The organism is Chitinimonas prasina, from assembly GCF_030160395.1.
GTDB lineage: Bacteria > Pseudomonadota > Gammaproteobacteria > Burkholderiales > Chitinimonadaceae > Chitinimonas > Chitinimonas prasina.
Map to the genome: position 1 here is coordinate 1 of NZ_BSOG01000002.1, position 57671 is coordinate 57671.

At 59.8% G+C, this 57671-nt stretch carries 48 protein-coding genes; 16 read left to right on the forward strand and 32 right to left on the reverse strand.

Annotation, left to right across the window (positions count from 1 at the left end; translation table 11 throughout):
- Window positions 1-267: 267 nt before the first annotated feature.
- The 6 genes from QQK16_RS07345 to QQK16_RS07370 all read right to left on the reverse strand — a co-directional run bounded on the left by QQK16_RS07345 (window position 268) and on the right by QQK16_RS07370 (window position 5150).
- Window positions 268-438, reverse strand: coding sequence for a hypothetical protein (locus QQK16_RS07345; protein ID WP_284195797.1), 171 nt, complete (start codon window positions 436-438; stop codon window positions 268-270).
- Between the two features lie 392 nt (window positions 439-830).
- Window positions 831-2126, reverse strand: coding sequence for a protein kinase domain-containing protein (locus tag QQK16_RS07350; protein WP_284195798.1), 1296 nt, complete (start codon window positions 2124-2126; stop codon window positions 831-833).
- Between the two features lie 61 nt (window positions 2127-2187).
- Entirely contained in the window at window positions 2188-2844 is a 657-nt protein-coding gene (locus QQK16_RS07355; protein ID WP_284195799.1) for an alpha/beta fold hydrolase, read from the reverse strand.
- A gap of 41 nt (window positions 2845-2885) precedes the next feature.
- Window positions 2886-3779: a 4-hydroxybenzoate octaprenyltransferase gene (gene ubiA / locus QQK16_RS07360; RefSeq protein WP_284195800.1), complete on the reverse strand. Its 894-nt coding sequence runs from the start codon at window positions 3777-3779 to the stop codon at window positions 2886-2888.
- Window positions 3776-4309 (reverse strand): chorismate--pyruvate lyase family protein, encoded by a 534-nt coding sequence (locus QQK16_RS07365; RefSeq protein WP_284195801.1) that lies wholly within the window; start codon window positions 4307-4309, stop codon window positions 3776-3778. The genes ubiA and QQK16_RS07365 overlap by 4 nt, the downstream gene beginning before the upstream one ends.
- A 112-nt stretch (window positions 4310-4421) precedes the next feature.
- Complete coding sequence (locus tag QQK16_RS07370; RefSeq protein WP_284195802.1) at window positions 4422-5150, reverse strand: substrate-binding periplasmic protein; 729 nt, start codon at window positions 5148-5150, stop codon at window positions 4422-4424.
- A 68-nt stretch (window positions 5151-5218) separates the two neighbouring features.
- Here QQK16_RS07370 and QQK16_RS07375 point away from each other — a divergent pair, with 68 nt between their 5' ends.
- The 4 genes from QQK16_RS07375 (at window position 5219) to QQK16_RS07390 (ending at window position 8108) form a co-directional block, all read left to right on the forward strand.
- Window positions 5219-6055: an AraC family transcriptional regulator gene (locus QQK16_RS07375; RefSeq protein ID WP_284195803.1), complete on the forward strand. Its 837-nt coding sequence runs from the start codon at window positions 5219-5221 to the stop codon at window positions 6053-6055.
- Window positions 6056-6127: 72 nt separating this feature from the next.
- On the forward strand, window positions 6128-6853 hold the full coding sequence (locus QQK16_RS07380) for an AzlC family ABC transporter permease (RefSeq protein WP_284195804.1): 726 nt from the start codon (window positions 6128-6130) through the stop codon (window positions 6851-6853).
- Window positions 6850-7176: an AzlD domain-containing protein gene (locus tag QQK16_RS07385; protein WP_284195805.1), complete on the forward strand. Its 327-nt coding sequence runs from the start codon at window positions 6850-6852 to the stop codon at window positions 7174-7176. Before QQK16_RS07380 ends, QQK16_RS07385 begins: the two co-directional genes overlap by 4 nt.
- A 17-nt stretch (window positions 7177-7193) precedes the next feature.
- Entirely contained in the window at window positions 7194-8108 is a 915-nt protein-coding gene (locus QQK16_RS07390) for an endonuclease/exonuclease/phosphatase family protein (RefSeq protein ID WP_284195806.1), read from the forward strand.
- Window positions 8109-8121: 13 nt separating this feature from the next.
- Here the strand turns inward: QQK16_RS07390 and QQK16_RS07395 are convergent, their stop codons facing one another.
- From QQK16_RS07395 to katG, 5 genes are all read right to left on the reverse strand, one after another.
- Window positions 8122-8574 (reverse strand): acyl-CoA thioesterase, encoded by a 453-nt coding sequence (locus QQK16_RS07395; RefSeq protein ID WP_284195807.1) that lies wholly within the window; start codon window positions 8572-8574, stop codon window positions 8122-8124.
- 397 nt (window positions 8575-8971) lie between these two features.
- Entirely contained in the window at window positions 8972-9313 is a 342-nt protein-coding gene (locus QQK16_RS07400) for a DUF6488 family protein (protein WP_284195808.1), read from the reverse strand.
- 59 nt (window positions 9314-9372) lie between these two features.
- Window positions 9373-9987 (reverse strand): hypothetical protein, encoded by a 615-nt coding sequence (locus QQK16_RS07405; RefSeq protein ID WP_284195809.1) that lies wholly within the window; start codon window positions 9985-9987, stop codon window positions 9373-9375.
- 4 nt (window positions 9988-9991) lie between these two features.
- Window positions 9992-10807 (reverse strand): HupE/UreJ family protein, encoded by an 816-nt coding sequence (locus QQK16_RS07410; protein ID WP_284195810.1) that lies wholly within the window; start codon window positions 10805-10807, stop codon window positions 9992-9994.
- Between the two features lie 194 nt (window positions 10808-11001).
- Window positions 11002-13203: a catalase/peroxidase HPI gene (gene katG / locus QQK16_RS07415; RefSeq protein ID WP_284195811.1), complete on the reverse strand. Its 2202-nt coding sequence runs from the start codon at window positions 13201-13203 to the stop codon at window positions 11002-11004.
- Between the two features lie 385 nt (window positions 13204-13588).
- On the opposite strand from katG, the gene QQK16_RS07420 reads away from it, so the two are divergent.
- The 4 genes from QQK16_RS07420 (at window position 13589) to QQK16_RS07435 (ending at window position 15181) form a co-directional block, all read left to right on the forward strand.
- Entirely contained in the window at window positions 13589-13897 is a 309-nt protein-coding gene (locus QQK16_RS07420) for a PadR family transcriptional regulator (protein WP_284195812.1), read from the forward strand.
- Entirely contained in the window at window positions 13894-14493 is a 600-nt protein-coding gene (locus tag QQK16_RS07425; protein WP_284195813.1) for a DUF1700 domain-containing protein, read from the forward strand. Before QQK16_RS07420 ends, QQK16_RS07425 begins: the two co-directional genes overlap by 4 nt.
- A gap of 234 nt (window positions 14494-14727) precedes the next feature.
- Window positions 14728-14925 carry a hypothetical protein gene (locus tag QQK16_RS07430; RefSeq protein WP_284195814.1) on the forward strand — a complete coding sequence of 66 codons (198 nt, stop codon included), beginning with the start codon at window positions 14728-14730 and terminating at the stop codon, window positions 14923-14925.
- Between the two features lie 10 nt (window positions 14926-14935).
- A complete protein-coding gene (locus QQK16_RS07435; RefSeq protein ID WP_284195815.1) occupies window positions 14936-15181 on the forward strand; it encodes a hypothetical protein in 246 nt (81 codons plus the stop codon).
- Window positions 15182-15207: 26 nt separating this feature from the next.
- Here the strand turns inward: QQK16_RS07435 and QQK16_RS07440 are convergent, their stop codons facing one another.
- From QQK16_RS07440 to QQK16_RS07515, 16 genes are all read right to left on the reverse strand, one after another.
- Window positions 15208-15966 (reverse strand): substrate-binding periplasmic protein, encoded by a 759-nt coding sequence (locus QQK16_RS07440; protein ID WP_284195816.1) that lies wholly within the window; start codon window positions 15964-15966, stop codon window positions 15208-15210.
- Window positions 15967-16093: 127 nt separating this feature from the next.
- A complete protein-coding gene (gene lysS, locus QQK16_RS07445; protein WP_284195817.1) occupies window positions 16094-17599 on the reverse strand; it encodes a lysine--tRNA ligase in 1506 nt (501 codons plus the stop codon).
- A 55-nt stretch (window positions 17600-17654) separates the two neighbouring features.
- Window positions 17655-18759, reverse strand: a protein-coding gene (prfB, locus tag QQK16_RS07450) for a peptide chain release factor 2 (RefSeq protein ID WP_284195818.1) whose coding sequence is annotated in 2 segments (ribosomal slippage) — window positions 17655-18677 and window positions 18679-18759 — 1104 coding nt in all. Because the reading frame shifts where the segments join, the coding sequence is not laid out codon by codon here.
- 324 nt (window positions 18760-19083) lie between these two features.
- The gene (locus QQK16_RS07455; RefSeq protein ID WP_284195819.1) at window positions 19084-20436 is read right to left on the reverse strand and encodes a right-handed parallel beta-helix repeat-containing protein; all 1353 of its coding nucleotides are present in this window, start codon (window positions 20434-20436) and stop codon (window positions 19084-19086) included.
- A gap of 102 nt (window positions 20437-20538) precedes the next feature.
- Entirely contained in the window at window positions 20539-21657 is a 1119-nt protein-coding gene (locus QQK16_RS07460; RefSeq protein ID WP_284195820.1) for an HD-GYP domain-containing protein, read from the reverse strand.
- 83 nt (window positions 21658-21740) lie between these two features.
- The gene (locus QQK16_RS07465; RefSeq protein ID WP_284195821.1) at window positions 21741-24659 is read right to left on the reverse strand and encodes a tetratricopeptide repeat-containing hybrid sensor histidine kinase/response regulator; all 2919 of its coding nucleotides are present in this window, start codon (window positions 24657-24659) and stop codon (window positions 21741-21743) included.
- Window positions 24656-29026, reverse strand: coding sequence for a response regulator (locus QQK16_RS07470; protein ID WP_284195822.1), 4371 nt, complete (start codon window positions 29024-29026; stop codon window positions 24656-24658). Before QQK16_RS07470 ends, QQK16_RS07465 begins: the two co-directional genes overlap by 4 nt.
- A 3-nt stretch (window positions 29027-29029) precedes the next feature.
- Window positions 29030-30607 carry a response regulator gene (locus QQK16_RS07475; RefSeq protein WP_284195823.1) on the reverse strand — a complete coding sequence of 526 codons (1578 nt, stop codon included), beginning with the start codon at window positions 30605-30607 and terminating at the stop codon, window positions 29030-29032.
- Window positions 30608-30718: 111 nt separating this feature from the next.
- Window positions 30719-32236 (reverse strand): PAS domain-containing sensor histidine kinase, encoded by a 1518-nt coding sequence (locus QQK16_RS07480; RefSeq protein ID WP_284195824.1) that lies wholly within the window; start codon window positions 32234-32236, stop codon window positions 30719-30721.
- Window positions 32233-33798, reverse strand: a complete 1566-nt coding sequence (locus tag QQK16_RS07485; RefSeq protein WP_284195825.1) for a response regulator — start codon at window positions 33796-33798, stop codon at window positions 32233-32235. The genes QQK16_RS07480 and QQK16_RS07485 overlap by 4 nt, the downstream gene beginning before the upstream one ends.
- 123 nt (window positions 33799-33921) lie before the next feature.
- Window positions 33922-34869, reverse strand: a complete 948-nt coding sequence (locus QQK16_RS07490; RefSeq protein WP_284195826.1) for a DegV family protein — start codon at window positions 34867-34869, stop codon at window positions 33922-33924.
- Window positions 34870-35055: 186 nt separating this feature from the next.
- On the reverse strand, window positions 35056-36786 hold the full coding sequence (locus QQK16_RS07495) for an ABC transporter transmembrane domain-containing protein (protein WP_284195827.1): 1731 nt from the start codon (window positions 36784-36786) through the stop codon (window positions 35056-35058).
- A gap of 95 nt (window positions 36787-36881) precedes the next feature.
- Window positions 36882-38774 carry an MFS transporter gene (locus tag QQK16_RS07500; RefSeq protein WP_284195828.1) on the reverse strand — a complete coding sequence of 631 codons (1893 nt, stop codon included), beginning with the start codon at window positions 38772-38774 and terminating at the stop codon, window positions 36882-36884.
- 40 nt (window positions 38775-38814) lie between these two features.
- Window positions 38815-39615, reverse strand: a complete 801-nt coding sequence (locus QQK16_RS07505) for a DUF2145 domain-containing protein (protein ID WP_284195829.1) — start codon at window positions 39613-39615, stop codon at window positions 38815-38817.
- Between the two features lie 132 nt (window positions 39616-39747).
- Complete coding sequence (locus tag QQK16_RS07510) at window positions 39748-40149, reverse strand: hypothetical protein (protein WP_284195830.1); 402 nt, start codon at window positions 40147-40149, stop codon at window positions 39748-39750.
- Window positions 40150-40381: 232 nt separating this feature from the next.
- Entirely contained in the window at window positions 40382-42382 is a 2001-nt protein-coding gene (locus QQK16_RS07515) for a methyl-accepting chemotaxis protein (RefSeq protein WP_284195831.1), read from the reverse strand.
- 245 nt (window positions 42383-42627) lie between these two features.
- Here QQK16_RS07515 and QQK16_RS07520 point away from each other — a divergent pair, with 245 nt between their 5' ends.
- The 3 genes from QQK16_RS07520 (at window position 42628) to QQK16_RS07530 (ending at window position 45364) form a co-directional block, all read left to right on the forward strand.
- Window positions 42628-43824 (forward strand): glycine C-acetyltransferase, encoded by a 1197-nt coding sequence (locus QQK16_RS07520; RefSeq protein ID WP_284195832.1) that lies wholly within the window; start codon window positions 42628-42630, stop codon window positions 43822-43824.
- A gap of 110 nt (window positions 43825-43934) precedes the next feature.
- Window positions 43935-44972: an L-threonine 3-dehydrogenase gene (gene tdh / locus QQK16_RS07525; RefSeq protein ID WP_284195833.1), complete on the forward strand. Its 1038-nt coding sequence runs from the start codon at window positions 43935-43937 to the stop codon at window positions 44970-44972.
- Window positions 44973-45142: 170 nt separating this feature from the next.
- Window positions 45143-45364 (forward strand): hypothetical protein, encoded by a 222-nt coding sequence (locus QQK16_RS07530; RefSeq protein ID WP_284195834.1) that lies wholly within the window; start codon window positions 45143-45145, stop codon window positions 45362-45364.
- Between the two features lie 70 nt (window positions 45365-45434).
- On the opposite strand, the gene mog is transcribed toward QQK16_RS07530, so the two are convergent.
- The gene (gene mog / locus QQK16_RS07535) at window positions 45435-46004 is read right to left on the reverse strand and encodes a molybdopterin adenylyltransferase (RefSeq protein WP_284195835.1); all 570 of its coding nucleotides are present in this window, start codon (window positions 46002-46004) and stop codon (window positions 45435-45437) included.
- A complete protein-coding gene (gene yjgA, locus QQK16_RS07540; RefSeq protein ID WP_308447021.1) occupies window positions 45997-46590 on the reverse strand; it encodes a ribosome biogenesis factor YjgA in 594 nt (197 codons plus the stop codon). The genes mog and yjgA overlap by 8 nt, the downstream gene beginning before the upstream one ends.
- 151 nt (window positions 46591-46741) lie before the next feature.
- On the opposite strand from yjgA, the gene pmbA reads away from it, so the two are divergent.
- The 3 genes from pmbA to QQK16_RS07555 all read left to right on the forward strand — a co-directional run bounded on the left by pmbA (window position 46742) and on the right by QQK16_RS07555 (window position 49571).
- Window positions 46742-48091: a metalloprotease PmbA gene (gene pmbA / locus QQK16_RS07545; protein WP_284195837.1), complete on the forward strand. Its 1350-nt coding sequence runs from the start codon at window positions 46742-46744 to the stop codon at window positions 48089-48091.
- 100 nt (window positions 48092-48191) lie between these two features.
- Window positions 48192-48944, forward strand: coding sequence for a substrate-binding periplasmic protein (locus QQK16_RS07550; RefSeq protein WP_284195838.1), 753 nt, complete (start codon window positions 48192-48194; stop codon window positions 48942-48944).
- A gap of 42 nt (window positions 48945-48986) precedes the next feature.
- Complete coding sequence (locus tag QQK16_RS07555) at window positions 48987-49571, forward strand: PH domain-containing protein (protein ID WP_284195839.1); 585 nt, start codon at window positions 48987-48989, stop codon at window positions 49569-49571.
- A 188-nt stretch (window positions 49572-49759) separates the two neighbouring features.
- Here QQK16_RS07555 and QQK16_RS07560 read toward each other — a convergent pair whose 3' ends face one another.
- Genes QQK16_RS07560 through QQK16_RS07570 form a run of 3 tightly spaced genes read right to left on the reverse strand, consistent with a single transcriptional unit; the run spans window position 49760 to window position 55577 of the window.
- Window positions 49760-51169, reverse strand: coding sequence for an efflux transporter outer membrane subunit (locus QQK16_RS07560; RefSeq protein WP_284195840.1), 1410 nt, complete (start codon window positions 51167-51169; stop codon window positions 49760-49762).
- On the reverse strand, window positions 51159-54332 hold the full coding sequence (locus QQK16_RS07565; protein ID WP_284195841.1) for an efflux RND transporter permease subunit: 3174 nt from the start codon (window positions 54330-54332) through the stop codon (window positions 51159-51161). Before QQK16_RS07565 ends, QQK16_RS07560 begins: the two co-directional genes overlap by 11 nt.
- 12 nt (window positions 54333-54344) lie before the next feature.
- Window positions 54345-55577, reverse strand: a complete 1233-nt coding sequence (locus QQK16_RS07570; protein ID WP_284195842.1) for an efflux RND transporter periplasmic adaptor subunit — start codon at window positions 55575-55577, stop codon at window positions 54345-54347.
- Window positions 55578-55846: 269 nt separating this feature from the next.
- Here QQK16_RS07570 and QQK16_RS07575 point away from each other — a divergent pair, with 269 nt between their 5' ends.
- Window positions 55847-56485, forward strand: coding sequence for a TetR family transcriptional regulator (locus tag QQK16_RS07575; protein ID WP_284195843.1), 639 nt, complete (start codon window positions 55847-55849; stop codon window positions 56483-56485).
- 576 nt (window positions 56486-57061) lie between these two features.
- Complete coding sequence (locus tag QQK16_RS07580) at window positions 57062-57514, forward strand: Hsp20 family protein (RefSeq protein WP_284195844.1); 453 nt, start codon at window positions 57062-57064, stop codon at window positions 57512-57514.
- Window positions 57515-57671: the final 157 nt, after the last annotated feature.

Consider the following 57671-nt stretch of genomic DNA (forward strand, 5'->3'; position numbering starts at 1 on the left):
GATCTGTCCGAGTGCTTCGTGGCCGTCCAGGCGGCGGAAGATGAGGGCTTCGGGGCCGAGCGGGGTGGTGAGGCGGACATTGCGATGATCGAACATGACTTATCCCGGTGCGTCTTTAGGGGTGATTGGCTGGTTAGCCGATGGCGCGGGTGTAGGCTAGACCCGGCCAGCAGGGCCGAGTTGGCGGTGCGCTAATGCATCGACATCCAGGTATCTACTATGTGGATGAAAAGACCCAACCTGCCATAGCGACAGGCGTCAGCATGATCAACCGTCTTCTTGCTGACCCAGCAAGGCATTCAGCGTATGGCAGTGGGCGAGGGGGCGATCAGCCAGCCAGAACCGGCCGATTTTGGCGGCGGGCACCTGCGGTCCCAGGTCGCGCGGGCATTCGGCGCCCGCTAAGACGCGCCATCGGGCGCATTGATGGTCGAACATGCATTCCTCCCTACCTATTGCCACTTGTTGCGGCTTTTGAGCCGCTAACAAAACCCTTCTGGCGTTGTTGTGCGAGCTTTCCGTACCCACATACTGTCCGCTGCGCGCGCCTGCTCTCGCACGCCTAGCCAGAACCGCTACGCTGGGTTTTGATAGCCGCTCTTATTGTCAGTACCACTAGCAATACCTTGCAGGGTCTGCTGCATGCAGTGCATGCCTAATGACATATGGGTAAAATTTTATCGCATCCCGCCTACCCGTGGGCGATAGTCTGATGTGAATTAGTTACTTGTGCTGGTGGTCTTGCTACCCCTATCCCGGTAGGGATGAAACCAGCAGTAGCGGGACAGGCGGCTTAACTGATGCCCTGCGTCAGCGCATCTTCGATGCGGCTAGAGATCTGAATCATATTCGGCCAACTGCTGGTTGGTAGCGATCAGCCGTTTGACCAGCAGGGCGATGAAGGCCTTGTCAAAGCGTATCTGTAGCTCGTCCGACGCCTGCTTGAGTGATTCGCTGCGTATCTTGAGCACCACGATGTCGCTTTCGGCTGTGACGGTGGCGGTGCGTACCTTGTTCTCAGGTTGCAGATAGACCATCTCGCCTATGCTTACGCCGGCTTCCAGCGACGATAGCGACCAACCCTTGCGGCTGACTGATACCCGGCCCTGTACCAGCAGGTAGAAGGAGTCGCCAGGCGACCCTTCGCGCATCAGCACCGTGCCACGCGGCAAGCAGTGCCATTGGCCCATTCTCAGGGTTTCCCATAGCGCGACATCGGTGAAATCACGCAGAAAAGGCAAGGCGCGCAGGCGCTCGAAGCGTTCACCGTCTGCAGTCTGGCGGGGTTTCTTGGGCAGTGCCTGGCTGATAGCGACCAGGGCGCTGGCGAAGTCGCCCCAGTTGGCATACCGCTCCTGAGGTTGCTTGGCCAGTGCCTTGTCGACGACAGCAGCTAGGTCAGCAGGTAGTTCTGGCCGTATGACGGTCAGCGACAGCGGTGCTTCATTGCCGATCTTGAAGATGGTGGCATAGTCGCTATCGCCCTCAAATGGACGCCGGCCGGCCAGGAGTTCGAACAGCACCACGCCCAGCGAGAACATGTCGGACTGGTGGGTCAGCGAGGCTTCGCGTATCTGCTCCGGCGACATATAGGCGGGCGAGCCCACCAGGCCCGATAGCTGGGTGCGGTCTGCACTGGTCACCATGGCGGTGCCAAAGTCGGTCAGCTTGATTTCGCCTTCGCGGCTGCGCAGCAGGTTGGCTGGTTTGATATCGCGATGCACCAGGCCCAGGCGCTGGGCGTATTCCAGCGCGTGACAGCACTTGTAGGCGATATCGAGCACTTCGGCCAGGGGCAGCAGATTGTCGGGGGTGGTAAAGGCTTCCAGCGATTCGCCGTCAACGTATTCCAGCACCAGATAGGGTGGGTCTGCTGCTTCGTCGGCATCGAGCAAGGCAACAATGTGCGGGTGGCGTAACTGGCCCGCCAGGGTGGCCTCGTTGTGCAGCAGTCGGCGGTAGCGTGTGGCCTGGCGCGCATCCGACAGCAGGTGTGCGTGGGTCTGCTTGATGGCAACCCGGCGGCTGCCAAAGCTGTCGTAACCGAGGTAGACCGTGCCGGTGGCGCCTCGGCCCAGTTCACGTTCTATGCGGTACTTGCCTATGCTGGCGGGAATGGCGTTCATGGTTTCATTTTACAGCCACTCCAGCCAGGTTTTGCTTTTGTATGCGCCCCTGCAGTTCAACTCAATCAGCTGGTTGAGATGCCATACTGCGGGCAAATGTGCTGATCAGCCTGGCGGACTCGCTGGGTAGGGTTTGCAGGACAAAATGTGGCGCCGCAAGCGTGGCTAGCTGGCAGTGCGGCGCCTGCCGCTTGATGGCTGAGTAGGCGCCAGCTCTAACCAGCCTGTCATCTGCCGCTTGCAGGTAGAGCATGGGTAGCTTGCATGCCCGCAGGGCAGGGCGAGCGTCCACTCGCAGCACGGCGGCTATTCTGCTTCGGAGGGTTGCACCGCTGATCTGCTGCGTGGCGGCCAGCACGGCATCCAGGCAACTGGCCGTGGCATATCGGCCCAACACATAGCGGCATGCCAACATTTGAAGCCGACGGTTGTGGAGGAGGCCAGGTACCAGCGTGCTGATGGCCGGTGGGAGGGGTATAGGGCTATGGGCGAAGGTGGCGCACAGTATCAGGCCCATCAAGCCGCTAGGCTGGCGGGCGGCAATCTGTATGGCGATGGGGCCGGAAAAGGATTCGCCCAGCAGCAGATAAGGCGTTTCGGTGGGTAGTTGGGCGACTACCCAGGCTGCAAGCTCTGTGTAGTCCAAGGGCTGATCGGGATAGCGGATGACCTGCGTGGTGAGTTCGCCCCCCAGGGCGGCCAGCAGGGGGGCGAACAAGGTCCCCGTGCCGTCCATGCCGGGGAGAAGGACCAGTCGCTCTACCAAGGCTTCCAGGCTGCGGTAGCCGACCAGTAGTCGAGCGCAATGCCGGCAAAGACAGCCATGCCTACCCAGTTGTTGTCCAGGAAGGCCTGGAAACACTTGGCGCGGTCACGGCCGCGTATCTGGCGATATTGCAGGGCGATCAACAATGCCGCCACCCCCAGGCCCAGGTACCAGAATGTGGTGCGCTGCAGTAGCAAGCCTATGCCGACCATGCTGAGCAGGAACAGTGCATGGCAGACCATGACGGCTTCGGCATCAAAGCGGCCAAAGGTGATGGCGCTGGTCTTGATGCCGATCTTCAGGTCGTCGGGCTTGTCGACCATGGCGTACTCGGTATCGTAAGCCACCACCCAGAACAGGTTGGCGGCGACCAGGCACCAGGCGATATAGGGCACGGTGCCATGCACGGCCGCAAAGGCCATCGGTATGCCAAAGCTGAATGCCAGCCCCAGGTAGGCCTGGGGGATGGGGAGAAAGCGCTTGGTGTAGGGGTAGCTGGCCGCGAGGATGACGGCGGGTATGGACATCCACAGGGTCAGGCGGTTGAGTGGCAATACCAGCAGAAAGGCGGCCAGGGCCAGTACCGCAGCCAGGATCAGGGCCTCTTTGGTCGATACCCGTCCGGCGGCGAGTGGACGCTCGCGGGTACGGTCTACGTGGCCATCGAAATCCTTGTCGGCGTAGTCGTTGATGACGCAGCCGGCAGAGCGCATCAGCAAGGTGCCCAGGGCGAAGATCCACAGTATCACCGGATTGGGCATGCCCTCGCTGGCCACCCACAGGCCCCACAAAGTGGGCCAGAGCAGCAGCAGAATGCCGATGGGCTTGTCCAGCCGCATCAACTTCTCGTATTGGTTCAGGCGTTGCTTGAAGTGGGTCCAGGTCATGGCGTAACAGCAGGTAGAAAGACTTCGGTGACAAGTATGCGCGCCTGGCCCAGCTCAAAGCGAGAGCGGCGTGCCCATAGGCGTGCCGGCAGGGGGCCGACTTCGGTCTCGGCGCGGCGGTAGAGTGCATGGCGTTTGTCCAGCCCTCGGTAAGCCAGCGCACTGCGCCTGACTTTGGGGTTGGCGAACAGGGTCGCTCCCAGGGGCTTGGTGCCTTGGCGGCGTAGGCGCTGATAGCCATGGAACAAGGCACTGCGGGGCATGACCGAGTGTGCGAACACCAGGGGAGTATTGCCACTCATGAGCAGCACTTCCCGCACGATGGCCAGTTGCGAGCGCTTGAGCCCCAGTGCACGCAGCTCGTCGCGATTGGGCCTGGCCCAATGCTGGCGCAGCAGCTTGACCTTGAAGCCGGGAAACCGGGCAATCAATCGGGCGGTAAGTGAGCCGGGGTGTGTTAGCCAGCGGCGCAGCGCGCGTGGCGCACGGCTGGCGGGATGCTCCCAGCGGTGACTGGCGATATGCGACATGACGGTAGCAAGGCGGCGAAAGCGGCGATTATGCCAGACACGGCTTGCCAGCGCGGTGTTGATGGGCCACCAGAGAATGAAACAGCATGTCGCCCGAATGTGGCGGGGCGTGCTAGCGCCAGCGCGCCTCTATGCGTGCATACTCGCCTGTTTGATGCAGTTTCTCCAGGCCTTCGTCAAACAGCCTGATGTAGCGCTCAACCCCTGTCTTCTTCGGGGCGAAGGAGACATAGATGTCCGGCTCTATCAGGGTGCCTACCGACTTGTAGCGGCCTTTGAGGGACGGCTGGGTACGGCCTATGTGGTTGGCTATCCGGTCATAGACCAAGGCGTAATCCACCCGACGTGCGACGAGTTTGCGCAGGGCGAACAGGTCGGAATTGCCGATATCGCGGTGCATGGCCGTATCGCTATCAAAGGGTGTACCGTAGTCGTAGCCATTGGTAACGGCAATCAGGCGGCCACGCAGGTCTGGCAAGCGGATGACCTTGTCGGGATGGTCTGTGCGGGCATAGATGTCGATGCGGCCTTTGAACAGCGGCTGTTTGTGCCAGCGGTAGCGTTTCTCCAGCAGGCTGTTGCGCAGGGTATCGAAACAGCCATCCAGCAGGTTTTGCTCGGTCAGCTTCATGCATCGTGCATAGGGGAGCGAGACCAGCTCGACATCCACGCCCACCTGCTTGTAGGCAGCGCGTACTAGGTCGGCAGCGAACCCCACCGGTTTGCCCTGCAAGGTGCCTGAATAGGGGTACCAGTCATCTTCCGCGCCGATACGTACTGTTTCTGCCGCCAGGCAAGGGAGGAGAGTAATCAGCAGAGCAAGTGCAAAGAGTCGTACCATGACTGACATGATAGATCGCGCCACATTGTCTATTGTGTGCCGCGCAGAATATTTACATGCTTTGTCTTATGGATGCTAACGACCCAACCGCCGAATACGTCCGCTTTCATCGCCCCGCCCAGTTCGATGGGCTGGAACTGCTGACCGCGCACTATTTTGATCACAGCTTTGCGCCGCACGTGCACGAGGGCTATTGCATTGCCTTGATCGAACAGGGCGCAGAGCGCTTTCGCTGCCGGGGGACGGAGCATTGTGCCGGCGTGGGTACGCTGGCTATCGTCAACCCGGACGAAGTCCACACCGGGCGGCGGGCGGGCGAGGAGGGCTGGAGCTACAAGGTGTTCTACCCCGACCCCGACCTGATACGTCGCTTATGCATCGACATGGGAAACTGGCAGGGCGGAACGCCATTCTTCCCTGAGGCGGTGGTGGATGATGCCAGCCTGGTCATGCCCATGCGCCAGTTGCACCAGGCCCTGACTGGCCCGGCCAGCCAGTTGGAGCGGGAAGTCCGCTGGCACGAGGCCATGGGCTCGCTGCTGCGGCGGCATGCCAGAGGGCTGTCGCAACCCTTGGGTGGATATGGCGAGCGCGCAGCGGTGCGCCGGGTACAGGCGCTGTTACGGGAGCGGCATGCCGAGAATCCTGGCCTGCAGGAATTGGCCGATGCCGTGGGCTTGAGTCCCTGGCATTTGAATCGCGTGTTCCGGCAACAAGTGGGCTTGCCGCCCCACGCCTACCAGACCCAGATCAGGCTGGCCCGAGCCAAGACCTTGCTGCGCGGTGGACAGAGTCTCAGCGATATCTCGCAAGCGCTGGGTTATGCCGACCAGCCGCACTTTGGCCGTCAGTTCAAGCGGGCGTTTGGTGTGACCCCGGGGCAGTATCGGCAAGCGTTAGTCTGATGGGCATTGCGCAAGAATGTTCAATACGGCGCGAAACGGCCCACGTATCTTGCTTGTCAGGAGGTTTTATCCATGACAACAACGTATCACCCCACTCGCCATGGCGAGTTGCTGCAGGGCGCTCGTGACTCGCTGCCCATGCTGGCAGGCGCAGCGCCCTTCGGCATCATCTTTGGCACCCTGGCCGGCCCCAGCGGCCTATCGTTGCTGGGGGCCATGGGCATGTCGCTGTTCGTGTTTGCAGGCTCATCGCAGTTTATTGCCCTGACCTTGCTCTCGGGCGGGGCGGGCCTGGCGGTCATAGTATTCACCACCTTTGTGGTCAACCTGCGGCATGCGCTGTATTCCGCTACCCTGCTGCCCCATGTGGCGGCATTGGGGCAGCGCTGGCGCATACCCCTGGCTTTCTGGCTGACGGATGAAACGTTCGCCGTGGTGCAGCATCGCTATGGCGCGGCGGATGCCTCCCCGCTCAAGCATTGGTATCACTTGGGCTCCAGCCTGGCCATGTATGGCAATTGGATAGTCTGGACCTTGGTAGGCGTGCTGCTGGGTAGATCGTTCGAGGGATTGGACAAGCTGGGGCTGGAGTTTGCGATGGTGGCCACCTTTACCGGCATCGTGGTTTCGCTGCTCAAGACCCGGCCCATGGTGGCGGCGGCCATTGCGGCTGGCGCAGTGGCCCTGCTGGCCAGGGATATGCCCTATAAGCTGGGCCTGTTGCTGGCGGCATTGGCAGGTGTGGTCGTGGGCGTCCTGCTGGAAGGCCGCAACGCCACCGAGGAGGGACAGGCATGAGTCAATACGAACTAGCGGTGATACTGGGCATGACGGCGGTGACGTTCCTGATCCGCTACTCCTTCTTTGCCCTGGGCGACAAAGTGCAGTTCCCGCCATTGGTCAAGCGCGCCTTACGTTACGTGCCGGTGGCTGTACTGACGGCGATCGTGGTTCCCATGGTGTTGTTGCCCGATGGTCGGCAGTGGCAGCTGGATTGGCGCAATGCCTGGTTGCTGGGCGCATTGGTGAGCGCCTTTATCGCCTGGCGGTTCAATCATTTACTGGCCGCAATGGGCGGCGGCATGGCGGTGTTCTTTCTGTGGCGATGGTTGCTGGCATAAGCCCGCTGCGGGCTGGCATGCGCCGTTTGGCGCTGATCGGGGGGATTGCAGCACTGCTGCCTTTGCTGGCCTATGGGCTGGGTAGCCTGGATTGGCGCTTGGAACTGTTCAGCCACTTTCTGCCACACGCTAGCGTGCTGCTGGCGGTAGTGGCATGGGTGGTGGGCAAGGGCAGGGCCAGGCAAGGGTTTGCTCTGGCTGGCTGCCTGGGCCTTATGGCGACCATACAGCCGCTTCTGCCCTCCTCGGCCAAGCCGGCAGGGCAGGGCGGGGCCATCAGGCTGCTGAGCTACAACGTGTATCTGCATAATCCAGATATGGTGGATGTGCAGATGCAGATAGCGCGGCACGACCCCGATCTCATCTTGCTGATCGAACTCACCCCGGTGCAATGGCAGCAATTGCATGCCCTCCGCAAGCGCTATCCCCACGGTTGTGCCCATCCACAAGATGACCCGTTTGGCATGGCGGTGTTGTCGCGCTTGCCCTTGCGCAGCTGCGTGGTGGAAGGCGAAGACCTGGGTTTGCCGGTGATCGTGGCCAGGCTGGAGCGGGGGCCCTATCTGGTGGGGCTGCATGCGCCACCGCCGCTGAGCCCCTTGTTGGCCAGCCAGCGCCAGGCCATGCTGGGACATTGGTCGCGGCGCTTGGCCGATCAGCCCGATGCCTTGCTGATGGGCGACCTGAACCTGACGCCCTGGTCACCGATCTATCGCCAGTTGCTGAGCAACTCGGGGCTGCGTGATGCCCGAGCCGGGCAGGGTATGCTGGCCAGCTGGCCGGCCGGCCTGGGGGTGTTGGGCCTGCCGTTGGATCAGGCCTTGGTTGGCCGTGCCTGGGCGGTTGCCGACCTGCAAGTGGGGAGTGCTGGTATGTCTGATCACCGTCCCTTGATATTGACGGTGGCGCCGCGGGCGCAGGACGCGCCCTGACGCCCGATCGGACTCAGGTAGGTTGCTTGAGCGGAATCTCGGCGAAATCCTCGGTATGGGCCAGTTGGCTAAAGATGGTGTGCAGGTCTGCAGGCGGCGGCATCAGCTTGCGCGCTTTCAGGTCCAGCCAGGCGCCGCTGACTTCGTGCCGGGCTGCCAGCTTACCATCGGCCTTATAGAGGTCGTGTCGTATGGCAAAGCGACTGCTGTCCTGGCTCAGCCCGGCGATGCGTACCTCTACGGTCAATCGCTCGCTCATCTTCACTTCCTTCAGATACTCGGTCCATTCCTTGAATATGACCGGGCCGAAGGCATGCTGCTGAAACTGCTCAAAGCCGAAACCGTGCAGTTTCAGCCACTCGATACGGGCGTGGGTGCAGAAGTCGGCATAGGCGCTGTGGCGCACATGCTGGTTGGCATCGCAATCAGACCAGCGCACTTCAACAGTGTGGCGGAAGGTTTCCATGGGTGCATCTCTCGATAGGCTTGATGATGCGATGCTAGTTGGCTCAGAAAATTCAAGCAACTGCTTGCTTGAATTATATTCGTGGGCTTGGAGCCGCTAACAAGACCCAGCGAAGCGGTTCTGGCTAGGCGTGCAAACGATGGCGCACGCAGCGGGTAGTGCATGGGTACGGCAAGTTTGCACAACAACGCCAGAAGGGATTTGTTTGCGGCTCATAGTTGCCTGCCGCAGAGGCGGTTGGCTTGATATGCGGCCCATGGTAGCGATGCATCAGACAAGCAAATCTGGCTGTGGCGCGACTGTTGTAGCTCGCTAAACCCGCGTAGCAAAGCTGGCTGAGCGAGCTAGAGCACGGCTAGTCCGCTCAGCGAGGCCACACGGGTATTGTCAGCGATGCTTACAGGGTGCCGGTGTGGTTGGCACCCAGATAGTTACCCACATCATCAAGGAAGATATAGAGGGTGCGCTTGGCGGTATCGCTCTCTGCTGGGTTCTGGTAGCTGACTACCCATACCGGGCCATTGGGGGTGTCGCGGCTGCTGATCTCCTTGGCCGAGGTCATCTTCCAGGACAGTTGGAGCTTCTTGCTGTCCACCAGCATTTCGATCACCTTGTTGCCGCGTGCCGATGCACCATCCTTGCTGATGGGTTCCTCATCGCCGTGATTGCCATGCGCGTGGGCGGCCAGGGTGGACAGGGCAAGCAGGGTGCCGATCAGGGTTTGTTTCCAGAGTTTCATTGTGGTCCTCGTATCAAGGAAGTGAGATAGCGCCTGCCATCTCCGTGGGTGGTGCCTTCTCAGGGGCGATAGAGCTTCTTGTAATAACCGCTGGTCTGTACGGTGATGGTGACGGGCTTATCGCCACGATTGCGCCAATACCAGCCGTGGCTACCGTCGAAAGGGGCGACAAAGGCACCATGGCCTTCGGCTTTGTTACGGTCTTTCCAGTAGCTGCTGAACTCTTCGGGGCTGGCGTTGGGTTTTTCGCCATGCATGTCGAAATTGACCAGGCCCCCATTGGTTTTCCAGCTGAACACGAAACGCTCGCCCGCTTGCATGCCTGCCTTAATCTCCGCACCTTCATCCGGTTGTAGCGTTAGTGTCAGGGTATCGCTACGGAAAGGCGTAGTTGACCGCCACGTGGCCGTCAATGGGGAGCTATCCAGGCTGAAGTTGGGGTCCAGCCCGGTTGCTGCCGGTGCCGTTTGGGAGGCGGGGTTGATGTCCGGCTTGGCGCTCAGTGCAGTCAGACCTAAGCGCTTGCCCAGGCCGGTGGGGTCGATACCGTACTCAGCGGGTAGTACCACCGTTGTCAGCAAGACAGCGGCAACGCTGAACGCAAGGCCAGTGGCCTTCAGCAGTTGGGAGGTGGTGGGCAGGCGGGTCTGATCGGGGTGCTGGTGGTTATTCATGGCATCAGTTTATGGCAGGTGTGAAATAGCCGGCCATCTGGTAGCCGATCAGCACAAAGCCCGCGACCATCAGGGCACTATTGGCAACCAGTACGTGGCGGGGAAAGGATGCCATCTTGCGCCAGAAGCTCATGGCAATAAGGATGGCACTGAGTGCCAGTAGCTGGCCTATTTCAACACCGACATTGAAGGCCAGGATATTGGCTACCAGCCCGTCCTGGGCCAGTGTGAATGCCTGTAGTTTTGTAGCAAGGCCGAAACCGTGAAAGAAGCCGAATATCAGCACTGCAGCCTTGGTGTTGGGCTGGACACCCAGGGTGCGCTGAAAGCCTCCCAGATTGTCGAAAGCTTTGTACACGACAGAGAGGCCGATGATGGCGTCGACGATATAGGCATTTGCATGGGTGTTGCTGAGCACGCCATAGAGCAGGGTAACGCTATGGCCAATAGCGAACAGCGTGACATAGGCTGCAATCTCCTTCATCCGGTACAGGAAGAAGATCACCCCAATCAGGAACAATAAATGGTCGTAGCCGGTGACCATGTGCTTGGCGCCAAGGTAGATGAAGGGCAGCAACTGCATGCCGCTGACGCCTTCTATAAAAGCTTTGTCGTCCTCGGCTACGCCATGGGCAAACGCTCCGGCACCAAGGCCGATGATCAGCAGGACTGCCAAAAGCCTCACCAGCCATCCAAACCCAAGGCTTGGCCGGGCTTGCCATGATGATGCGAGTTGCATGCTTGCGGACTCCTGAATCGCTGTACGGGGAGGGTGACGATACGACAGGAACGGCGTGTCTGGATAGTCGTGCAGGCGCATCCTACCGATGCGAGGTATTGCTTGCAATACAATGGCATAAAGGTAGCTTTAAGGGGCCGCCAGGTACTTTGCCCAGGGGCAGGTTGAGTGCTCTGGCGGTCATCTTACAAGCAGCATAACCAGGCCGGGTCGTAAGCCCGGGCCTGGTCAGGAGACGGTAGCTTGATTGCTTGCTTGCTAGCTGGCCATGGTCATCAGTCAAGGTCGAAGCGATCCAGGTTCATCACCTTGGTCCAGGCTGCCACAAAGTCGCGGACAAACATCTGCTGCGCGTCATCGCTGGCATAGACCTCGGCCAGTGCCCGGAGCTGGGAATTGGAGCCGAAGACAAGATCGACCACCGTGGCGGTCCATTTGGCCTCTCCGGTGACGCGGTCACGCCCTTCCAGCACGCCGGCCTTATTGGCTGACTTTTGCCATTTCGTGCCCATGTCGAGCAAGTTTACGAAGAAGTCATTGGTCAAGGTCTCGGGCCGGTGGGTGAAGACACCGTGTGGGGATTGGGCTGTATTGGCGTTCAGGACGCGCAGGCCACCAATCAGTACGGTCATCTCGGGCGCGGTCAGTGTCAGCAGCTGGGCCTTATCCACCAGCAGTTCTGCCGCGGCGTCTTCAAGTCCTTTGCGGGCATAGTTGCGGAAGCCATCGGCGACTGGCTCCAGCACGGCAAACGATGCCACATCGGTCTGTTCCTGCGAGGCATCCATACGGCCAGGCGAGAATGGCACTTCTATCGCTTGCCCGCCCTTCCTGGCGGCGGCCTCGATAGCGGTACCACCTGCCAGTACGATCAGATCTGCCAGCGAGATTTTCTTGCCGCTGGACTGTGCACTGTTGAATGCCTGCTGGATGGCCCCTAGGCGCTGCAGGATGTTTGTAAGTTCAGCAGGCTGGTTGACTGCCCAGTCCTTTTGCGGCGCAAGCCGCAGGCGGGCACCGTTTGCACCGCCGCGCTTGTCGCTGCCTCGGAAGGTGGCTGCCGCAGACCAGGCAGTATTGACCAATTGCGAGATGGACAGACCTGAGTCGAGTATTCTGGTCTTCAGGGTGGCGATGTCCTGCGCGTCCACCAGCGGGTGATTCAACACCGGGATAGGATCCTGCCATAGCTGGGGCTGACTTGGCACCAAGGAGCCAAGATAGCGAGACAGCGGCCCCATGTCACGGTGCGTCAGCTTGTACCAAGCCTTGGCGAAAGCATCGGCGAATTCCTGTGGATTCGCATGGAAGCGTCGCGAAATCTTTTCGTAGGCTGGGTCCATCCGCAGGGCGAGGTCGGCGGTGGACATCATCGGGGCGTGGCGCCTGGCAGGGTCATGGGCGTCGGGCACTGTGCCGGCAGCAGCGGCATCCTTGGGGGTCCACTGGTGTGCGCCGGCCGGGCTCTTGGTTAATTCCCATTCGTAGCCGAACAGGTTCTCGAAGTAGTTGTTGTCCCACTGGATAGGGTTCTTGGTCCAGGCACCTTCCAGGCCGCTGGTAATGGTGTGGACACCTTTGCCGCTGCCGAAGGTGTTGCTCCAGCCCAGGCCCTGTGCCTCAAGGTCGGCCCCTTCCGGCTCCGGCCCGACATACTGTCCAGGGTCGGCAGCGCCATGGCATTTGCCGAACGTGTGGCCGCCGGCTACCAAGGCGACGGTTTCTTCATCGTCCATGGCCATGCGGGCGAAGGTTTCCCTGATGTCACGTGCGGATGCGACCGGGTCTGGCGTGCCATTCGGCCCTTCAGGATTCACATAGATCAGGCCCATCTGCACGGCGGCGAGGGGATTCTCCAGCTGTCGATCACCGCTGTAGCGCTCATCTGCCAGCCACTTGCCCTCCTGGCCCCAGTAGATATCTTCTTCCGGCTCCCATATGTCTTCGCGGCCGCCGGCAAAGCCAAAGGTCTTGAAGCCCATCGAATCGAGAGCGACGTTGCCGGCCAATATCATGAGGTCGGCCCAAGAGAGCTTGCGGCCATACTTTTGCTTGATCGGCCAGAGCAGCCGCCGTGCCTTGTCGAGGTTGCCATTGTCGGGCCAGCTGTTGAGCGGGGCAAAACGCTGGGCGCCTGCGCCTGCACCGCCACGGCCATCGGCGATGCGGTAGGTGCCGGCGCTGTGCCAGGCCATGCGGATGAAGAATGGCCCATAGTGGCCGTAGTCGGCAGGCCACCAAGCTTGCGAGTCGGTCATCAGGGCATGCAGGTCACGGCATACGGCATCGAGGTCAAGGCTCTTGAAGGCTTCGGCGTAGTTGAATGCCTCGCCCATAGGGTCGGACTTGGTGGAGTGCTGGTGCAGTATCTTCAGGTTCAACTGATTGGGCCACCAGTCTGCATTCGATGGCGCGCCTCTCGCGACCGTGTGTTTGGCAGCACCGGAAGAGAAGGGGCATTTTGCTTCGTTGGACATGGTGGTCTCCTATGATCGTGATGCATGCACTGGGCTAGGTAAGCCAGTTTGTAACCTGGCTTTAAATAGATCAAATCTATTTTAATTATTATGTTGATAGTGTTTACGCTTGACGGCTTGCCGATAGGGCTGCGCGTGGGGGCGGACGGCGAGCATCACTCAGCATAGGCAATGACGCTTGCTACGCAATGTGCTGCTGATGTGGCGTTGACAGCGCAGGCAGCTCCGCAACTGATGACGCTGTAGGTGCGTAAGGATGCCAATCACTACCTTGCATAACATCTGTAGCGTCTTTAACAAGGTATCTTGCAATGAAAGGTACCTTGCGCTACATTGCAGCCATGTATGAACCAAGTGGCGCCTGTGGGTGCAAAGGGGTGGTTTGATGAAGACACAACTGAAGAAAGGCGTGCTGGAAATGTGCGTGCTTGCCGTGCTGGAGCAGCATGACAGCTATGCCTACGAGATTGTCTCGACATTGGCCGACAGTGTGGAGATGAGTGAAGGCACTATTTATCCACTGATGCGGCGTTTGCAGAGCGATGGCCTGGTCAGCACCTATCTGGTGGAGTCTGATGCCGGGCCACCTCGCAAATACTACCGCCTGGAGGTAAAGGGGGCAGAGGTGCTGGGCCAGATGAAGCAGGAGTGGAGCAGCTTTCTGGAAGAAGTGAACAGGATAGTGCAGGGATGATGACCATGAACCGCGAACAGTTTCTGAAAACACTGAAGCAAGAGTTGCGAGCCATGCCCGAACGCGAGCGCAACGAGATCCTGGCCGACTATGAGGAGTATTTCCGTGATGCCCTTGCAGCCGGTAGGACGGAGGAGGATGTCGCGCGTTCTTTGGGGGCACCGCGGCAGCTGGCGAGGGAGCTACGCGCCGAGGCTAGCATCAAGGGCTGGGAAGAGAAGCGTTCTTTGGGCAACTTTGCCCGGCTGTTCCTTTCTGTTGCCGGCCTGGGTCTCGTTAACCTGATGCTGCTGCTGCCCCTGCTGATCCTGGTGACGATACTGCTGTCGTTCTTTGTGGCTGCCTTCGCGTTGATCGCAGCAGGAGCGGGCTTGGTGCTGGCCAGTATTCCCGGTATGGGACTGGCGGGTTTCATTACCGTCGATGTCGCGGGGGTGGAGCTGGTAGAACCGCTGGCTGTTGCCCTGGCTGGGGTAGGGGTGTTCTGTTCGGGCCTGGTGTGGTTTCTGTTTGACGCCTGGGTAACCAAATGGGTGGCTGTGGGCTTGGTGAAATATGCTCGGCTCAACTTCCGCCTGCTACGCGGTGAAGCCTGACTATCTACGAGGAGCGGCGACCATGTTCGGACTATTTGGTTTGGCAAGATCGGCTAGCGCAAGCGGCTGTGGGACGGGTCATTCATCGCCTATCGCTGCGGCTGAGGCGGCGAAAGCGGCGTTTGATCGCATTTGCGTCGCCGTGGACGTTGGGCTGCGTCAGGATGCAGGCCATACAAGACCCTCGATAAGTCGTGAACAGCCGCATCCACTTGAGCGCGAAGGAGTAGCCGCATGAAACCGTATGAAGGAAGCCACCTTGATGACCTGCTTGAGTCCGCCCTGATACTGAGTGCAGGCTTTTTCATGTGTCTGACCTTGGTGATGGACTTCGGTATGGGCGGCAAGGCTGGGCAGGCGGAAGCACAGCGCGCTGATCAGCTGGCTGCTTCAGGCTGGGTGGCTGCCGGACAAAGATCGGGCAAGGCTTGAGGTGCGTGCCATGCCTGATGGAGAGTTGAGAAGCGCATTGCAATTAGGTGCTGCCACCCTGCTGGGTAGTGGCTTGGTGCTGGGCGTAACGGCCATGCTGGTGAACATGGTGCCGCAGGCGCAGGCTCACCAGGGTGAGCCACATGGTGTACCCGTATTGAGCAAGCCTGCGATGAGAGATGCTGCTGCAGCACGTTTCAGGCAAGCTGAAGGGTCTTCGCTGGATGGACCTGTGGCCAGGACCGCAGCAACCTGATATCCGCTTGATTGCGGGGCGCAGGGTTACTGCATGTTATGTTGCTCATTCTGCCACTGATCGCGTATCGCCTTATAGCGACCACTCTGCCGTATCAGTGCCATGCCTTGATTGAACTGCTGCATGGCGGCATATGCATCCGGGTGGCTCTTGGAGAATACTGTGTAGACGCCTGATTCTGCGACCTGGCCGACGATCTTGAACTTGCCGAAGAACTCGTTGGGGCGGCGATTGATCAGGGCCTTGGTGTTCCATTCCATGGCGACCGTGTATTGCACCCGCCCCGCAATCAGCATGCGGAAATTGTTCTCGTCGCGGGGGGTGAAGATACGCTTGATTTTCTGATTGGTATCAAACTCGGGGCCGTATTCGTAGCCGTTGGTGACGGCGACCTCCTTGCCCTCGAGATCGTGTGGCCGCAGGCCGTGTTCTGTGCTGTTGGCCCGGGCATATATCTGGTATTGCACCGTGAACATGGGTTGCTCATGCCATAGGTAGTCCTGCTCTATGCCGGGATGGCGCAAGGTATTGAAGCAGCCTATCAATGCACCTGCCTTGGTGAGTGCCATGCAGCGCGCATAGGGCATGACCTTGTATTCCACCTTGACCCCTGCCGCCTTGAAGGCCTCTCGCACCAGATCGACCGTCAGGCCTTTGAGCTGTCCGTTGACGAGACCCGATTGCGGGTACCAGTCGTCTTCTGCGCCTATGGTGATGGTGCTGCCCGCCTTGGCAGGGAGGCAGAGGCAGATGACGGTGAGTGATAGCCAGCAAAGTCTTTTCATGCCTAATCCCCATGGCGATTATATTTAATATAGCAACCCGACGCGGTGCCTGCCTGGAGTGAGCGTAACGCGGCATGCGTGTCTGTAGAGCATGAAAAAAGCCCGGTATGAACCGGGCTTGTCTACATCAATCTTCGCGCCGCATTTGCGGGAAAAGTATCACATCGCGTATGGAGGGGGCATCGGTCAGCAGCATGACCAGCCTATCTATGCCCACACCCAGGCCACCCGTGGGTGGCAGGCCGTGTTCCAGTGCGCGGATGTACTCGGCATCGTAGTGCATGGCCTCTTCGTCGCCGGCATCTTTCTGGCGAACCTGATCCAGGAAGCGCTCGGCCTGTTCTTCAGGGTCGTTCAGCTCGGAGAAGCCGTTAGCCAGTTCGCGGCCCACGGCGAACAGCTCGAAGCGCTCGGTGATACCGGGGCGGGTATCGGAGCCACGGGCCAGCGGGGAGATTTCCACCGGGTAGTCGATGATGTAGGTCGGGTCCCACAGCTTCTGTTCGGTGGTCTCCTCGAACAGGCTGAACTGCAGGCCAGCCACACCATTGGTGGCCACCAGCTTGCCACCCAGCTTTTCGATCTCGGCCTTGAGCCAGACGCGATCGTTCAGCTGCGCCTCGTTGTACTGGGGGTTGTACTTGAGGATGGCTTGCACCACGGTCAGGCGCTCGAAAGGCTTGGCCAGGTCGACGATCTTGCCCTGGTAGGTTACGACGGTGTGGCCTATCACCTCACGGGCAGCATGACGGATCATGGCCTCGGTCAGGTCCATCACACGGCGATAGTCGGCATAGGCTTCGTAGCTCTCCAGCATGGTGAACTCGGGGTTGTGCCGGGTGCTCATGCCTTCGTTACGGAAGTTGCGATTGATCTCGAACACGCGCTCCATGCCACCTACCACCAGGCGCTTCAGGTAAAGCTCGGGGGCAATACGCAGGTACAGCGGCATGTCCAGCGCATTGTGGTGGGTGACGAAAGGCTTGGCTGCTGCACCGCCGGGTATGGGGTGCATCATGGGGGTTTCGACTTCCAGATAGCCTTGATCGGCCATGAACTCGCGTATCTTCTGCACGATGCGCGAGCGCTTCATGAAGGTATCGCGGCTTTGCTCGTTGGTAATCAGATCTAGGTAGCGCTGGCGGTATTTGGTTTCCTGGTCCGTCATGCCGTGGAACTTCTCCGGCAGGGGGCGCAAGGCCTTGGTCAAGAGGCGTACCTCGGTCACCATCACGCTCAGCTCACCAGTCTTGGTCTTCATCAGGGTGCCTTGAGCGCCGATGATGTCACCCAGATCCCAGGTCTTGAACTGGGCCAGTACGGTCTCACCAACCTGATCCAGCGAAACATACAGCTGGATACGGCCGCTACCGTCCTGAATGGTGGCGAAGGCTGCCTTGCCCATCACGCGCTTGAGCATCATGCGGCCTGCAACGGCAACTTCTATCTTGTCGGCATCCAGGGCTTCCTTTTCGGCGCTGTCATGCTTGGCATGCAGATCGGCCGCCATATGCTTGCGGTCGAAATCGTTCGGGAAGGCGGGGCCATGCTGGCGGATCTCGGCCAGTTTGGCACGGCGCTCAGCCATAAGCTGGTTGTCGTCCTGCGTGATGGGGCTTTGTTCTTCGGCCATGGTCTGCTCTTAACTCTCTGATTTGCTTTGAATCCGGGAAGCGTAGCCTGGGGTCTTAAACACCCTGCTTGAGGCTAGCTTCGATAAAGATATCCAGGTCGCCGTCCATCACGCCCTTGACGTTGCCGACTTCGACGCTGGTGCGCAGATCCTTGACGCGGCTCTGGTCGAACACATAGGAGCGAATCTGGTGGCCCCAGCCTATGTCAGACTTGCCGGCTTCCAGTGACTGCTGGGCTTCCATGCGCTTGCGCAATTCGGCCTCATACAACTTGGCGCGCAGCATCTGCATGGCTTCGTCCTTGTTGCGGTGCTGCGAGCGGTCGTTCTGGCACTGCACCACGATACCGGTGGGATTGTGCGTGATACGGACAGCAGAGTCGGTTTTGTTGATGTGCTGACCACCGGCGCCCGAAGCGCGATAGGTGTCGATACGCAAGTCGGCCGGATTGATCTCGATCTCGATGGTGTCGTCGACCTCGGGGTAAACGAAGACAGACGAGAAGGACGTATGGCGGCGGGCATTGGAATCGAAGGGCGAGACCCGCACCAGGCGATGCACGCCGGTTTCGGTACGCATGAAACCGTAGGCGTATTCGCCACTAAGCTTGAGGGTACAGCTCTGTATGCCGGCCACTTCGCCTTCGGACTCTTCCATCACTTCGACGGTAAAGCCCTTGCGTTCGCCATAGCGCAGATACATGCGCATCAGCATGCCGGCCCAATCCTGCGCTTCGGTGCCACCGGCACCCGACTGGATATCGATGAAGCAGGCGTTGGGGTCCATCGGATTGCTGAACATACGGCGGAATTCGAGATCAGCGATCTTCTTCTCGGCCGCATCCAGGTCGCTGGCTACGGCTTCGATCGTGTCCCAATCCGATTCAGGCTTGGCCATGTCGAACAGATCGCGGCTGTCTGACGTGGTCTGGGCGATCTCGTCCAGCACCAGCACAACGGCCTCCAGCAGTTTTTTCTCCTTACCTATCTCCTGTGCCCGCTTGGGGTCATTCCACAGTTCCGGGTCTTCGGAGAGACGGCTTACTTCTTCCAGCCGGTCTTTTTTGCCAGGGTAGTCAAAGATACCTCCGAAGCTCGTCGCCACGGGCGGCAAGGTCGGCAATGCTGTTCTCGATCTGATTGAGGCGTTCGGCTTCCATGGCGGGCTCGGCTGTATTGCTTGGGAAACCGACAATTATACCCGAGCTTGGTGGGGTGATGGGGGTAAGGGAGCTGGCATGTGCCTGGCTGGCTAATCAAACCGTGCCTGCGTGCTGTCGTGGCCGGTTCCACTGCTTGTGTCCGGTTTGCGCTGGCTGTATCCGCTCCGACCCGCCCTGCTCAATAGCGGGCTGGGCTGTGTGTGCGTAAGGCGGCTTGCATTCACACTTCTGCCGCGGTCTCTACCGGCTCATCCGGTTGCTGTTGCGGGAGGGCGGAGTGGTCCGGCACTTTGCAGGCGTGCTGGACCACCCGGGGTCATTTCAGGGCTGGCAGGGCAGGGGAGCGCCAGCCTCGAAAAAGCTGTCTATGGCGCCTAGCTCCGACGGCGTGTGGCTGCGCTGGCAAAGATCATACGCTGGCGCCGAGCGTGCCGGGGCCTGGCCCAGCAGCGGGGAATCCGGCCTGGGCATGTAGTTGGCTGGCTGATTGCCCGCTGGATTGTACAGGCGTGGGTCGGCATTGATGTCGCCCGCGTGGTTGCCACCGTGGCCACCTGTGCCGCCGAACCAGTTGTTGTAGGCGAAAGTGGCACCCAGCATGCCGCTAAAGTTGGTCAGCGGTGCTGCGGGGTTGCCTTGGCGGAAGACATTGTGGTGAATATGCAGGCCCTGGTGACCCCCTTCGCTGTCGAGATGGAACAGAGCCTGGCTGGTATGGCAGGCAAAGGTGTTCTGTACGATCTCGGAATCCACCATAGGCCTGCTTGGTTCCTCGCCATTCCAGGCCGAGAGGCAACGGCGCCGTTGCCCGGTGACCAGATTATTGACCAAGCGATTATTGCGGAACTGTATGGGGTCGGTGGCGGTTTCATTCGCCAGGGAAATACCCATGGCAGCCATGCCATCACGGTAGTGCGCAGGGTCGTTCAGGCTGTAGATATGGTTGCCTTCGATCAAGCTGTCGCTGAGGTTGTTGAGGTAGAGATCGACCGAAAAGTTGTCATGCAAGGTATTGCGTATCACTTGATGGAAACGGCCATAGGCACCGATGCCTTCGCCCCAGTTTTGATAGATATTGTTACCTTGAATCAGATCACCTTCATCGGACATATTGAGCACTGAAGGCCAACCGCCACTGGCATCGACATGCTGGTTTTTGCGCACATTGTGGTACAGGGTATTGTTCAGCACCGTAAAGTGGTGAGCGCCATTGAAGGGATAGATCGCCCCCTTGTAGCAATCATGTATGGTATTGCCCTCAAAGCGTAGATAGCTGCCGCCATCGACACTGATGCAACTGCCTTTGGCCTTGCGCAGGGTGAGGTTGTGGAACTCCAGCCAGGCGCCCTGAATGTAAAGCAACTTGCCGTCGGGCGCGCCTGCGCTGCCATCGATGATTGGGGTCTCACCGGGATAGGCGCGTACCTTGATAGGTTGGTTGGCGCTGCCACTGTAGTAGAAAGCGGCACTCTGGGTAGGGTAATAATCGCCGCCTCGCACCCAGATGGTGTCTCCCATTCTGGCTTTGCTGGCGGCCTTGCGCAGTGTGGCATAAGGGCGTTCCAGCGAGCCGTCGATACTGCTGTCGTTGCCATTTGTGGCAACGTAATAATCGCGGGCAGCAGCTTGGGTTAGCGCTAGCAGCAGAACAGGGTAAAGCAGTGATTTGGACATATGCTTTCCTTTCCAGATAGGGGAAAGGTCAGCCTAGTCCTGTCAGCGTACATCGGCTATGTGAGGATTGACACCCATCGTGGATGGGGGGCTCGCTTCTCTTCAGTCGGTCTCATCCGGGGTGGTTTCCTCATCGCGGAAGCGATCGGCGATGGTCAGGAATTCCGACTCTATGCTCAGAAAGGTGTCGAGTATGTCGGGGTCGAAATGGGTACCCCGGCCCTCTGTCATCAGGGCCACTGCTTTCTCGTGCGAAAAAGCGGGCTTGTAAACCCGCTTCGAGATCAGGGCATCATAGACATCGGCTACGGCCATCAGCCTGGCGGCCACTGGGATAGCGTCGCCCTTGAGGCCCTCGGGATAGCCCGATCCGTCCCATTTTTCTTGATGATAATGGGCTATTTCCCGCGCAAAGGTCAGAAAGCTGTTGCTGCCCCCCAGGTGCTTTTCTACCTGCAATATGGCATCGCGGCCATAGACGGTATGCAGCTTCATGATCTCCCATTCTTCTGGGTCCAGCTTGCCGGGCTTGAGCAGAATGCGATCCGGCACCCCGACCTTGCCGATGTCATGCAGCGGGGCGGATTTGTAAAGCAGCTCGATATTCTCGTCAGTCAGTACTTCTTTAAAGCGTGACAGCGGTTGAAGTGCGCGGGCCAGCGCTGCGACGTAGTTCTGGGTGCGGCGGATATGGTTACCTGTCTCGTTGTCACGGGTTTCCGCCAGGCTGGCCATGGCCAGGATGGTGGCGTCCTGCATCTGCACCAGCTGGCGTGTGCGCTCCATCACCAAGTGTTCCAGATAATCGTTCTGGTCACGCAGAAACTGCTGGGCGCTCTTTAGCGAAAGATGGGTCTTGACCCGTGCCAGCACGATGGGGGGGCTGATCGGCTTGACGATGTAATCGACTGCGCCCATGCGCAGGCCCAGTTCCTCGTCCTCCACCTGGCTCTTGGCTGTGAGAAAAATGACTGGGATGTCGGCCGTGACCGGGTTCTGCTTGAGCCGCCGGGTGGTTTCGTAGCCATCCATCTCCGGCATCATCACATCCATCAGGATCAGATCGGGCCGGGGGGCGGTGGCAGCAATTTCCAGCGCTTTGAAGCCATTGATGGCGACCTTGGTACGGTATTGGTCGCGCAGCAGGGCAGATAGCAGCTGGATATTGTCAGGCGTGTCGTCAACGATAAGCACGGTCTGCTTGTCTATGGGCTCGATCATTGCCTTGTTTCCTCCCGGCCTCGGCGGCGCTCTACCAGCTTAGGTGGCTGGCTCGGAGCCGGAGACCGTTGCGTTTGTATGCACTATTGCGCTTCCAGCAAGGCCAGTACGGTGTCGTAATCGTACTGGCGTATCTGTCTTTCGACTTTTTGCAGTATGGCATCTGGCAACGCCTGTACCAGCACATCGCGATGCTGGTCGAAATAATCGAGTGCCTCACCATCCTGGGCGCGCAGCAAGGTGACCAGCCCTGCCAGCGTATCTGCAGTGGTGGCAATGGCAGGTGCCGTTGGGCAGTACTGCACCAGACCATCTAGCAGCGCAGTCAGTGCCAGTTCCAGCGGCGCCAGCTGGCTGTCGGCCGGCGTGGGGCGGCCTTCCTGCAGTTGTTCTTCTAGATCGCCAGCCAACGCCTGTATCTGCACGGCGCCGATCAGGCCGGCGACGCTTTTTAGTGTGTGGGCGAGACGTCGGGCTGTGGCGCGGTCGTTGCGCAATGCAGCGCGCATGCGTTCCATGACGCCGGCCTGCTCCTGCGAGAAACGATCCAGCAAGGCCAGGTATAGGGCCTTGTCGCCCAGCGTGCGGGCAAGGCCACTTTCTACGTTGAGTCCATCGAGCTGGGGCAGCTCACTGGTTGATTGAGGGACTGCCGCTTGCGCTGTGCGTGGGCGCAGGCTGGTCCAATGGGCTACCGTGTCGAACAGGCTCTGCGGGGTGATGGGTTTGGCCAGGTGGCCGTTCATGCCCGAATCAAGGCAGCGCTGTTTCTCTTCTTGCATGGCATGGGCAGTCATGGCCACAACAGGCAGGTCGGCAAAACGCGGCTCGGCCCGTATAGCGCGGATGGTGGCATAGCCATCCATGATGGGCATCTGCACATCCAAGAGGATCAGATCGTAGAGAGGCCTATCGGTTTGCAGCAACAGGTCCAGTGCCTCGCGGCCGTTGCCAGCCACTTCTACCACTACGCCTGCAGCTTGCAACAGCTCAACGACAATCTGCTGGTTGATTTCATTGTCTTCGACCAGTAGTACCGATACACCATTGAACTTGGGTAGTACGGAGAGCGCAGGGCTGGCGTAATCCGACGCCGGTGCGGGTGCTGACGACGGCTTGAGCCTGACCGTGAAGCGAAAACTGGAGCCCTTGCCAGGCGTACTTTGCACGCCTATCTGCCCCCCCATCATCTCGACCAGCCGGCGGGCAATGCTAAGGCCCAGGCCCGTGCCGCCAAACCTGCGGGTGGTGGAGCCATCGGCCTGAGTAAAGGCCTGGAACAGGCGACCTGCCTGTTCAGAACTCATGCCTATGCCGGTGTCGGCAACTTCGAATGCCAGTACCAGGTCTTCGCCCGCAGTGCGTTCCAGCTTGGCAGACAGGCGGATACTGCCATGCTCGGTGAACTTGACGGCATTGTTGGTCAGATTGATCAGCACCTGACCTAGTCGCAGCGGATCGCCATTGAGATGGCGGGGCAGATCGGCCGGGATATCCAGCAGGTACTCCAGGCCTTTATCTTCCGCACGGCCGCCGGTGACAGCAGCGACATTGGCCAGGACTTCGTCCAGATCGAAATCCACTGACTCGATATCGAGCTTTCCAGCCTCTATCTTGGAGAAGTCGAGAATGTCGTTGATGATGCCCAGAAGCGACACCCCGGCGGTATGGATTTTCTCGACGTAGTCGCGCTGCTTGGGCGTGAGTGGTGTCTTGAGCGCCAGATGCGCCATGCCGATGATGGCATTCATTGGTGTGCGGATCTCATGGCTCATATTGGCCAGAAACATCGATTTGGCACGGGTGGCTTCCTCGGCATGCCGCAGGCCCGCCTCTGCTTCACGCAGCTCGCTCTTGATGCTGAGCAGCTTGAGTCGCGTGCGCGTGGCCTGGTCCTGCGCGCGTTCGTACAGGCTGTGATGGCGCTTGTAATCGCGCAGCGCGGCTTGCCAGTCGCCGCGTGCCGTATGGATATCCGAAAGTTCCAGGCAGGCCCGCATGGGCATGAATACATAGCCCAGGTCGCCTGTCTCATCTATGGCCCGGTTCAGGTCAATGATGGCCTCATCCTGCCTGCCACGCAGGTGGTGTATATGGCCGCTGGCCCACCAGGTATAGGGTCGGAGATGCCTCTCCTCGTACAACGTCATCTCGTTCAGGGCCCGTTGGCTCAAAGCCTCGGCCTGATCCAGCAAACCCCGTTCTGCCAGGGTGTAGGCCGCAACCGCATGGAAGAAACCCCGGTTGGACGGCGCAGAGTTGGCAATGTCGGGGTGGTCGTCAAGGAACTCCTCCAGCACCGCATAGGCCGCTTCGCTGTTGTCGCGCGAGAGTTTGCACAGTGCCAGGATCAGGCTGACGAAAGGCCGCAACCAGCGTTCTTCCGTGTGCATGGCCAATTCCTGGGCCTGTTGCAGCATGGTTTCGCCATCTTCGGCATTGCCGCAGACATAGAACAGCTCACCGATATTGCAGGTGATCTGTGCTTCACGCGCTTTCAACCCCAGTGAACGGGCGGCTTCCAGTGCGCTATAGAAATGGCGCAGCGCTTCATCGGTCAGGCCGTATTCCTGTGCCAGGATACCCAGAGTGTTCAGGAGCAGTACGCTGCTCATGCTGGGGGTGTTGGGCAGGAAGGGAACGACGTATTCCTGCGCGAAGCGATAGCCTTCCTCAATTCGGCCCTGTACCCGCGCAACGGCCAGCATGCCAAAAGCACTCAGTAGCTGCCCGTCGGGGTCGTTCAGGCTGGTAAACGTGTCATGCAGCTGGCGAAAAACGGCTTCGGTATGCTCGTTGCGATCATCAAAATAGTCGCTGAGCGATTGGATCAGGGCACCATAGTGAGATTGCAACGGGGGGTGCTCCAAACTGCCGGCCGCTATCATTCGCTGGCCCAACGCACGTGTCTGCTGGGGCTTGTCTCGCATCAGCCCCAGTGCGTGCTCGAAGTCCTGGCGCCAGTTGCCAGTAGTCCAGGAAAGATCGACTTGGTCGGTCATGAGGAGGACTCTGAAGGTTCGGGCTGGCTCAGGCTGACGCCGGCACGGCTGGCGAGCACACCCAATAGTGCCAGGGCGGCATCGTAATCATATTGACCGATGGCTTGTTCGACTGCGGCAAAGGAATGCCCGAGGCCACCGCGTAAGCGCGCACCTTGTTCTTCGATAAGGCTCAGGGCCTCTCCATCGTTGTCCTGCAGCAAGCGGCTCAAACGAGCCAGCAAGGGTTGCAGCGGTGTCTCTGGGATCTGCGGTGGCGGGGCTGCCTGGGGTAGGGCTTGCGACAGATAGCGGCAGAACAGATCGAGATCGACTTCAAGCTTGGCGATGGCCAGCCGTATTTCCGCCACTGGCTGCTGCTGGCGTATGGCCTGTTCCACGATGCCGGCCTGCTCTTGTAACCCTTGGGCACCGATATTGGCCGCAACCCCACGCAGGGAGTGTGCCTCTCGCTCGGCCTCGGCATCATTCTGCCCCAATAGCTCGGCGATCCTGCCCGCGCTCTGACCGAAGCGCTCGGCAAACTGGCCCAGCAACTTGACGTACAGCACTTGGTTCCCTGCCACACGACGCAAGCCTTCGCGGGTATTGAGACCGGGCATGACAGGCAGGCCATCTTCGTCTGCCGTTACCAGGAGCTCGCTGGCCTGCTCGCCACCTATCCAGCGGCGCACGCAGGCAAACAGGGCCTCGGGCTCTATCGGCTTGCTGATGTGATCTTGCATGCCTTCGTCGAGGCAGCGCTCGCGCTCTTCGACCATGGCATGTGCGGTCATCGCCACGATGGGCATTTGCCGGAACTGGGCGTCGGCCCGTATGGCAAGCGTGGCCTCGTGGCCATCCATGATGGGCATCTGCAGATCCATGAATACCAAGGAGTAGTAATGTGGTCCTACGGCGTGCAGCTGATCAAGGGCTTCCTGGCCATTGTTGGCAATGTCGATGCGCAGGCCCATGCTTTCCAGCAGTTCGCGGGCGATCTGCTGATTGACCTCATTGTCTTCCACGAGCAGTATCCTGGCGCCATCCAGCGGTCGGCTGCTGTGTACCAGCGGCAGTTCGCCAGTTTCACCAATATCGCTGCCCACCAGCGTCACCAGTGTGTCGACCAGGGTAGAGCGGTTGACAGGTTTGAGCAGGAAACCATCCACGGCGGCATTCTCGGCACGATGGCGTATCTCCTCACGACCAAAGGCGGTGACCAGCACGATGACGGGAACCTGCCGCAAGGCGGGGTCATTTTTGACCTGCCGGGTCAGTTCTATGCCATCAATGCCCTTCATTTGCCAGTCGGTCAGCACCACGCGGTAGGGGTCATTGTCATCGGCCGCGCGTATGGCAGCCAGTGCGACCGCACCGGAATCCACCGCGTCCACACGGAAAGGCATATCACCCAGTGCCCCGACCATGACGTCGCGTGCAACGGGATTGTCGTCCACCACCAGCACCCGCATATTGTTAAAAGCGATAGGCAGTACCCGGCACACGGCTGCTTCATTGCGGGCGAGGCCCAGCCGGGCGCAGAAGCGGAACTGTGAACCTTCGCCCAGCGTGCTTTCGACGCTGATCTCGCCGCCCATCATCTCCACCAGCCGGCGGGAGATGCTTAGCCCCAGGCCGGTACCCCCGAACTTGCGGGTGGTGGAGCCATCGGCCTGGGTGAAGGCCTTGAACAGCTGGGACGATTGTTCCGGGCTCATGCCTATGCCGGTATCACTGACTTCGAACGCCAGGTGCACGCCTTCGTCGTCCTGCTCCAGTACCTTGGCCGCCAGCCGGACTTCGCCGCGCTCGGTGAACTTGACTGCGTTGTTGACCAGGTTGATCAATACCTGACCCAGCCGCAGTGGGTCGCCATTTAGCCGGCGCGGTACATTGTTCGGTACGTCAAACAGGTATTCCAGACCTTTGTCTTGCGCCCGCCCGCCGGTGACGGCAGCCACGTTGGCCAATACCTCATCCAGGTCGAAATCCACCGACTCGATATCCAGTTTGCCGGCCTCGATCTTGGAAAAATCGAGGATGTCGTTGATGACACCCAGCAGGGAAACGCCAGCGGTATGGATCTTCTCCACATAGTCGCGCTGCTTGGGTGAGAGTGGGGTCTTGAGCGCCAGATGGGCCATGCCGATGACGGCATTCATGGGCGTACGTATTTCATGGCTCATATTGGCCAGGAACATGGACTTGGCCTGGGTTGCCAGTTCGGCTTCCTCCTTGGCCATGCGTATGGCTTCACCCTGCTGGCGGGCTTCGGTGACATCCATCCAGAAACCGTTCCAGACCCAGGAACCATCTGGTTGGGCGCTGCATATGGTGCGTACCTGAACCCAATGCACCATGCCGTCCCGCAGTACCCGGTGCTCGAAATCGGTGTTGTGCTTGCCAGCGATGGCCCGCCGGACGATGCCCTGTGCATGGCTGCGATCCTCGGGCATGACATGGCGCCAGCGAGCGGCCGGGTCAGACTGCAGGTCGGTGTAATCTATGCCCAGGATATCCTTGACCTTGGCGCTGGCGAATGGGTAGTGGAGCCGACCATCGGGTTCCAGCCTGAGCTGGAAGATGGCGAGGGGCAGTGCGTCAGAAAGGTCGATCAGGCGGCGGCGGGAGTCTTGAGCCTGGTCGCGCGCTGCGGCCAGTTCGGCACGGGCTTCCTGGCTGTCGGTAATGTCCTGCCAGAAGCCATTCCAGATCATTTCGCCACTGGCCACTATGCTGGGGCGTGCTTCACCCCAGACCCAACGCAACTGGCCATCGCTGCGGCGTATACGGAAGGCCTGCTCCCATGGGCGGCTCTGTACGACGGCCTCACGGATGGCGGTATGTACGCTCTCCACATCGCGCTCGACGATCAGGCTGAAGGCCTCGTCGGCATCCGACATGATGGCCTCAGGCGAGCGTCCAAACTCCTGCCATTGTGCATTGGCAAAGGTCACCACCGGCTTGCCGTCGACAAAGCGGAGCTGGAATACGGCCAGCGGCAGCTTGTCGGTCAGCTCGCGGGCCCGTACTTCGGCGGCCGTCAGTGCCTGTTCATTGCGCTTGCGCTCGCTGATATCGCGGACAAAGGCGGTGGCGTGCCACTCACGGCCTTCCTGATATCCGGTCAAGGCCAACTCTATAGGTACCAGATGGCCCTTGGCGTGGCAGCCCTCGACTTCGACAACATGGTCTATCAAGGGGCCTTGGCCGGTTTTATGAAACCGTTCCAGGCCTGCATCGGCCACCGCCCGAAGGGATTGAGGTGGCAGGAAGGTATGAACCTGGCGACCCAAAGCCTCCTCGCGGGTCCAGCCAAAGATGCGTTCTGCAGCAGGGTTCCAGTAGATAATCTGACCACGGCCATCAATGCTGATGATGGCTTCCGGCGCTGCTGCCAGCAGGATCTCGGTACGGGCCTGCTCTGCTCGGTGGGCCAGCGATGCGGCCAGCTCCCGCTGCTGCTGTATCACAACCGTAACCAGCAGTGTCAGCATGGAAAGCGACAGCAGGAATAGGAACAGCGATGCCAGATGGGTAGGCGTGTCGATCAGCACACCGGTCTGGCCGGTCAACTGCAGCGAGATGGTGACCAGGCCCGTCACCAGAATGGCGGAATGCACGAAGAGTGGTGGGAACCGCAGGGCGGCCCAGACCAGCAGGGGTAGCGCCATGAAACCGACTACCTCCACTGGGAGTGCAGCATAGCGGGTGTACCACCAGGCCAGAGCGGCACAGCCCATGCCGGTTACGATATAGATGATCTGCTGCGAGGTGTGCTTGAGCGGTACCGGCCGATAGCGTTCCGGTGCGTTCAGCACCTTACGGCTGTCGGCATCCAGCCGTAAGCCCCAGGAGATCAGGGCTGGCAGGCAGATCCACAGGCCAAATAGATCACCCACCCCAAATTGAGCCCAGTGGCCAAACCAGCCGTTGTCGGTACAGCGTGCAGTAGCGGCAAAACCACAATAGCCGACGGTTGCCAGGCTGGCGCTGATGATGGCGTAGAGCAGTGCCATCGCCATCAGCCATAGATTGTCCCTGACCTTGCCCAGCGACAGATCGAGACTGGTGCGGCGGGCGATAAAGGCAACACTGCTGGCGGTGATGGCCATGCAGACGGGCTCTATCAGGCCATAGAGGTAGCGGCTGCTCTTGTAAAAATCGACGGAGACATAGTCGTAATAGATATAGAGCGCGATACAAAGCAGATAACGAGGGCCATAGAGCAGCGCCACGGCGCAGGCTACGGCTGCTGGCGGCCAGACCGGGGTGAGGAAGGCACTACCGGTCGACATGAACACCGCACCCAGCTGAGCGGCCAGCGCAAAGATGACAACGATGGCTATGCTTCGGATGAGGTAAAGATACTTGGAGTCGAGCATGCGTTAGTCTGCGGCAGGGAGATAGACGAAGACCTGGGTGCTATCCTGGGTATCGTCGCAAATCAGGTCTATATGGCCGCCCTGGGCTTCGGTCAGTAGCTTGGCTGAATAGGTGCCAAGGCCGGTACCACCGGACTTGCCATGGGTGACATATTTGTCGAAGAAGCGCGGACGGATGCTAGTTGGTACGGCACCCTGATTCATCACTTCAACCAAGCACTCGCCACCGACGCGGGTCAGTGCAATGCGCACCACGCTATCGTCTGCAGCGGCTTCCACGGCATTTTTCAGTAGGTTGGCAAAGATGGAGCGGCACAGCGCCGCTTCGGCCAAAGCATTCTGTTCCAGTGGCCTGTCCAGTACGATGTCTACCGGCTTCCAGGCGAACTGCACCTTGATCTCCTGCACCACGGTATCCAGCAGCTTGCCCAGTGCCAGCCGGGTGGTTTCGGCCTGGAATTGGCCCTGCTCGATCTTGTACAGGGTCAGTGACAGGGTCACCATGTCCAGCGCATGGCGTGCCGCGCCCTCCAGCAGTTCCAGCCGTTCGCGCTGGGCGTTGGGCCAGTCGCTGTCGAGCAGCATCAGTTCGGCCGTATGGGCAATGGCGCTGATGGGGTTTTTCAGGTCGTGGTGGGTAATGCGCTCAATATCGTCGCGCAGGCGGGCATTGTCAGACAGTACCTGGTTCTGCCTGGTCAGGTCGCGTCGGGCCTGGCTCAAGCGCAGATGAGTGCGGATACGTGCCTTGAGTATGGCGGGTTGCGCCGGCTTGACCACGTAATCAACCGCGCCCAGGTCCAGCCCATCGACCACATCGTCGGCCTGGTCGCGCGCTGTTAGAAAGATCACCGGGATATCACGGGTGGCCGGATTGGCCTTGAGCTGGCGGCACACTTCGTTGCCGTCCATCTCGGGCATCATCACATCGAGCAGTATCAGGTCGGGCGGGTTGGGGCCATTGGCTATCTCTAGCGCCTTGCGACCGCTGATGGCTACCTTGATGGCGTATTCGCTCTTGAGTATGCCGGCGATGACTTCGATGTTGGTGGCCACGTCATCCACTACCAGTACCGATGCCCGAGACAGCCGTTCCTCACTGGGGGCATCCAGGCCCAGCACCGGAGTTTCTGCCGGCAAGGGCATAGGCATGGGCAGGGGTTTCAGCGTTGCTTTGGGCAACACTGTCTGCGCCGGTACTACCGATTTGCCCAGCAACTTGACGATACGGGCGCGCAGGGTGGCGGCAGTGAATGGCTTGACCAGGTAGTCGCTGACACCGGCCTCGATGGCTTTTCCCAGAAACTCCCTGCCGGATTCGGCTGTGAGCAGGATGAACGGTACATCGCGATAGTGGCCGTCGTTGCGGCACCAGCACAGTAGTTCGTAGCCCGTCATGCCGGGCATGTTCCAATCCGCAATAACCAGCTGTATGGGAACGGATTCCAGTATGTGCTTGGCCTCCAGCCCCTGGCTGGCTGCGTGCAGGTTGTGCAGTTCCATACCGTTGAGGACATGCTGTACCGCCAGTCGCATCTGGTGGTAATCGTCTGCGATCAGGATATTCGGTGTCTTGTCCATGGCGGCAGGCTGGGCGGAAACGTGAGTATTCCACCGGGGCTAAGATGAAAGGGCAGTGTATCAGGCAACGCTGTTTGGACTGATGCCGGCTTCCTTAACAATTTCCTAAAGCTAACCTAAACCGGGTGTATTGGCCCGAATGGCGGTGCGCAAGGCCTCCAGCGCTTGATCGTAGTCGAATTCGGCAAGGGCGTGTCCAACATCCTCGCACGGGCGGCTACCGAAGCAGGCGGCGATATCAGCAGCCAGGCAGGCGAACAGCCGGTTGGCCTCACGGTCACTGTCTTCTATTAACTGTAGCAGGCGATCCAACTGATCCTGCCATTGCGCCAATGGCCTTGTGGTGGTGTGGGCTGCGGCTATTGATGCAGGTAGCTTTTTTGCAGTTTGCGGCGCTGCGTGGCGCTTGGTGGGCAGCCCACCATCGGCCTGGCCCATCCAGCAATCAAAGATGAATCGGCTGCCCTGCGCGGGCAGGCTCTCCACCCGGATATCGCCACCCATCAGGGTAATCAATTCCCGGCTGATGGAAAGTCCCAGCCCGGTTCCACCATAGCGGCGGGTGGTAGAGCCATCTGCCTGGGTAAAGGCCTTAAAGACCTTGCCTGCCTGTTCTTGTGTCATGCCTATGCCGGTGTCGCTTACCGTGCCCTGTATCTGGATACGCCCTGACTGCTGCGCCAATAATTCTAGCGTCAGTGCGACTTCTCCACGCTCGGTAAACTTGATGGCATTGCTGAGCAGATTGATGAGCACCTGGCCCAGGCGCAAAGGGTCGCCCAGTAGAACGCGGGGCAGGGTGTCGGACACCTGCAGCCGGTAAGCCAACCCCTTGTTCTCGGCCAGGTATTGCGTCACCACGCGTAGATGTTCCAGGACTTCCTGCAACTCGAATGGCACTTGCTCAAGCCGGAATTGACCGGATTCGATCTTGGCGGAGTCCAGTATGCCGTTGATCAGGTTCAGCAAGGCGTCCCCGGCCTTGTGGATTTTCTCGATGTAGCTGCGCTGAGGCGCGGCCAGCTCGCCCTCTAGCGCCAGGTAAGACATGCCGATGATGGCGTTCAACGGCGTGCGTATCTCATGGCTCATATTGGCCAGGAACATGGATTTGGCGGCGGTGGCCTGTTCTGCCTGGTTTCGGGCGTCATGCAGGGCCCAGGTCTGGCGGCGCTGTGCGGTGATGTCCATCCAGTAACCACTCCACACCATACTGCCATCCGCTTGCCTGAAGGGGTCGGCATAGGCGCGTACCCAGCGTGCGGCCCCAAACATGTCCAGGCTGTGCTCGTACTCCAGCCCTATGCCCTGTTTGGCGGCGTGCAAGGCCTTCATTTTGCAGTTCCGGGCCTCTTCCGGTGGAACATTGCGCCAGCGGTTTCGGTGATCCGCCAGTATCTCGTGCGCTTCCACGCCCAGTATGTCGGCCACCTTGGGGCTGACATACAGATAGCGGCCTTCATCACCGATCAACTGGAACTGGAATACGGCCATGGGTAATACAGCGTGGATGCGTTCCTGCTGTTGCCGCAACTGCCGTAGTTGTGACTGTTGGCGTTCACGCAGCCTGGCTATCCAGCCCATGGGCCGGCTGCTGGCCGGACTGAGGGCGTGGAGGAGCTTGCTCATGGGGTGCTGTTGCTGCCTGATGGTGCGGCGGGCAGGCTGAGTATCAGCGTGGTGCCGCCCGCATCGTCGCTTTCAAATTGCAGCTCACCGTTCTGTGCCCTGGCGTAAAGCCGGGCCGAGTACGTGCCTATGCCGGTGCCACCTACCTTGCCCGCTGTGGCGTATTTGTCGAAAAAGCGCTGCCTAAGTTCAGGCGGGATGGCACCGTGGTTGTGCAGGCTGAGCGTCAACCATTGTTCGTTCAGACCGAAACGGGCGGTGACAACCCCGTTGTCGGGCGAGGCCTCGGCAGCATTACGCAGCAGATTGCCCAGCAGGCTGGCGGTCAGGCCACTGTCACCCAGCGCCCAATTGGCGTGGGCCGCATCGGCCGGGATTTGTATCCGTATGCCTTTAGCCAGAAAGCTGGTCTCGGTTTCCCGCGCGGCTTGGACCAGTATGTCGGCCAGGTCAAATGGCTGTGCCTGCAGCACAAAGGTGCCTGTTTCGATACGGAACAGATCCAGGGTGCGGTTGACCTGCTCTATGGCTTGCCGGGTCGCGTCGTTCGCTAGCCGGGCCAGCTCCCGCTGTCTGGGGCCGATGCCTGGGTCGTCCAGCAGGCATTCACTGGCCTGCAGCGCGGCGGTGAGCGGGTTTTTCAGATCATGCCTGCCCATGCGTTCCACCTCGTCACGCAAGTGGGCGTGCTCTGCCAGGGTGCTGGATTGCTCGGTAAGCTGAACCAGATGCTGAGCCAGCCTGAGATGCGTGCGCACCCTGGCGCGCAGCACGGTAGGGTGCGCTGGCTTGACTACATAGTCGACTGCGCCTAACTCCAACCCTTCGGCCACATCGCTGGGTTGATCACGCGCTGTCATGAAGATGATGGGGATATGCCGGGTTGCTTCATCCTGTTTTAGGCGGCGACATACCTCGTGGCCATCCATGCCGGGCATCATCACATCCAGCAGTATCAGGTCGGGGGCTTGCTTGGCGACGATGTCCAAAGCTTTCTGGCCACTGATGGCTACCTTGATGCCGTAGTCTTGCTCCAGCAGGCCGGCGGTTACTTCAATATTGTCCTTGACGTCGTCAACGATCAGGATGGTTTTGCGCTTGCCATCCACATCCCGTGGCGGTAAACCCACCACTTCGGCGCGCTCGACTGGCGCCTGTGGTGGCAGTGCCTCGCCATCGATAAGTCGCTGGAAGCGCTGCCGAAATTGCTGGCTGGTGAAGGGCTTGACCAGATAGTCGCTGACACCTCGATGAAGGGCCGCCTTGATGCGATCACGAGTGGCGTCGGCGGTTAGCAACATGAAGGGTATACCAGCCGTGGGGGGATTGGTGCGTACCCATTCCAGCAACTGAAGGCCATCCATGCCTGGCATGTTCCAGTCGCTGACTATGCAGGCAACAGGATGCTGCTGCAGTACAGAGATGGCTTCGCGACCATTGCTCGCCTGTTCCACTGCTTGATAGCCCAGTTCTGCCAGGATGCCCTTGATGGATTGCCGCAAGGTGGCATGGTCGTCCACTATCAAGATAAGGTTGTTGTGCGGCGATTCGTGAGGAGGCATGGATCAATCTTGCAGGTGGGCACCATTTACATATAGCTCATATGCTGGCTGTCGCTGCAGGTGATATCCCATGAAAAAAGCCGCGAAATCTCGCGGCTTTTTGCCTTGTACCCGCAAAGGGGGCTAGTCGAAGCGCACTTCCTTCTCTGAGGCAAATGCCAGCGACAAGCCGCCCACGCCGATATTGACACAGGCTGTGCTGCTCATCTCGGACAGATAGACGTTGATGTTGCGGGGTCGGGCATCGGCAAGCAGGGCCACATAGCCCGGCATCTGCTCGACGACGGCAGGGTCGCCGCCGTAACTGACATTGACGGTGGGGGCCAGCAGGCCGCCATCGCGTATCAGCGTGCGGGCGGCCTCGAACAGCTTGTTACAGCCGGCCTCGAAGCCCCTTATCTTGCCAACGGGGTTGGTGTCGCCACGGTAGCCGCGCAATATGGGCTTGATGTCCAGCGCCGAGCCCAGTGCATAGGTGAGGAAACCCACGCTCTTGTCGCCGCGTCGGCGTGCCTGGCTATGCAATTGGCCCAGTTCGGACGGCACCAGAAAGGCCTGGGTGTGCTGGGTCAGTTTGTCCAGTTGGCGAATGATATCGAGGGTGGAGACATCGGCCGCGATCATGCGGGCGACTTCCGACACCACCAGGCCCTGGCCGGTGGCGACGTTGGCACTGTCAAACACCCTTAAAGAGAATGGCGCCTTGACGTTGGCTTGTTCGCGGATGGGCCGATAGTCGCTGAGAATGCGGAGCGAGGCATGGGTGGCATTCTCAAAGATCAGGCTACGGGTCTTCATCACCGTGATACAGAAGACGTAGTCGAACTCCAGTACCAGACGGCTAAGGAATAGGTCGCGGATCTCATCGGGGCTGAAGGGGCGGGTAGCGAACTCCGCGTCACCATTTTCGGCTACCGATTTATAGAAATCCTGGGTTTCGTCCGGCAGGCGGTTGTCAACGAACTCGCCACCGGGGCCCTTGATGGAGACCGGCAGGATGACGATGTGGTGCTTGTCGAGAAAACTACGTGGTAGGTCGCAGGCAGAGTCTGTGGCGATACCAATGCGCATAGGGGAGTGTCTCCGGTAGTTATTGCATCGGGCCATCTCCGTGACCTCGCCGCTAGGCTAGCAGATCGAGCAACTGCTCGAAATATTCAATACCATCTTTTACTGATAAAGGTGGGTAAACGACACACTTATGCGATATTGTCAAGACAATGTCATTTCCTGAGGGCTGGGTTTCCCAGCCGGCGGCTATTGCTGAAACTGCAGGCTGGCCAGCCGCTGATACAGCGGGCTACTTTGCAGTAAGTCGGCATGGCTGCCTATGGCACTGATACGGCCGCCATCCACCACCACGATGCGATCGGCGTGCAGCACGGTCGAGAGACGATGGGCAATGATCAAGGTAGTGCGTCCCTGCATCAAGGTTTCGAGCGCCTGCTGCACCTTGCGCTCACTATGGCTGTCGAGCGCGCTGGTGGCTTCGTCCAGCAGCAACAGGGGCCGATTGGCCAGGATGGCGCGGGCAATGGCGATGCGCTGGCGCTGCCCCCCTGACAGGCGTACACCGCGCTCACCCAGATTGGTGTGGTAGCCCTCTGGCAACTGTACGATGAATTCGCTGGCAAATGCCGCTTCACAGGCCTGCCGAACCTCATCCTCACTGGCGTCTGGCCGGCCATAGCGCACATTGTCCAGCACGCTCATGGCAAAGATTACGGCTTCTTGCGATACCAGGGCGATGCGCTGGCGTAGTTCGTGGATCCTGGCATCGCGTAGGTCGACGCCATCTATCCGTATGGCGCCCTGGGCGGGGTCGTAAAAACGCAGCAATAGCTGGAATACCGTGCTCTTGCCCGCGCCGGATGGCCCCACCAGGGCCACTTTCTCGCCCGGCGCTACCTGCAGGCTGAAATCCTGTAGGGCAGGCTGTTGCGGCCGGCTCGGATAGTTGAAGGTGACCGAGCCGAACACCACTTCGCCGGCGGAGGGCTGCGGCAATGGTACAGGCTGGGCCGGTTCGGCGATGTCCGGGCGGGTGGCCAGTAGTTCTACCAGGCGTTCCAGCGCCCCGGCGGCGCGTTGGATGTCGCCGATGACTTCCGAGATGGTGGCTACTGCCCCTGCCACGATGACCGCATAGAAGACAAAGGCGGACAACTGGCCGGCGCTGATCTTGCCTGCCAGCACATCATGCCCGCCTACCCACAAGATGGCGGCAACGGCACCAAACACCAGCACCATCACCACCACAATCAAGCTGGCTCGCTGGCGTATGCGCTGCCGGCTGACGCCGAAGGTGGCCTCCACCCGGTCGGCAAAGGCCTGTCTGTCGCTACCCTCGTGACCATAGGCCTGCACGGTACGTATCTCGTGCACGGTTTCATCAATGACATTGCTGACTTCGGCCACCTTGTCTTGCGCGGCACGGGCCAGTTTACGCACCCGCCGGCCAAACAGCAGGATAGGGGCCACTACCAGTGGCACCCCCACCAGTACCAGCAAGGTCAACTTGAGGCTGGTGATGGCCAGCATGACCAAGCCACCGACCAGCAGCAAGGCATTGCGCAAGGCCATGGAGGCCGATGAGCCAATAACGGTCTCGATCTGGGTGGTATCGTTGGTAAGGCGCGAGATCACCTCGCCGGTACGGCCCGTCTCGAAGAAAGACGGTGGCAAGGTCAAGAGGTGATCGAATACCTTGCGGCGCAGGTCGGCCGTGACGCGCTCACCCAGCCAGGAGACGAAGTAGAACCGGGCGTAGGTGGCGGCCGCCATGATGGCGATCAGGCCAAACAGGGCCAGCAATATTTGATCAAGCAGGGCAGGGTTGCTGGCGACGAAGCCACGATCTATGACGGCCCGCAGCCCCTGGCCTACCAGCAGCATGCAAGCGGCAGCGAGCACCAGCGCCATGGCTGCATAGACGATGCGGGCTTTGTAGGGGGCCAGCAGCTGGCGTATCAAGGCGGCAGGTTGCATTGATGATTCCGGTAATGAAACGGCCCGACTGCCTTGGCAGATCGGGCCTGGGATGAAAGGTTCAATTCGCCCGGCTTGGCTGCTGCGGGCTACGTTTATTTGCTGTTACCACGCAATGCCAGCACGCGTTGCTGCAGGTCCTCCACGCGGACCTCGGCAGCAGGCACGGGCTGGCTTGCGGCCAGGGTGATGCGCGACCAGAAGCGGCGGGGTATCTTGACCATGGCGCTGCCATCCTTGCGGCTGAAGAAGCTACCCCACAGGCCGCGCAAGGCCATGGGCACCACCGGGGCGCCGCTGCGCTGGGCTAGCTCCTGCACCCCTGCCTTGAAGGTATTCAGTTCGCCATCAAAGGTGATCTTGCCCTCTGGGAAGATGCAAACCACCTCACCTTGGGAGAGGTATTCCTGCACTTTCATGAAGGCGCGTTCCTTCATGGCCGGGTCTTCCTTGGCCGGGGCTATGGGTACGGCGCCGGCAGTACGGAAAATGAAGTTGAGTACTGGCACCTTGAAGATGCGATGGTCCATGACAAAGCGTACCGGCCGCCGCACTGCGCCGCCTATGACCAGCGCATCCATGAAGCTCACATGGTTGCATACCAGGATGGCGGGGCCTTCTTCAGGGATGTTGTCCAGCCCCTCGTGCTTGACCCGGTACATGGTGTGGGTGGCTATCCATACCAGAAAGCGCATCAGGAACTCGGGTTGCAGGCCATAGACATACAGCGCGACCGGGATGTTCATGATGGCGACGATCAGCAGCAACTGCGGAATCGTTGCGCCGGCCTCCAGCACCAGTACGCTGACCACGGCCGACACCACCATAAAGCAGGAGTTGAGTATGTTATTGGCGGCAATGATGCGGGAACGGTATTCCGGCTCGCTGCGCATCTGGATCAAGGCATATAGCGGCACAATGAAGAAGCCGCCGAACACCCCGAGCAGGGTAATATCGGCCAGCAGGCGCCAATGACTTGCATCCTGCAGGAAGGCCAGCCAGCCCACCTGTGCAGCTGGGCTCATGGGGGCGGCGAAGTACAGGTCGATCCCGAATATACACATGCCTATGGAGCCAAAGGGCACCAGGCCGATTTCAACCTTGCGGCCCGACAAGGCTTCGCACAGGGCTGAGCCAGCCCCAACACCGATGGAAAACAGGGCGACCAGCAAGGTATAGACTTCGGCATTGCCGCCCAGCACATCCTTGGCATAGCTGGGTAGCTGGGTCAGGTAGACGGCACCGAAAAACCAGAACCAGGAAATCCCCATCAGCGAATGGAATACCGTGAGATTGCGGCGGCTCAATCGAATGATGTGCCAGGTCTCGGTGAAGATATTCCAGTTGATCTTCAGGTTCTTGGCCTGCGGCGGTGCTGGTGGCATGGCGCGGCTGCTGAGGTAGCCCAGTACGGCAACGGCCACGCAGGCCGATGCGATGGCGCCAGCCATCAAGGAGGCATTCTCCTTATTGCTCTCGATAATCAGTGTGCCACCGATCTGGCCCAGCAGGATGGCGATGAAGGTCCCCATCTCGATCAGGCCATTGCCACCCAGCAATTCACGCTCGTCGAGGTACTGCGGCAGTATGGAATACTTGAGTGGGCCAAACAGGGCTGAATGCACGCCCATCATGAACAGGCACACCATCAGGGTGGCTGCGCTTTGCAGGATGAAGCCGGCAGCGGCGACCGCCATGATGGCGATTTCCATCAGTTTGACAAAGCGTGCCAGTTGGGCCTTGTCGTAGCGTTCGGCCAACTGGCCGGCGGTGGCCGAGAACAGGAAGAAGGGCAGGATGAAGATGCCGGCGGCGGCATTGATGAGCGTGGCAGAGTTGATGCCGGCAAAGCCCAGGCCGAAGAAGGCGATCATCACCAGCATGGCATTCTTGAACAGATTGTCGTTGAACGCGCCCAGGAACTGGGTAATGAACAAGGGCAGGAATCGCCGTGTCTTGAACAGATCAAACTGATTGTTGTTATGCATGGATGCTCCGGTCAAGGTAGGGCACGTGTCTCTTTCCTGATTATTCCAGCCGGATTACCTCACGGCTGCTCAAACTCTGCTGGGCCTGCAAAAATTCCGCAATCGATTCCACTGTGACCACGGCAATCTTACCTGCCAGGCGCTTGTTCGTCGGGTGGTCGTCAAAGGCCACGTTCTCGTTGAACAGGCGTCCACCCAGGCGGCTGAAGGTACGCAGCCGGATGATGCTGGGCTGATAGCCGCGCACTTTGAGCCATTCCTGTGCTACCTGTCTATTGTTCAGGCGCCCGGTATCATCCATCGCACCCGCCAGTGTCTCCAGCAGCCACTGATTGGAGTTCTGGTAGCGGGTGGAGAATGGGTAGGCCACCACATTGTAGCGGGCTTCATGCATGCGGCCAGGATGGCGCAAGCGCTCTGCCAGCCGGGCTTGCAGCGGTGCCGGCAGGGTCAGCAGCAGAGCCTCGTTCTCCACCACATCCAGAAAAACATTCCCCAGGCCCTCGTTATAGAGGCTGGAGCGGTCGCTATGGCACTCGTTGAGCTCATGCACCACCAGCCACTTACCTTGCGGGTGATCACGCCAGGCCAGCGCGGCATGAGAGTAACGCAGACCATACTTGCTCATGTCGCGCCCCACCCGAGCAACGATGGCAACCTGCTGCTGGGTGGTTTCCAGCCGGGTACGTACCTTGAGTGCCAGCGACAGCGCATGCTGCAGCTGGTCGGGCCGCGCGGGCAGCTCGTCGCAACCGCGCCCCGCCTGCGCAGGTAGGGCCATCAGGCAGGTGGCGGTGAACAAGACTAAGGAGGTGGTGCAAGCTGGCCTGGTGAGACGCATGCGGTGCTCCGTGTTTGGCAATACCATCGAGGCGGATAGCTACCAATAAAGCCTGTGCAGCACTTTAACGCAGGTGTTTGCAGCTGGCTCTCAGCGGTACGGCGGAGTCCGATGGTATTTTACTGGTGATGCTTATTGCACCTTGGATTGATGTAGCAGGGACTTGCCAACCTCATTGGGGATGAAGGCCACGGCTTTGCCGGATGCTATCAACGCGTGGCCGCTGGCATGGCTTGTGACCTTGATCGCTTGTCCTACGGCGACAGACGCGCCGCCTATGGCCTGGCCACTAAGCTTGACCACCACGCTGGCACCTTTGCCGGTCTGCCGCAACACCCAGACGACACCGTCACCCACCTTCTCGGCAGACTCCAGCACCAGCTCGGCACCCTCGGATACCACGACGGCGGAACCGCCGACGACGCTGGCTACACCCAGGGCAGATAAGGCTGAGCCTTCGGAAATATCGGCGGCAGCATGAGCGGGTAGGGCAAGCAGATTGCCAGCAAGCAGCAGGTAGAGCAGAGAGCGCATGGTGTACTCCATCGTGTTTGATGTCGTCTGCATAAAGACGACGCGAGCGCAGAGTAGCAGGCATGCCGTTCTTTGCCTATGCGGCGGGAATAGTTGGCAGGCGGTGTTAGGCGTCGGCGGATGCCGACCAGACGCTTGCCAGCTTGGCTGCGTGCAATGCACTTAAGCTGGCGTACTATTGAGTAAGATCGTGAACAGGCTCCCTGGCTGGGGGCAAGCCCTCCACGCAGTGTCAGACGGTAAAGTGCCGGGCTGTTTCGGCCAACCGGCTGGATAGCTTGTGCAACTGCTTTGCCGCCGCTGCACCCTCGCCAGCGGAGTTGGCATTCGACTCGCTCATATTGGCGATGGATTCAATATGCTGGGCCAGTTGCTGACTGGCACTACGCTGTTCCAGCAGGTCTTCGGCTATGGCCTTGATGGCCAAAACCATTTCTGCCGTGGTGTGATGGATGCGCTCGATAGCGCCGTTGGCGGCGTCGGCATCATGCCGGCCGGCCTCTACCGTTTGCACAGTAACCTGCATGCGGCTTACGGCTTCTTCTGCCGCATGGCGTATCACGCCGGCAAAGTTGGCAATCTCGCTGCTGGCGGTGGCAGAGCGGCCTGCCAGTTTGCGTACTTCATCGGCTACCACGGCAAAGCCGCGTCCGGCCTCGCCTGCCCGGGCAGCCTCGATGGCGGCGTTCAAGGCAAGCAAGTTGGTCTGGTCGGCGACATCACGTATGACGCTGACCACTTGGGTAATGGCAGCCGATTGCTGACCTAGCGACTCGATGGTGCGGGCGGCCAGCCCGACATCCAGTGCAATGGTGTTCATATTGCCGATGGACTGGCGTATCACGGTCCTACCCCCGGTTGCCGCCTCATTGCTGGTAAGTCCTTGCTGGCAAGCCGTATCGGCGTTGCTGGCACCATGCACGATCGAGGTACTGAGTTGCTCAATCGCTGCGGCGGCCGCAGCTACCGCATCACTCTGGGTACTGCTGGCATGGGCGACTTGTTCCACATTTTGTGCCAGTTGCTGGGCTGCCTGGGTCGATTGTTCCGCCAGGCGCAGCATCTCTACCACCAGATCACGCAGTTGGTTGCGCATCTGGGCAATGCTGGCCAGGAGGCTGCTCTGGTCACCGGACTGCAGCGGAATCTCGGTATCCAGTCGGCCTTCGGCAATGCGCTTGACGATGCCTTCGACCTGGAAGGGCTCGCCGCCAAGCTGACCGGTAATGGAGCGATACAGCGATACAAACAGCAGGGCTATGGCCAGCAGGGCCAGCACACTGGCACTGACATAGATGTTGCGCTGCGTGGCGATGCGATCCAGTCTGGCCACCAGCAGGCCATCCAGCGACTTAATACCAGCCAGTGTCAAGGTCAGTGCCTGGCTGGCACTGCTGTTGCCGCGCTGTTGTACTTTTGTGGCGTCGGCATCAAGCTGATTGCCCAGTACCGCATCGACGTGCTCGCTGACCGCCAGCATGGCGGCCTTGAGTTTCTCGGGCTGGTCTTGCAACTGAGCGGCGATGGCCATGTTGTAGCCTATGCTCTTGTCCAGATTGCCGCGCATCCCCGCATGCGCATCAAACACCAGGGGACGCAGTTCCACCAGCCGGGTACGGGCTGCATCGTCCACAGTCTTGTCGTGCAGGCTGCGCAGCAGCAGGGCGGTTTGCTCACCCAGCCTGGCCGCCAGTGTAGGCAATTTCACGCAGACGCTGTCCATCAAATAGTAGGAATCGATGTCGGGGTCCAAGGTCAGGTTGGAATTGTCGCAGGCGGTCACCATCAGGTTGAGGGTGCGATCTATCGCGGCGCTATGGAGTACTACCCGTTCCGCCGGTGGCTTGGCATCGCCACCGCGCGCTGCCAGCCAGGCACTTTTCATTTCGCCGTAGGCGCTGGTGGTCGCCAGATCGCTGCCCATCTGCTGCTCGCTGGTGGAGATCTTGGCCAGACCGGTCTCAATCCGGCTGGCGCTGTCCGTCAACTGGGCGGCAGCGTCGGGGCTGGCGGCCAGATTGCGGCGCTGTACCAGTGCCTCCAGCAGGGGTAGGGTACTTTCCAGATAGGCAACGCCCAGCCGCTCTTTGGCCGAGAAGTCGACATTGTCCTGATTGGTTCGATACAGGCTGTAGCCCAAGTAGACCAGGGCCAGCGCGGATACTGCGCCGATAAGGCCAAAGCGGGCCGGATAGCTCATGCGGCGCATGATGGTTGCGACGGAGTTGATCATGTTGCTCTCCTTGCAATCGGCACATCGCGGCGGCCACCGTCAATAGATATGACCTGAGCGGGTGAGGACTGCGCTATCCCCCATGTAGAGGATATGGTACTGCGGACATCTATTTATATTATAAATCAATGCTGAAATTTTAAGCAGTCATTCGCCAAGAGGCAGGCGGTGGCGGGTCGGTGTAAAATCCCGTTTTCTGCCCACCCGGCTACCATGCGGCCCACTAGGCCCACCCGAGGAGACCCATGAATTCCGCCTTCCTGACCCATCTGGAAACCGAACTGGCTGCTATCAAGGATGCAGGCTTTTTCAAGCCTGAGCGTGTGATAGCCAGCCACCAGCGTGCTGATATACGGCTGCGTGATGGCAGCGAAGTGCTCAATTTTTGCGCCAACAACTACCTGGGGCTGGCGGATGATCCGCGCCTGATCGCGGCGGCCAAGAAGGGGGTGGATGACTATGGCTATGGTGTGGCCTCGGTACGCTTTATCTGCGGCACCCAGTCGGTTCACAAGGATCTGGAAGGCGCCATTTCGCGCTTCCTGGGGACGGATGACACGATTCTTTACTCCAGCTGTTTCGACGCCAACGGCGGGGTGTTTGAAACCCTGTTGGGCGAGAGTGATGCCGTGATCTCGGACGAGTTGAACCACGCTTCGATCATCGACGGCGTGCGCCTGTGCAAGGCCCAGCGCTACCGCTACAAGAACAGCGACATGGCCGACCTGGAGGCGCAGTTGCAAGCGGCCGATGCGGCAGGTGCGCGCTTTAAGCTGATCGTCACAGATGGCGTTTTTTCGATGGACGGTTATATCGCCGACCTGAAGTCGGTATGCGACCTGGCCGACAAATATCATGCCTTGGTGATGGTGGACGATTCTCACGCAGTCGGGTTTGTTGGTGACAATGGCCGAGGTACACCAGAACACTGTGGCGTGGCCGACCGGGTGGATATCTACACCGGCACGCTGGGCAAGGCCTTGGGCGGCGCATCCGGTGGTTATGTGGCGGCCAGGCAGCAGATTATCGACATGCTGCGCCAGCGTTCGCGCCCCTATCTGTTCTCCAATTCTCTGGCGCCGTCCATTACTGCCGCAAGTCTGGAGGTGTTCCGCATCTTGGAGACAGATGGCGCCCGCCTGCGTGCCAAGGTCAAGGCCAATGCCGAGCTGTTCCGCAGCAAGATGAGCGCCGCAGGCTTCACCTTGCTGCCGGGCGAGCACCCTATCGTCCCGGTGATGCTGGGCGATGCGAGGTTGGCAGGCGAGATGGCGGCCAAACTGCTGGAGCATGGCGTGTACGTGATCGGGTTCAGCTTCCCGGTAGTACCCAAGGGCAAGGCGCGTATCCGTACCCAGATGAGCGCAGCCCACTCTACCGAGCATATCGAGCGGGTGGTGGCGGCCTTCACGCTGGTAGGCAAGGAACTGGGCGTGATCTGACCGGCTCAACGGATAGTTTGGGTTTTCCTGGGAGGTCTTTCACAAGAAGGCCTTCTACACTGTCGAGTGACAACACGAGCGGCGGCAAGACTGCCGATGGGAAGCAAGCGATGAAAGCATTGGTTAAAGCCGAGGCCGCCCCTGGCCTTACCCTGCAGCGTGTCAAGAAGCCAGAAGTTGGCCATAACGACCTGCTGATCAAGATACGCAAGACAGCGATCTGCGGAACCGACATCCATATCTGGAAGTGGGACGAGTGGGCGCAGAAGACCATCCCGGTCGGCATGCATGTGGGCCATGAATACGTGGGCGAGGTTGTCGGCATGGGCTCGGAGGTCAAGGGCTACCAAATCGGCGATCGGGTATCGGGCGAAGGCCATATCACGTGCGGCTATTGCCGCAACTGCCGTGCAGGCCGTGTGCATCTGTGCCGCAATACCACAGGTGTGGGGGTGAACCGCGAAGGGGCGTTTGCCGAGTATCTGGTCATTCCAGCGTTCAATGCCTTCAAGATTCCGGACGACATCCCCGACGAGATCGCTTCGATACTGGATCCTTTCGGCAATGCCACCCATACCGCGCTGAGCTTTGACCTGGTTGGTGAGGATGTGCTGATTACTGGTGCTGGCCCTATTGGCATCATGGCTGCGGCCATCGCCCGCCATGTCGGCGCCCGCCATGTGGTGATCACTGACGTGAACGAATACCGGCTGGAGCTGGCGCTCAAGATGGGGGCCAGCCGTGCGGTCAACGTGGCCAAGGAAAAACTGCCCGATGTCATGAAGGAACTGGGCATGACCGAGGGCTTTGATGTGGGCCTGGAAATGTCCGGCAACCCGCAAGCCTTCAGCGGCATGCTGGAATCCATGAACCACGGTGGCAAGATTGCCTTGCTGGGCATACCGCCGGGCACCATGGCCATCGACTGGAACCAGGTTATTTTCAAGGGCCTGATCATCAAGGGCATCTATGGCCGTGAAATGTTCGAGACGTGGTACAAAATGGCCGCCATGCTGCAATCAGGGCTGGATCTGAGCCCCATGATCACGCATCGCTTCCCGGTGGAGCAGTATGTACAGGGGTTTGAAACCATGCTGTCGGGACAATCGGGCAAGGTGATACTGGACTGGGCTGAAGCCACTGCTTGATAATCTGGCTACGGTCGGCAAAAAGCGCAGCCTGTGCTGCGCTTTTTGCTTTTTGGTCGATTCAGCCTTGATTCACCCGCTACCCCTTATAAGTAGGGTGGAGCATGCCAAGCTTGCTGCTGAGCGGCGTTGGCCTGAAAAAGAAGATTCATGAACAGAGGCGAAAATATATGACCATCCTGCGCGTACTCGCCGTCGTCTTTATTCTGGCTGGCAGCCTGGGTCTGGCCCAGCGCAGCATCGACTACACCAAGGAAACCCACGCCGCCAAGCTGGGACCGATCGAGTTCTCGGTCAAGGAGACGGAGAGCGTTGTGATCCCGCCCTGGCTCAGCGGCTCGGCAATTGCGTTGGGTGTGGTGCTGCTATTGGTGGGTGGCAAGAAGCGCTAAGCGCCCCTGCGCCCATTACTGGGTGGCTTTAAGCTTGCTTTGGGCGGGCTGGGGCCACCCGACTGCGCGGCTATTTCTTGGGGCGGAAGGCCTTGACCCGCTCTTCGTGCGTTTCGATATAGGCTGCGCCGATCAGGTCCAGGCAGTAAGGCACGGCGGCAAAGATGCCTGGTACCACGACCTTGCCTTCTCCATCGCGCAGGCCTTCCAACGTTTCCTTAATGGCCTTGGGCTGGCCGGGCAGGTTCAGTATCAGTGCCTGGCCACGTATCACCCCAGTCTGGCGCGACAGGATGGCGGTCGGTACAAACTGCAGGCTGATCTGCCGCATCTGCTCGCCAAAACCCGGCATGATGCGGTCGGCAACCGCCAGCGTGGCCTCCGGAGTGACATCGCGCGGCGCCGGGCCGGTGCCGCCTGTGGTCAATACCAGGCCGCAGGCCTCGGTATCCACCAGGGCGACCAGGGTGGATTCGATCAAGCCCTGTTCGTCCGGTATCAGTCGCTCTACCAGCTCTATGGGCGTGCTGATGGTGGCATGCAACCACTCACGCAGGCTGGGTAGCCCCTTGTCTTCGTAGACACCGCTGCTGGCGCGATCGCTGATGGAGACAAGGCCGATACGTAGTGGCTTACTCATCGTCTTCCTCGTCGTCCTCATCCTCATCATCACTCGAAGCCAGCAGTGCAGGCTCGGGGTAGAGTTCCTTGAGGAACTGGAACAAAGAGCGGAAGTGCTTGGGCGGCTTTTGTGCTGCACGTTCTGCCCTGGCGTTGCGCACCATGGTCCGTAGCTGCTGGATGTCGATCTGCGGATGTTCCTCAATCAGCTTGGCAACAGCCTTGTCATCCGCGACCAGTTCGTCGCGGGTGCGCTCCAGTTGATGCAACCAGGCATTCTGCTTGTCGTTGTCGCCCCGCAGGCTATCGAGCAGAGCTTGGATGGGCGCCGGGTCGATATCGCGCATCAGTCGGCCTATATACTGGCGCTGGCGCTTGATGGCGCCATTGGCTGTGATCTTCTGGGCATCCTTGATGGCTACCAGCAAGGCGTCTGGCAGATCCAGCTTCTTAAGTTGCAGCTTGGACAGGCCTATCAGCTCCACCCCCAGATCCTGCAGCGCCTCCACGTCGCGCTTCATCTGTGACTTGCTGACGTATTCGATTTCATCGTCAGCTTGAATATCTTGGGCTTGATCGGGTGCGGAACGGGACTTGCGGGACATGGTGGCCAGCTTGGTTATCATACGGGCTGATATGATACCGGACGTGAGCCACTAAGGCGCAGTTCCGATGCCGGACGGCGGGCATACGCCCATCCGTGCACGCTGCTGCGAGCTACAGTGCTAATCCGCCCATTCCAACAACGAGATACCTGTGACGACCTCTACCGAATCCGGTTTTTCCTATAGCCAGGCTGCCTTGCGCGAGCTGGTCGAGAATGTACTGGCAGATGCCAAGCGCCAGGGCGCGACCAGTTGCGATGTGGATGTATCAGAAGGCGTAGGCCAGAACGTCAGTGTCCGCCTGGGTGAGGTAGAGACCATAGAGTACAACCGCGACAAAGGTGTGGGTGTCACGGTCTACCTGGGCCAACGCAAGGGCCACGCCAGCACCTCGGACTTTTCTCCCCAGGCCTTGAGCCAGACGGTAAGCGCGGCGCTGGCCATTGCCCGTTATACGGCGGAAGACGATTGTGCTGGCCTGGCTGACCCCGATATGCTGGCCACTCAGTTTCCCGATCTGGATCTATACTACCCCTGGAGTTGTTCGGTAGAAGAGGCCATTGCATTGGCACAGCGCTGTGAGGCTGCCGCCAGGGCAGTCGACAGCCGCATCAGCAATTCTGAGGGGGCGACGGTATCGAGCCATGTGGGGCAGTCAGTCTATGCCAACTCGCACGGCTTTATCGGCCCGGGTATCAGCTCGCGCCATTCGATTTCTGCTGCCGTCATCGCCCAGGAAGGCGACGCCATGCAGCGCGACTATTGGTATAGCGTCGCCCGTGCCGCCAGTGATCTGGAGGATGCCGTGGCAATCGGTCGGCAGGCTGGCGAACGGGCCATTGCACGTCTGGGGGCTCGCCGTATCAAGACCGGTGATTACCGTGTTTTGTACGACCCCAGCCTGGCTGGCGGCCTGATTGGCCACATGATATCGGCAGCATCGGGCGGCAGCTTGTACCGTAAGGCCAGCTTCCTGCTCGATAGCCTGGGCAAGCCGGTGTTTTCTTCTATCGTCAACATTACTGAAGACCCATTCCTGCCGCGCGGCATGGCGAGCTCTGCCTTTGATGCAGAGGGTGTAGCCTGCGTGCAGCGTGAGCTGGTCAGTGACGGTGTGCTCAATGGCTGGCTGCTGGGTAGCTACTCAGCCCGCAAGCTGGGCATGCGCAGTACCGGTAATGCCGGGGGCGCTCACAATTTGCTGGTTAGGCCCACTGCCGGTGATTTTGGCGACATGCTCAAGCAGCTGGGCACAGGCTTGTATGTGACTGAGTTGCTGGGCCAGGGCGTTAACGGCATTACCGGTGACTATTCGCGCGGTGCAGCCGGTTTCTGGGTGGAGAACGGCCAGCTAGTCCATCCTGTGGAGGAAGTCACCATAGCCGGCAATCTGAAGGACATCTTCATGGGTATCGTAGCCATAGGCTCGGATATTGAGATGCGTGGCAGCAAGCGGGTGGGATCGATACTGGTAGAGAAGATGATGGTGGCAGGTGCCTGAACTGCCGCCTATGCGTTGAGCTTGGCGCTGAGTCCCATGGCCTACCCGCTCGTGTAGCGGGCTTGCTGCCCTGTAGTTGGTCGGCTAAAACGGGTAGGACATGATAAAAATATTCTCCAGGTGGAAGCCCGGCAGCGCCCTGTTGCTGCTGTTATCGGTTGGTGCCCAGGCGGGACCGCCCTTGCCTTTGGTCACGGGTACGGATTACCCGCCATTTGCCGATACCGCCATGCCCGGCGGTGGTATCGCCGTGCGGGTGGTGCGCGCGGCATTCGAGCGGATGGGCGAGACACCCAGGATAGATGTACTGCCTTGGAAGCGCGGCTATGTCATGGCGCTGGGTGGCCAGTACCTGGCTACTTTTCCCTATATCCATACACCTGAGCGTGAGCTGGAGTTCCACTACTCCGAGCCCATCTTCAAAGGTGGGAGCTATCTGTATACCTTGCCGGGCAAGCAGTTTGACCTGGGCAACCCCGACGCCCTCAAGGGACGATCGCTCTGCGTGCCGCATGGCTGGGGGTCGCCAGCGCAAAGCAGTGTGACCGCTGCCGTCAATCAGGGCGAGTTCCGACTGGAGCGGCCGGCAGACCTGGCCGGGTGCATGCGTATGGTGGCTGCGGGGCGGGTGGATGGGTTTACCGCGCTGGAGGCGCTGATGAGCAAGGTCAGCGAGGAGGTCGCATTGGCTGGGCGTTTCGAGCGGGCCGCCGAGCCGGTGCAGGTTGTTGAGCTGGCGCTGATTGCCCCGCGCAACAACCCGGGCTCCGCGGCCTTGCTGGCGCGCTTTAATCAAGGATTGAAACTGCTCAAGGCTGATGGTAGCTACAAGCGCCTGCTGGAAGGCCGCTGATCCGCTATGCTCCTGCAATTCTAGCTTGGAGCATTCCAACTTATGTCCTCAACTCAAGCTGTCCCAGCTTCGGCCAATCCGGCTGATGTGCCGGTGCGTGCCGTATTCAATACCTTGATCCGTCCCTATCTAGTTTGCTACGTGGGTTTTCTGCTGCTGATCACCGTGGTGGGCATCCCGCTGGCCGTTATTTGGTTCTGTGGCGTGGGCCAGTGGTGGGCGCGCCATTATTACGACAAGCTGGACTGCGAGTTGGATAGCCGTACCTTGCGTTTCCGCAAGGGCATTTTGTTCCAGGTGGAGAAGACCATACCGTTGGAAAACATCCAGGATGTGACCTTTATCGAAGGTCCGATACTGCGGCAGTTCAATCTGTCCTTGCTCCGCTTCGAGACTGCAGGGCAGAGCACGAACGCCAATGGTGAAATGCAGTTGATTGGTATCATCGGTGCGCATCAGTTCCGCACTCAGATACTGGCTACGCGCGATGCCTTGCGACGTAGCCGCGACCAGCCAAAAGCAACGACAGCAGACGAACAACTAATACTGCTGAGGCAGATTGCCGCCAACCTGGATCGACTGGTACAGCACCTGGACCGCAAGCCAGAAACAGAGACCCTCAGCTAGCCGGTTTCGCCTGGGCGTGGTCTAAGCGGCTGCTCGCGATTTAAGCTTCGACGCTGGCCCGAGATAGTCATGAACAGGCGTTGAGCGCTGCAAGGCGATACCACGGCAAGGGTTGGCTGCCTGCTGAAATGCAAAAAAAAGCCGCCCGAATCGCAAGATTGGACGGCTTTTCGTACTGCGACGCGATATTACTGGGATTGGGCCAATGTTTCATTGCTCCAACCGCCACCCAGTGCCTGGTAAACCGAGACCAGCGAGTTGACCCGGTTTTGCAGGGCCGTGACGCGATCGCGCTCGGCGGCCAAGCGGTCGCGTTCGGCATTGAGCTGATCGAGATAGCTGCTAACGCCAGCCTTGTAGCGCTTGTCAGTCAATTCCTTGACCTTGTTCTGGCTATCGGCGCGCTGCTGTGTAGCGGCCAGGGCTTCGCGTGCCGAACGGTGGCCCACCAGCGCGGCACGGGCATCGCCATAGGCTGCTCGGGCTGCCTGGGCGTAGGCTATTTCGGCGGTATTGCGGCTGGCCTTGGCAGCGGCTACCTGGGCGTCTATGCGGGCCATGCCTACCAATGGCTGCAGCAGGGCGCCGGCTGCATTCCAGGTGCGGGCTGGACTATCGAACAGATTGCTCAGCTCCAGGCTCTCGCCGCCGAAGAAACCGCTCAGGCTAAGGCTGGGGAAGTAACGTCGACGTGCCTCACCCAGGCTGGCCTCTGCTACAGCCAGCTGTGCCTCGGCACGGCGTACATCAGGCCGGCGGGTCAGCAGGTCAGCCGGCAAGCCAGCCGGAATCTCGGGTGCCTGGCTGAGTGATTCCAGTCCTGCACCGCGTGCTACCCGACCTTCCACCACCTCCTTGGGGCTACGACCCAGCAATACCGCGAGCGAGGCTTCGGCTTGCTCCCTGGCTGCAATAGCCTGGGGTAGGGCCGCTGCGACTGCAGCGCGTTCCGACTCCGTCAGCTTCAGCTCGTAATCGCTGGCTGCGCCTGCGGTAACCCGCTTTTGCTGCAGTTTCATGGCTTCGTCACGCGTGGCCAGGGTCTGCGTCAGCAGGGCGACATCGGCATCAAGCGCCAGCAGGGCAAAGTAACTCCTGGCCGTCTGAGCTGCCACGGCGGCACGCGTCGCTTCGCGGGCGTACTGGCTGGCCAGCACATTGGCAAGCGCTGCGTCCTTGGCTTTCCAGACGCGTCCCCAAAGATCGATCTCATACGATATCGAGACGCCGCCGTTGTACACCGTCGAGGTGCCGTTCTGCCCCGGTTGGGCGGTCTCATCGCTGGGGTTGCGGCGGGTGGCGTTGAGGCCCAGGTTGACGTCAGGCAGCAAGGCCACACGGGCTTGGCTCAGCGTTGCCTTGGATTGATCCACCCCTTGCAGGGCAGTCAGTACATCGGCGTTGTGGGCCAGCGCCTCGGTAACCAGTGCGTTCAGCGTCGGGTCATTGAACTGCGTCCACCAGGCAGACAGCTCGGCCGGGGCCGTTTCGGTCTGATGTTGGGGCAGCTCGAATACCGGAGGCGGGGTGGTGGCACAACCGGCCAGGCCGGCTGCCACCACCAGCGCGATCAGCGCAGGTTTCAGCTTACTTTTCATCGCGATGATCTCCTTCAACGATGCCATATTCGTTCTCGGACTTGGGCGGGATCAACTCGTCTGCTGTGGTTCGGATGCGCAGGTCGGTAATCAGCTTGTAGAACAGCGGCACAAAGAAGATGGCCAGGAAGGTGGCCGCTATCATGCCACCCACCACGCCTGTACCTACCGAGGTACGTGCGCCGGCGCCCGCGCCGCTGCTGATGGCCAGCGGCAGCACGCCCAGGATGAAGGCCATGGAGGTCATGATGATGGGGCGGAAGCGCAGCCGGGCGGCCTCGATGGCGGCAGCCGCCACAGGGTAGCCCTCGTGATGCTTCATCACCGCAAACTCCACGATCAGGATGGCGTTTTTGGCTGCCAGGCCTATCAGGGTAAACAGACCGATCTGGAAGTACACGTCATTGGTGTAGCCGCGCAGCTTCACCGCCACCAGAGCGCCGAAGATGCCGAACGGCACGGCCAGCAACACGGACAAGGGCAGGGACCATTTCTCATACTGTGCTGCCAGGATGAGGAACACCATGATGACGGCCAAGCCCAGTGCCAGCAGGGCTGCACTGGAGACCTTCTTCTCCTGGTAGGCGGCGCCGGTCCATTCATAGCTCACATCGGCCGGCAACATCTTCTTGGCCAGGGTCTCGAACTCCGCAATGGCCTGACCAGACGAATACCCAGGGCCAGCATTCCCCATCAGCTTGACGGCCGGCAGGTTGTTGTAGCGATCCACGGTATCGGGGCCGGAGGTGTATTCCACCTTGGCAAAGGCCGATAGCGGCACCATTTCGCCACGCTGGTTCTTCACATACATGCGGCCTATGTCTTCTGGACGCTTGCGATACTGGTTGTCGGCACTCATCAGCACCTGCCATGCGCGACCATACTTGTTGAAGTCGTTCACGTAATAGGTACCCAAGGTGCCGGCCAGGGTATTGAAGGCATCATTGAGCGATACCCCCAGTGCCTTGGCACGGTCGCGATCCACATCCACATACAACTGCGGCGCATTTGGCTTCCACAGGGTTTGCAGGCCGCCGCCGCCAGCGAGCACCGTGCTCTGGTGGGATGCACCCATCAGCGGGCCCATGGCTTCGACCAGCTTCTTGCTGCCGCCTTCACCACGGTTCTGCAGATAGACTTCAAAGCCACCCGTATTGCCCAGGCCGAAGATGGCGGGCGGGTTGAAGGCCAGCACCAGCGCCTCCTTGATGCCACCGGTCTTCATGAACAGCTCGCCAACCAGCTCCTGGGTGCTGACGTTACGCTCGTCCCAGTGCTTCTGGCTGACAAAGATGGTTGCCGCGTTGTTCTTGAAGCCGCCGCCGATGAAGTCCATGCCGCTGAAGGCCATGACGTGTTCGTTGGCGGGGTTGGACTGGATCGCGGCAATGACTTCCTTCACCACCTTGTCGGTGCGCTCCAGCGAGGCGCCATCGGGCAGGAACACCGCACCGATGTAATAGCCCTGGTCTTCATCCGGCACCAAGGAGCCTGGGGTGAGCTTGAACATGCCCACGGTGATGGCCACCATGCCCAGGAACAGGAAGATACCCAGCAGCGAGCGCTTCATGAAGAAGGTCACGCCACCGATGTAGTGACCGGTCATGCGATGGAACCAGTCGTTGAACCAGAGGAAAAAGCGTGCATTTTGCTTGTGCTCGCGCTTGAGCATCAGCACGCACAGGGCCGGGGTCATGGTCAGCGCGACGATGCCTGAGAGCACCACGGCAATGGAGATGGTGACGGCAAACTGGCGGTACAACTCGCCGGTCAGGCCACCCAGGAAGGCAATCGGCACAAACACGGCGCATAGCACCAGCACGATGGCGATCACCGGCCCGGTCACTTCCTTCATGGCCAGGATGGCTGCTTCACGGGCAGGTAGATGCTGCTCATGCATGATGCGTTCGACGTTCTCCAGCACCACGATGGCATCATCCACCACAATACCGATGGCCAGTACCATGCCGAACAGCGTCAGCGTGTTGATGGAATACCCCAGCATATGCAGGCCGGCGAAGGTGCCGATCAGGGATACCGGTACGGCCAGGGTCGGTATCAAGGTGGCGCGCCAGTTCTGCAGGAACAGGAATACCACCAGGAACACCAGCACCATGGCTTCTGCCAGCGTCTTCACTACTTCCTTGATCGACACTTCCACAAAGCGCGTGGTGTCGTAAGGAATGGCATAGGTCATGCCCTGAGGAAAGCTTTCGGCTGCCTTGGCAATGGCGGCCTTGACTTCATCACCCACTTGCAGGGCGTTGGAGCCAGGTTGCAGGAACACACCCATCAGCACGGCAGGTTTGCCGTTATAGGTACCGTTGAAGTCGTTATCCTTGGAACCCAGCTCGATGCGGGCAATGTCTTTCAGGCGCAGCTGGCTACCGTCGCTATTAGAGCGAACGATGACATTCTCGAACTCGGCCTCGCTCGCCAGGCGGCCCTTGGCGGTTACGGTGTAAACCATTTCCTGCCCGCCACCGGTAGGCGACTGCCCAATCTTGCCTGCGGCGAACTGGGCATTTTGCTCAGCCAGCGCGGCAGCGACTTCGGGCACGGTGACCTTGAGCTGGGTCATGCGGTCTGGCTTGAGCCAGATACGCATGGCGTAGTCCTTGGCCCCGAAGATCTGCACGCTGGTGGTACCTGGTATCTTCTTGATCGAATCCAGCACGTTGAGCGTGATGTAGTTCGACGTATAAAGATCGGTGTAGCGGCCATCAGGCGAGTAGAAAGCCAGCACCTGCAGGAAGGCAGACGAGCCCTTCTCGACGGATACGCCCTGGCGGCGGACTTCCTCCGGCAGACGGGCATCGGCCTGCTTTACCCGGTTGTTGACGTTTACCGCAGCGGTATCAGGGTTGGTGCCGATTTCGAAGGTGACGGTGATCTCCACTGCACCATTCGAGGTGGAGGTGGACGACATATACATCATGCCCTCCACCCCGGTTACTGCGTTTTCGATGGGGGCGGCCACCGTCTCGGCAATGGTTTCGGCCGAAGCACCCGGATAGAAGGCACGGATGGTGACCACCGGCGGGGCAATCTCGGGGTACTGCGCGATGGGCAGGGCGCGCATCGCCGCCAGACCCGCGAGCACCATGAAAATGGAGATCACGAAGGCGAAGATGGGCCTGTCGATAAAGAAGCGTGAAAACATGGGTCAGGTCCCTTATTGCTTGGCAGCTGGCGCGTGTTGGGCTGCAGCTGCCTTGGCGGCTTCTTCGGCGGTTTGCGGCACGATGGGGGCGAAGGGGAAGAAGATGCGGGCCATGCCATCCACAATGACCTTGTCGCCGGCCTTCAGGCCTTGCTTGATCACCCAGCCATTCGGTTCTTTGCCATCCAGCCTTACCCAGTCGCCGACAACGACGGGAGTGGGCACGGCAGCGGGCTTGCCATCCTTGCCTGCACCCACGGTGTAGACAAACTTGCCCTGCGGGCCATCCAGCACGGCGCGCTGGGGTACGGCAATAGCATTGGGGCGGGTGGCGCCGCTGAGCAGCACACGTACAAACTGGCCGGGGCTCAGTTCATTCTTGGGGTTGGCCAGTTCAGCACGGGTGGAATAGGCGCCGGTATTGTTGTCGGCCTTGTAATCGCTGAAATCCAGTTTGCCGGTTTGTTTCAGCCATTGGCCGCCGGCCGTCTTCAGCTTCACCACGTAGCCGCCCTCTGGCAACCTCAGGCTACCGGCTTCCAGTTCGGCAGCCACACGGCTGTGATCGGCTTCCGAGATGGCGAAGTTCACATGGATGGGATCGGTCTGGGCCATGGTGGCCAGCAGGCTGTCACCCTGGGCATTGGCCAAGGCACCTTCAACCTTCAGCGCACGACCGATGGCGCCAGTTATGGGAGCACGCACATCGGTGTAGCCCAGATCGATATTGCTGGCCCGTGCCTGGGCTTGGGCCGCTTTCAGGCTGGCACGGGCTATATCCAGTGCGGATGCTGCGTTGTCGTATTCCTGCTGGCTGACGGCCTTGGCCTCGATCAGCGGCTTGAGCCGGTTGTAATCGCGCTCAGCCTGCTTGAGTCGGGCTTCTGCTGTGGTCACATTGGCGTCTGCCGCAGCGGCAGCAGCGGCAAACGGGGCTGGGTCGATACGGAACAAGGGCTGGCCGGCCTTGACCTGGCTGCCTTCGGTGTAAAGGCGCTTGTCAACGATACCGCTGACCCGGGCGCGGATCTCGACTTCACGCGAGCCGGCAGTCTGGCCGGGATATTCAAAATCAACCGGGACATCGCCTGCCACCAGGGTCTGGTAGGTGACCATGGGTGGCGGAAAGCCTCCGCCGCCTTGCTGGGGGGCCTGGCCGCAGGCAGCCAGCAGGCCGCTGAGTATCAGTACCGGCGCCAGGCGCTTGGCATGGGGTAAGGAGGGGATGGTGCGTGAGGCGTGCATGGGTAAGTCCTCGCGATACTAAGAAAAGAAAGCGCTGGGGCTGGCGGGCCCGGATGCAATGGCGGTAGATAGGCAGCATAGGTAGCACTGCCCGCTACCGCCAAGCGACAGTGTGTATTTCCCCCACGATACAGTTGGCACTGCACCGTGTGGCCCGCCTGCCAGATTTGACGTAGGAGCGGATTTTAGATACATACACGTATGTTTGTAAACACTGCTGACGCCAGGGTTATTAATTTCTTTGGCGGTACGGCAATATATAATTGGCTATGGCTAGACGAACCAAGGAACAGGCGGCGGAAACGCGCGAGCAGCTGCTGGATGCAGCTGAGCGGGTTTTCCATGCAAAAGGGGTGAGCCGCGCCACCCTCGACGATATCGCCCGCGATGCAGGACTGACGCGGGGAGCGGTGTATTGGCACTTTGATAACAAGACGGCCATCTTCACTGCCATGTGTGACAGGGTGTCGCTGCCCATGCAGGCCATGCTGGACGCACAGGTGGCTGATCCAGGCCCCGACCCGCTGGGACAGCTGACACGCGACGGCGCCCGCATACTCTGCCTGGTGGCCAATGACAGCCGCACCACGCGGGTATTCGAGATCATTCTGTTCAAGACAGAGCTGTGCGAGGTGGTGGCTGAGGTCATGGCCGAAGAAGCTGAACGCGCTGCCCGGTGCCGACGCCAATTGAGCACGGTGCTGCAGGCCGCACAGCGCCTGGGGCAGATTCCTGCCCATGTGAATTGCGATCTGGCTGCCTTTGCCCTGAACAGCTACCTGATAGGCTGCATACGCGAGTGGCTGGAGCTGCGCGAGTTCAATCTTGCCGACCAAGCCGAGTGGTTGATGCAAACCTTTTACGCGGGCTTGCAACACGCACCGCCACCGCCTGCCAAAGTCGAGTAAGCCTACGGCCATATGCGTTTCCCCCGGTCTGTTTGGCTGCAGTCTGCACAGGGGCTACTGACAACGTGTTGTCAGTAGTTTGCAGGAACACCGGGTGAGCGTGGACCTATCTCACTGCATACGGCTGCAGAAATAGTGCGTGTTCTCCCCCAAACGGAGGATTCGCAAAAGATCACGCCGCGATATATTCCATCTCGTAGTGACATGTCAGTAGATGAAATCATCACGGCAGCGCTAAGGAACACCAAGAGGAGGAGGACCTCGCATCCGTTGCAGCAAGGCCTGGCCAATTTGGCGCCGATGGCGACGGTAGGTGGTGCATAGATGGGTATAGATTCTGATACGTGAAACCGGCCCGATACGCGGGCTGGATAGTTGAAAAAAGGCGGTGATCGGCGACGGTTATCGCCTTTTTATATGGCTGTAGCGGCAAGGTGCTGGTAGCTGCTCGGTGCTGCCAGGATTTTTGAAAAGATCACGCTTGAAATCCGAAAACACGTTCATATCTTCCTCTTGCGGGTGCTCAACGGAGGCCCGCCAACAACCGATATCGCTTGCTATCAGAGGATATGAACCATGCAAAACTTCGACTTCTCCCCCCTGTATCGTTCCGCCATAGGTTATGACCGCCTGGCCCACATGATGGATGAGGCGCTGCGCAATGATGCACAGCCCAGCTATCCCCCCTACAACATCGAGTTGCTGGGCGACGACCAGTACCGTATCTCCATGGCGGTTGCCGGCTTTGACCGTAGCGAACTGGATATCGAGATAGAGCGCGACACGCTCAAGGTGGTCGGCCGCAAGCAACGCGCCGATGCCAAGCCCACCTTTCTGCACAGAGGCATTGCTACCCGCGACTTCGAGCACCGCTTCCGCCTGGCCGATCATGTAAAGGTCGTCAGCGCCGCTCTCGAGAATGGCCTGCTCAATATCGAGCTGGTGCGAGAGATCCCCGAGGTGCTGAAACCGCGAAAGATCGCCATTGATGGCGACAATGTGCATATGCTGGAGCGCAGGGCTGCATAAGACCTAGCACATTGATGGATAACACTATGGCCGGGATATCCCCGGCCATAGTCATTTGAGCTGGCTTTAGCGGTTGAAGCGGCGCTCATGGTGAAAGTGTTACTGAGGGCAGTGCCTACTCAAGCGAGCAGATTGGCCTTGTATATATCCCTACTGG

Excerpts from the sequence above, each read along its gene's own strand:
- QQK16_RS07435 (WP_284195815.1), top strand. The coding sequence starts at position 14,936 with ATGCCTGATGGAGAGTTGAGAAGCGCATTGCAATTAGGTGCTGCCACC.
- mog (WP_284195835.1), bottom strand. The coding sequence starts at position 46,004 with ATGAGTAAGCCACTACGTATCGGCCTTGTCTCCATCAGCGATCGCGCC.
- QQK16_RS07390 (WP_284195806.1), top strand. The coding sequence starts at position 7,194 with ATGCGCCGTTTGGCGCTGATCGGGGGGATTGCAGCACTGCTGCCTTTG.
- QQK16_RS07560 (WP_284195840.1), bottom strand. The coding sequence starts at position 51,169 with ATGAAAAGTAAGCTGAAACCTGCGCTGATCGCGCTGGTGGTGGCAGCC.
- QQK16_RS07475 (WP_284195823.1), bottom strand. The coding sequence starts at position 30,607 with ATGGACAAGACACCGAATATCCTGATCGCAGACGATTACCACCAGATG.
- QQK16_RS07405 (WP_284195809.1), bottom strand. The coding sequence starts at position 9,987 with ATGAATAACCACCAGCACCCCGATCAGACCCGCCTGCCCACCACCTCC.
- QQK16_RS07565 (WP_284195841.1), bottom strand. The coding sequence starts at position 54,332 with ATGTTTTCACGCTTCTTTATCGACAGGCCCATCTTCGCCTTCGTGATC.
- QQK16_RS07460 (WP_284195820.1), bottom strand. The coding sequence starts at position 21,657 with ATGATCGAGCCCATAGACAAGCAGACCGTGCTTATCGTTGACGACACG.
- QQK16_RS07580 (WP_284195844.1), top strand. The coding sequence starts at position 57,062 with ATGCAAAACTTCGACTTCTCCCCCCTGTATCGTTCCGCCATAGGTTAT.
- QQK16_RS07425 (WP_284195813.1), top strand. The coding sequence starts at position 13,894 with ATGATGACCATGAACCGCGAACAGTTTCTGAAAACACTGAAGCAAGAG.
- QQK16_RS07455 (WP_284195819.1), bottom strand. The coding sequence starts at position 20,436 with ATGTCCAAATCACTGCTTTACCCTGTTCTGCTGCTAGCGCTAACCCAA.
- QQK16_RS07350 (WP_284195798.1), bottom strand. The coding sequence starts at position 2,126 with ATGAACGCCATTCCCGCCAGCATAGGCAAGTACCGCATAGAACGTGAA.
- QQK16_RS07495 (WP_284195827.1), bottom strand. The coding sequence starts at position 36,786 with ATGCAACCTGCCGCCTTGATACGCCAGCTGCTGGCCCCCTACAAAGCC.
- QQK16_RS07520 (WP_284195832.1), top strand. The coding sequence starts at position 42,628 with ATGAATTCCGCCTTCCTGACCCATCTGGAAACCGAACTGGCTGCTATC.
- QQK16_RS07465 (WP_284195821.1), bottom strand. The coding sequence starts at position 24,659 with ATGACCGACCAAGTCGATCTTTCCTGGACTACTGGCAACTGGCGCCAG.
- ubiA (WP_284195800.1), bottom strand. The coding sequence starts at position 3,779 with ATGACCTGGACCCACTTCAAGCAACGCCTGAACCAATACGAGAAGTTG.
- tdh (WP_284195833.1), top strand. The coding sequence starts at position 43,935 with ATGAAAGCATTGGTTAAAGCCGAGGCCGCCCCTGGCCTTACCCTGCAG.
- QQK16_RS07500 (WP_284195828.1), bottom strand. The coding sequence starts at position 38,774 with ATGCATAACAACAATCAGTTTGATCTGTTCAAGACACGGCGATTCCTG.
- QQK16_RS07530 (WP_284195834.1), top strand. The coding sequence starts at position 45,143 with ATGACCATCCTGCGCGTACTCGCCGTCGTCTTTATTCTGGCTGGCAGC.
- QQK16_RS07380 (WP_284195804.1), top strand. The coding sequence starts at position 6,128 with ATGACAACAACGTATCACCCCACTCGCCATGGCGAGTTGCTGCAGGGC.
- QQK16_RS07570 (WP_284195842.1), bottom strand. The coding sequence starts at position 55,577 with ATGCACGCCTCACGCACCATCCCCTCCTTACCCCATGCCAAGCGCCTG.
- QQK16_RS07370 (WP_284195802.1), bottom strand. The coding sequence starts at position 5,150 with ATGGTACGACTCTTTGCACTTGCTCTGCTGATTACTCTCCTCCCTTGC.
- QQK16_RS07440 (WP_284195816.1), bottom strand. The coding sequence starts at position 15,966 with ATGAAAAGACTTTGCTGGCTATCACTCACCGTCATCTGCCTCTGCCTC.
- yjgA (WP_308447021.1), bottom strand. The coding sequence starts at position 46,590 with ATGTCCCGCAAGTCCCGTTCCGCACCCGATCAAGCCCAAGATATTCAA.
- QQK16_RS07515 (WP_284195831.1), bottom strand. The coding sequence starts at position 42,382 with ATGATCAACTCCGTCGCAACCATCATGCGCCGCATGAGCTATCCGGCC.
- QQK16_RS07400 (WP_284195808.1), bottom strand. The coding sequence starts at position 9,313 with ATGAAACTCTGGAAACAAACCCTGATCGGCACCCTGCTTGCCCTGTCC.
- QQK16_RS07550 (WP_284195838.1), top strand. The coding sequence starts at position 48,192 with ATGATAAAAATATTCTCCAGGTGGAAGCCCGGCAGCGCCCTGTTGCTG.
- QQK16_RS07395 (WP_284195807.1), bottom strand. The coding sequence starts at position 8,574 with ATGGAAACCTTCCGCCACACTGTTGAAGTGCGCTGGTCTGATTGCGAT.
- QQK16_RS07430 (WP_284195814.1), top strand. The coding sequence starts at position 14,728 with ATGAAACCGTATGAAGGAAGCCACCTTGATGACCTGCTTGAGTCCGCC.
- QQK16_RS07385 (WP_284195805.1), top strand. The coding sequence starts at position 6,850 with ATGAGTCAATACGAACTAGCGGTGATACTGGGCATGACGGCGGTGACG.
- QQK16_RS07345 (WP_284195797.1), bottom strand. The coding sequence starts at position 438 with ATGTTCGACCATCAATGCGCCCGATGGCGCGTCTTAGCGGGCGCCGAA.
- QQK16_RS07555 (WP_284195839.1), top strand. The coding sequence starts at position 48,987 with ATGTCCTCAACTCAAGCTGTCCCAGCTTCGGCCAATCCGGCTGATGTG.
- katG (WP_284195811.1), bottom strand. The coding sequence starts at position 13,203 with ATGTCCAACGAAGCAAAATGCCCCTTCTCTTCCGGTGCTGCCAAACAC.
- QQK16_RS07480 (WP_284195824.1), bottom strand. The coding sequence starts at position 32,236 with ATGAGCAAGCTCCTCCACGCCCTCAGTCCGGCCAGCAGCCGGCCCATG.
- QQK16_RS07505 (WP_284195829.1), bottom strand. The coding sequence starts at position 39,615 with ATGCGTCTCACCAGGCCAGCTTGCACCACCTCCTTAGTCTTGTTCACC.
- QQK16_RS07470 (WP_284195822.1), bottom strand. The coding sequence starts at position 29,026 with ATGCTCGACTCCAAGTATCTTTACCTCATCCGAAGCATAGCCATCGTT.
- QQK16_RS07510 (WP_284195830.1), bottom strand. The coding sequence starts at position 40,149 with ATGCGCTCTCTGCTCTACCTGCTGCTTGCTGGCAATCTGCTTGCCCTA.
- lysS (WP_284195817.1), bottom strand. The coding sequence starts at position 17,599 with ATGGCCGAAGAACAAAGCCCCATCACGCAGGACGACAACCAGCTTATG.
- QQK16_RS07375 (WP_284195803.1), top strand. The coding sequence starts at position 5,219 with ATGGATGCTAACGACCCAACCGCCGAATACGTCCGCTTTCATCGCCCC.
- QQK16_RS07365 (WP_284195801.1), bottom strand. The coding sequence starts at position 4,309 with ATGTCGCATATCGCCAGTCACCGCTGGGAGCATCCCGCCAGCCGTGCG.
- QQK16_RS07420 (WP_284195812.1), top strand. The coding sequence starts at position 13,589 with ATGAAGACACAACTGAAGAAAGGCGTGCTGGAAATGTGCGTGCTTGCC.
- QQK16_RS07485 (WP_284195825.1), bottom strand. The coding sequence starts at position 33,798 with ATGCCTCCTCACGAATCGCCGCACAACAACCTTATCTTGATAGTGGAC.
- QQK16_RS07410 (WP_284195810.1), bottom strand. The coding sequence starts at position 10,807 with ATGCGCCTGCACGACTATCCAGACACGCCGTTCCTGTCGTATCGTCAC.
- QQK16_RS07490 (WP_284195826.1), bottom strand. The coding sequence starts at position 34,869 with ATGCGCATTGGTATCGCCACAGACTCTGCCTGCGACCTACCACGTAGT.
- QQK16_RS07575 (WP_284195843.1), top strand. The coding sequence starts at position 55,847 with ATGGCTAGACGAACCAAGGAACAGGCGGCGGAAACGCGCGAGCAGCTG.